Here is a 57,671-nt window from a genome sequence, read left to right on the forward strand (position 1 = left end):
AATGGAGGCGTATCTCGAATGGTATCCAAAATAGGAACCGCCGTATGCGGAACCGCACGTACGGTGGTGTGAGAGGTCGGAAAACGAAAGTAGGAAGAAAACTGCTTCGTTTTCCTCCTACTCGATTAATAGAAACGTTATTTCACCTCAATGTTCTTCATAACCTTTGCTTCCTTCTCGGGTGTTGTCTTAGGAATCACAATGGTAAGGATGCCGTCGGCAACGCTTGCTGATATATTGTCGCGCTCCACCTCGTCGGGAAGAGTGTAGCTCTGCTCGTAGTTGCCATAGTAGAACTCATGGCGCAAGTAGCGTTCATGCCTCTCTTTGTTGCAACTACACTCCTTGTTTTCTTCCTTGTGTTCCATCTTGTTCTCGATAGCCATGTGAAGCAGACCCTCATTTGTGACGTTGATGCGCACCCATTCCTTCTTAAGTCCAGGCACAGCCACCTCCATTATATATTCATCACACGTCTCTTTCACATTGATGGCAGGAGCTGTAGTGCGTGTCTGCGGAACTTCCTCAGTGTTGAAGAAACTGTTGTCAAACCAATCGTTCAACCAATTTGAATAATTATTTCTGCGAACTAACAACATAATGAAATACCTCCATTTTTATTTTTCTCGTCCTCTCTTCGCCCTGAGGTTCCGTCGGGATTTCAGTTTTGTTAATAATCTTGTTCTTGCCGCTTGCCTCTATTGGTTTCGGCTTTCATTATGTCATTATTCAACTAATGTGCCAACCGCATTTAGACAATGTCAAGTTGACATTTTAACCAAATTTGTCAGATAAGTGTGTTAAATTGTCATGTTTAAAGATTGTATTTATTATTTAACACGGAAAATATTGGTATTGAGTGTAAAAATAATACCTTTGCACTCAAAATGATAAACAGAAGACACGTTCGCTTTGCATGGTTGCTGATATTGGTGTACTTGCCAATGTTGGTGATGGTAAGCTTCCACCATCATAATAATAAGGTGGAGGAATATGCTGTTGTGTCTTGTTGTCAGGATTGTCTGCATCATGTGCATCACAGCGGACATATTGCCTCAAGCCAGACTCTTACGCACGATTGTGTGCTCTGTCAGTTTCAGAGCACATCATATCTTGTGCCAGTAGTGGCTATGTTGGTAACTGTCGCTGTTGTGAAGAGGCTCACAGTTCTTGTGCATTGCCCAAAGGTAAGGCTGAGGAACGTGAGCGTAAGAAGCACGAGAGCACCGCCTTATTGTTGGTAAATACATATTAAATAGTGGTTGCGACGTTATTGTTGTAACCCTTGGATTATTTTCCAAAGAAACTCCAACAATAAGAATAAAATAAATGAAGACAATATATAAATCATTGTTACTGATGGGCGTATGCTCGTCGGCAACAGTCCCCTCTATGGCTATGACAGAAGAAGCTGATTCAACACATCATCAGCCATTGACAGAAACTAATGTAAAGCTAAATGAGGTTGTGGTAACCGGACTAACAGGGCAACAAAAGCTTGTAACATCGGCTTCGCCTATAAGTGTTGTGTCGCCAAAACAACTTGAATCCCAACCTTCCACAAATATCATTGATGCCATAAGCCGTCAACCGGGAGTGTCGCAGATAACCACTGGTAGCGGTATTTCCAAACCTGTAATACGAGGAATGGGCTATAATCGTGTGGTTGTAGTAAATGACGGTATTCGTCAAGAAGGTCAGCAATGGGGCGATGAGCATGGAGTAGAGATTGATGCGGCTTCTGTTCATTCGGTAGAGATACTCAAAGGTCCTGCAAGCTTGATGTATGGCTCTGATGCTTTGGCTGGTGTTATAGTGTTCAATAGTGCGCCGGTATTGCCGATGGGCGAGATGGGGGCCAATGTAATGAGTGGTTATCAGTCGAACAACGGACTCTTTGATTATTCGCTTAACTTTGCCGGCAATAAGCAAGGTTTTGTGTGGAATTCGCGATATAGTGGCAAGATGGCTCATGCTTATAAAAATAGGTATGACGGATATGTATATGGCTCAGCCTATCGCGAACAGTCGTTCACGCAGATGCTTGGATGGAATCATAATGGCGGGCACACTCATCTTACGCTCGATTATTATCATTTTACGCCAGGCATTGTTGAGGGCGAACGAGATGAGGAGACGGGCAATCTTGCAATGCCCGATGGTTTCAATCCCAAGAGTTACGGTCGTTCTCTGCCTTTTCAGCAAATCCACCACTACAAGGCTGTGCTCGACAATATGTGGTATGTAGGCGAGGGCAACATAAAATTGCTTGCTGCTTATCAACAAAACCGTAGACAGGAGTTTGAGGAGTCGCGAGACGAATGTGGTCTTGACCTTATGCTCCACACCGTAAACTACGACTTGCATTACACTTCGCCAATGCTTGGAGCATGGAAGATAGCCACTGGCATAAATGGTATGTGGCAAGAGTCGGTAAATAAAGGCTCCGAGTTTCTCATTCCGGATTATCGTCTGTTTGATTATGGCTTGTTTGCCACAGCAACTTGCTCTATTAATAAGATGAATCTTAGTGGCGGTGTGCGCTACGACCATCGTCATCTGCATGGCGATGCGCTTGTTGAAGACAATGATAACGACAATGCCGATAGGGTGGAGCGTTTCAAAAACTTTAGCCGAGGATTTGATGGGTTCTCTGGTAGTTTAGGAATGGCTTATGAGCTGTTGCCCAATCTTAATTTCAAGGCAAATGTGTCGTGCGGCTTCCGTGCGCCAAATATTAGTGAGTTGGCATCGAATGGCGAGCACGAGGGAACACAGCGTTATGAGATAGGCAATACAGCATTGAAGCCCGAACAGAGTTGTCAGCTTGATCTTGGATTCGACTATACTTCGCAAATTGTGTCTGCACAGCTGTCACTATTTGCCAATCGTATCAGCAACTATATCTTTAGTACCCGACTTGTCGACAGTAATGGTAATAATGTGATAACTGATGGCTCTGATACTTATAAGTTTACTTCGGGCGATGCTCGTCTTATGGGTGGCGAAGTGTATGTGGATGTTCATCCGTTAGAAAGATTACATATAGGCAATAGCTTCTCGTATGTCAATGCCGTGCAGCTTCATCAGCAAAGTGATGCCAAGTATCTGCCTTTTACTCCAGCACCTCGATGGCTTGGCGATGTGCGTTACGAGATAATGTGCGATGGCAGGACGTTTGACCATATGTATGTTAAGTTGGCTGTAGACTGTAATCTTCGTCAGAATCACTACTATGCAGCAGGTGGAACAGAGACGTCCACACCATCGTATACACTGCTAAACCTATATGCAGGAACAGATATAAAGAGCCATGGCAGACGCATAGCCTCTGTGTATGCATCATGCGAGAATATCACTAACCGTGCTTATCAGAATCATCTGAGTAGATTGAAGTATTTTGATGTAAACAAGGCGACTGGCAGAATGGGAGTGTTCAATATGGGGCGCAACTTTACGGTTAAAGTAGTTGTGCCTATTAGCTTGTAGTATTTTGCATCATAACCTTATTAAAATCTCCGACAAACTGTATACATAGTTTGTCGGGGATTTTTTATGAGCCGATGCTCATTATCGGCAAAGGCATATAAAACGGTCGAAGCAATTCTATATCGATGTGCTCGAATTAAGAATCGTTAGTGGGTATTATTGTAAGGAACACGCCTCGTGGAAGGCTGACTGTTGTTTTGTGTTCTTCAACGACCCCGACAGGTTGCCGATAGGACTGTATGAAAAATAAGAAGATATTATGAGATTGAACGGCTTACGCTCGGCCTAAATCTACAAAACAAATAATAACCATAAGAAACGTAATAAATAGATAAGATTTCATATTGTTCTGTTTTGCTTATTTTTATATTTAAAATGCCGTTTTTGTTGATAAATATGAATTAAAATGGAAAAAATATAAGAAAAATGTTTGCGGTATGTAAAAAAAGATGTTACTTTGCAAAATATATAATACTCTTTTTGAATAAAAACCAAATCGTAGAGTTGAAAACTGTTGATATTATACGATGTTTGATAAGAATTTGATGGCGGCATAATCTGCTACGTGTGGTGGAAAAAGTGCAAGTGTTGTCCGTTTCAGTGATATAATCAATAAAGCCAATAGAAGCATATTTTGCACAAATGTGAACTTTATTGGTAAAACTTAAACAAAACCATTATGAAGAAATTTTTATCTTTTATGTTTATGGTGATGTCTGTAACTGCCCTTTTCGCGCAGAATGTGATGAAACCTAACGAAGTTGTGTTTGGGCATCATGCTAAAAACGCAATGAAAGTGAAAAAAGTTGCCTCAGACGAATTTTTGACAACTGCACCTGAAGGTAAGTCGGACATCTATTATCGCACTGGACGCTCATTTTATGATAATAGTTATCAGACAATTCTTACACGCTCTGATGGTTCGGCTACATGTATAGTTTTTACTGACGACAATAAGGTTTACATTCAGAATCCAATTTCAAGATTCATAACCGATACATATATTGTAGGTGATGTGGCAGATAATATCATCACTATAAAGACTCCGCAGCTTCTTGGATTAGTGGACGATTATGGATACTACAAGAAATATTATGTACAAAGAATGGTCCTTAATGAAGCGGGAAACAATTATTGTGTAGATACATCTTGTAACGAAATAAAGTTGAAGGTGCAGGATGATGGTTCTATTAAGCAATTAGACGATAATGTGCTGCTCGGTTTGGTTGATGATAAGGGTGCTTGGGCATATTATGGCGATTATGAGATGCTTTTCTCGCCAGTGACTGATAAGAAGGTGGAGCTCCCACAGACTGCAGTTCCTGAGAAGTGGAAAATGTTGTGGAATGGCTATAATGATACTGATATCTATGTTGCTTTCGACAACAATGATGTTTATGTGAAAGGACTTAGTGTGGCTTTGCCTGAAAGTTATGTCAAGGGAAGCATCACAGACAATGGTACTGTTGTTTTTGAGAAAGGACAATATCTAGGTGCTGACACTCTTATTTCAGAATATCATCTGTATCTCGGAATGGGAAGTGTTGATACAGTATACAATGAAAAAACATATCAGGACGAGGAGGTTATTCACTTGATGAAGAGTCTGCCTTTCAGATATGATGCCGAAAAGAAGGTTATGTCGTCAGATTCACTGTTGCTTTTGATGGGAGGCAAGGAAGACCGTATTATCGCAGACCGTATTGATGCGCCTACTTTTAAATATCAGAAAGAATTGGTTGCTCCTTGCAAGCCTCTCGACCCTGTTTTCGTATACTACAAGCCATATAATCCTTCTGATGGCTATGGTATGTATCAGTTTGACATTCCACGTGAGGATGTTGAGGGTAATATTATACCTGCTGACTGCATGAAGTATAGCATCTATTTCGACGACGAGTTGTTTACCTTCATGAAGGATGAATATTTCTTTATTCCAGAAGAGATGACAGAGGTGCCTTTTACATATAAGGACGATTTTGATTTCTTCATTGACGGCATCACTCATACAGTATTCTTCTATTCACAGGGATTCTCAAAGATGGGTGCTCAGTCTATAATTACCATTAATGGTGAAAAGGCATATTCAAACATAGTATACAATACTGGCGACAGTACAACTGGTGTTGACAAGGTGGGTTCTGTAGCCACTGGTGTCAAGAGAGTGGAATTCTATGATTTGAATGGACATCGTTTGGCAAAACCAGTCAATGGAGTGATGCTTAAGAAGGTCATCTATGATAATGGTGATGTCAAAACCACTAAGATTGTGAAATAGCAAGTTGTCTGATTATGTAAAAAAAATACCTTATGAAGAAATCATTAGCATTGACGATATTATGCCTCGTTTTTGCTGTTCAGGCTAAGGCAGGCAATATATTGAATTTTAGTTACGGAAAGGACAACTCCGCATTGCAGTTTTGGGGAACGTCTAAGACGGAAACCTATGATGTGGCAATAAAGGTGGATGATGCTTATCTGGCAGGTAGAAACATTAGATCAGTGTCGGTTCCATTTAATGTGGCTAACGCTATGGATGTCAAGGTATGGTTGTCTACAGAGTTGAAGTTGAAAACCATTGAAAATGGAAAGAAGGTTAATGATGCGGACATCATGACTGTTGACGCAGTGATGGAGGATGGTAAGTTGACAGCTGTGTTGCCAGAGAAATATTCTCTTCCATCAAATGGCGTTTATGTGGGTTATTCGTTCACATTGGCTGACAATCAGAATGGGTCTGCACAACCGGTGAGTGTGTTTAATGAAACTAATTCAAACGGTTTGTATGTCCATACGTCAAGAAGCTACCGCTCTTGGATGTCGCTTTCTGAGTCATTGAATATGGTGTCGGCTATGACGGTTACGTTTGATGGTGATTTTGTTGATGATGCTGCCAGATTGCTTTTGCCAAAAGATTTCCATGCAGCATGGCATTCTGCGAAGACTCTTAATGCAACTCTTGTCAATAAAGGTAAGTCCGACATCAAATCAATCGACTATGTATATGAACTTAATGGTAAGACTTTCAACGGACATTATGAGTTGCCTGAACCTCTTCCGTCGAAGTTCAACAGTTCTGTTCCTGTCAGCTTGCCTGTCGGACCGTTTGATTTTACCGGTAAGTATGATATGAAGGTAATGGTGACAAAGGTGAATGACAAGGATAATGGCTCGTTGGTAGAAGGCTCAGTATCGGTAGGATTGTTTGAGTTCATACCCGTGCACCGTCCTGTTGTAGAGAACTATATGGCAGTTTGGGGTGGATATTGTCCGCGTGCTATAGCAGCTGTAGAGATTATGAAAGAGAAGCATCCTGATTTTGTATCATACTCTTATCATATACTTGATGGTATGCACATTATTGCAGAAGAGCAGTTGCCAAATCCTACATCCGAATTCTTGCCAACTACTTGGATCGAGCGTCGTTATATGACAGATGTTTATAGTGGTTCGAAAGGTGTGAAAACTGAGTTTGCCTTTGATAAAGATTGGGCATTGATGGTTGACAGTTTTGCTATGGCGGATGTTAAGGCCGAAGCCGTGCTTAAAGCTGGCTACGGTGATTGTGTGGATGCCAATGCCACGATTAAGTTTGTTGATGTTGACAAGTCAAAGACCTATAGGGTGGAATTCGTGCTTGTAGCCGACGGACTGAAAGGTAGCGGTGAGGATTGGGAACAGTTGAATTATTACTCGATGATGTACGATTATGAGTCTGCTCCAGGCATGGTAAAATATGTAGAGATGGATGAAAACATCAGGGACATGGTATACGACGACATCGCTATTGCCAATTCGAGTTACTCGCCTGTTTCTTCAGGTGCTGTTCTGACAATTCCAAATGATGCGGACAATTATATTGATTATAAGACATCGTTCAAATTTTATCTTGACGAGTGTTTCTGCACATACGGACCTAACAGTGGCAAACGACTGGCTCAAAATAACGACAAACTTAGCATAGTAGCTCTTCTTATTGAAAACGAAACAGGCAGGGTTGTCAACTCACATAAGGTAAAGGTTCAGACATCAACTACTGGAATCGCAGGTGTTGAAAACGATTCTAATATTGAGAAAACAGAATATTACAATTTGTCAGGAGTAAAAATAGACAAACTGTTAAAGGGTATTGTAATAAGGAAAAACGTGAAAAACGGAAATGTGGAAGTGAAAACAATTATGTTTCCGTAACGGGGTGAACTTTAAAAAACAGTGCTGGTCCTAATTAAAGGATCGGCACTGTTTGCATTTAATATCCTGGTTACTCTATTATCCAATCTTCTATATTCCCCTTCGTGCTGTCGAAGTTTATTCCAACCTTGGTAATAGGTTTGCCGCTTAATGCAAATCGCCGGTGATAATTCTTCAGGTTGATTTGTCGCATGGCAGCTTGCGCACTCTTGTTGAGTTTCAATTCCAAGAGATAGAGGTCGGTGTTGGTGAGCAGAACCATGTCTACTCTGCCCTTTGGAGTATGCACCTCTACGTCCACCACAAAGCCAGTGAGGAGAGTGAAGATGATATACAGCATCTGCTGGTAATGACCCTCATAGTTGGTCACATTGCAGTAGGGCAATGTTTCGAAGTAGTCTTGCAGGAGTTGCAAAGCACCGTCCATATCTCTACGTCTTATAAGCGAGGCCATTTTGGTTATGGTCACACCGCCTTGTTGAGCTTGTGTGCCGTTGACATAATTGGGCAATAGACTATTGAATAGTCCCACTCTAATTTCCTTGTTGGGAATGTCGAGAGTATAGAGTTGTGTGTCCTTGTCGTAGTCCTTGATAGTGACGTACCCACTCTGGTAGAGTAGGGGTGTGATGGAAGTCATCTTCTCTGTAGGTGCATCGAACGCAGAAGACAGAGCTTCAGTAGGAGCGATGGTTGCTGGCAGTACATCAAACCTATTCAGCATGTTGATGAGATAAGTGGGTGTGCCAGAGCTAAACCAATAGGCACCGAAATTTTTATCAGCAAAACAGTTGAGCAAACTGTATGGATTAAAGATGTCAGGAGAAACCTTGGAGAAATGGTAGCCATCGTAATATTCCTTGAGCTTGGCTACGGTTGCCTCTCTTGTTAAATCTTGTGTCTTAGCAAGCATATCTATGTCTTCAGACATTTGTGCGAGCATTTCATCCTCAGTTATGCCGCAGATGCCAGCATACTCTTCGTCCATGGATATGTTTTTGATGTTGTTCAACTCACTGAAAATGCTCACTTGCGAGAACTTGGTGATGCCCGTGAGAAACACAAAACGCAGTAGCGACTCACACTTCTTTAGAGGGCTATAGAAGTTGCGCATGATGTTGCGCAAAATATCTAATTGTTTGTCTTCGTGAGCGACATCAAGCATAGGAGCGTCATACTCATCAATGAGAACAACAATCTGTTTGCCTGTCTTTGCATAAATGGAATTGATAAGAGCGTTAAGTCTCACGTTCGGGTCAGACAAACCGCTGTTCACAATGCCGTATTTGTGCTCGTTCTCTTCAATGATAAAACAGAGATATCGCTCAAGTTGTTCTTTCTCCATGTGTTTGCCTCCGCTCATGTCGAAGTGCAGCACGGGATATTCCGTCCATTCTTTCTCAAGTTTTTCAATGGCAAGTCCCTTGAACAAATCCTTCTTTCCCTCGAAGTAGCTTTTTAGCGTAGTTACAAACAATGATTTGCCGAACCGTCTTGGACGGCTCAGAAAGCAATATACGCTGTCGCTATGTGTCATGCGATAGATGTATTCTGTCTTGTCGATATACAGTCGGTCTTCCTTGCGTATTCGCTCGAAAGTCTGTATGCCTAAAGGATATAGTTTTATTGCCATAATATTCCCTTTTTGTTTATTGCAAAGGTAAATAAAAAAAATGACAATATAAAAATCTGTAAGCATTCTCCCTAATTTTGTATAAATAATTTATTGAAAATCTATATCTTTGCATCGTAATAAAAACAGATAAATATATACACCGATGAAGCTATTGATAAAGAATATGGTTTGTCCACGCTGTATCTCGGCTGCCAAGGACATTCTTGTGTCCGAAGGTCTGACAGTGAAATCAATAAGTTTGGGTGAGGCAGAGATTGAAGAAGACCTTATTGACGAGCAACGTACTTCCCTTGCAGGCAAATTGCAAGGCATAGGCTTTGAGTTGCTTGACGACCCACGATCGCAGTTGGTGGAACAGATACGCATAGCCGTACAGCAATGGGTAAGAATGAATGAGGAGCGTCCTAAACTGTCCGATTATCTGTCGTGTCATCTCAACAAGGACTACAGCACATTAAGCAAACTTTTCTCTGAAGTGCGAGGCATCACCATCGAGCGGTTCGCTATTCTGCATCGAATAGAATATGCCAAGGAACTTCTGTGCTACAGTCAGCTCGCCACAAGCGAGATTGCCTATAGGCTTGGCTATAGTTCGCCGGCACACCTTTCCTCGCAGTTCAAGCAAGTGACGGGCATGACCCCAAAGGTATTTCGAGAACTTGAAAATCACGACAGAGTGTCCTTGGATGCATTGTAAAAAATAATAAGGTTTAAAGATTGTATATAATATTCAGTTTATGATAAAAACATTTTTTAGTTTATTGGGATTTGCATTTCTGACGCAGCAGATGTCTGCGCAGACAGATAGCATAGCCAGTACACACGAATTGAAGAATGTGACGGTGAAAGCCACTAATGGCATTAAGTCGAAATACAGAGTGGATAACGCCGACATAATAGGACAAGGACAACTGATACGTGCTGCTTGCTGCAACCTTGGAGAGTCGTTCACTACCAATCCTTCTGTTGACGTAAGCTATAGCGATGCTGCTACTGGAGCTAAGCAGATAAAACTGCTTGGACTTAGTGGCACTTATGTGCAGATGCTCACAGAGAATATTCCTAATCTGCGTGGAGCTTCCTTGCCTTATAGCTTAGGCTATGTGCCTGGTCCTTGGATGCAGTCGATACAGGTGAGCAAGGGTGCTTCGAGCGTTAAGAACGGATATGAGAGCACTACGGGTCAGATAAATATTGAGTTTCTCAAGCCACAAGGCACAGATGGCGTGCGTGCGAATGTTTATCAGGATAGCGAACTGAAGACAGAGGTAAACCTCGATGGAAGCATTCATCTCAACGACCGTCTTTCTACCGCAACTCTTCTTCACTTCGAGAACCGTCAGATGGATCATGATGGCAATGGCGACGGATTCATGGATATGCCAAAGTTGCGACAGTATAACTTAATGCATAGATGGGCGTATGTGTCGCCACGATGGATTAGTCAGTTGATGTTGCGTGGCTTGCACGACGAGCGTGAAGGCGGACAAAGCCGTAAGCATATGGCAGCCTCTTCGTCGGAACCTCTCTACTCAACATCGGTAAAGACCAACCGCTATGAGATGCAATGGAAAAACGGTTTTACCCTTAATGCCGACCACAATACGTCAATAGCCTTGATGCTGCATGGCTCATGGCATGATGCCGACAATATGTTTGGAAAGACACAATATGATGTCACTCAGAAGAATGGTTACGCCCAACTGATGTTTGAGACTGATATTACGGAGAAGCATAATATTAGTGTGGGAGCGTCGCTCAACCACGACTATTATGACGAACGCTTCAACCCATTAGGAACATTGCCTAAAGCAGAAAGCAAGGTGACAAAGGAAACCACTCCTGGCCTGTATGCCCAATATACATACAAGTTGGGCGAGACGCTTACTGTTATGCCAGGCGTGCGTTGGGATCATTCAAGTATTTACGGTAGTTTCTTCACTCCACGTCTGCACATCAAGTACTCTCCATCCAATATTGTTACGCTACGCACTTCGGTAGGCAAGGGCTACCGTTCGCCACATGCCTTGGCAGAGAACGTCACGCTATTGGCAAGTGGCAGAGAGATTATCATCGATTCCGACCTTAAGCAGGAGGAAGCTTGGAATATGGGAGCTTCTTTGGGCTTCAACATTCCTCTATTTGGCAAGAATCTTGAGCTGAATGCGGAGTATTACTACACCGACTTCAAGCATCAGATGATAATGAACTTCGATGGAGCTAAGGGCAATCATACACTCTCGTTTGAGAATCTCGACGGCAAGAGCTATAGCCACACATTCCAGGTGGATGCAACATACTCATTGTTTAATGGAATGTCTGCCACTGCAGCCTTCCGTCTTAACGATGTTAAATGTACCTATGATGGTGTGCTACGCCCGAAGCCTCTCACATCACGCTATAAAGGATTGCTCACTCTCTCGTATAAGACACCACTCGAGCTTTGGCAATTCGACGTAACTGGTCAGCTTAATGGTGGTGGCGAGCTTTACGACCAAAGTAGCTATCCAGCCTACTTACAGTTGCAGGCGCAAGTGACACGAGAGTTCCACAACTTCAGCCTATACTTAGGTGGCGAGAACCTTACCAACTATAAGATAGACAATCCTATTCTCCACTCCCATCATCCATGGAGTGCGGCATTTGATGCTACTCAGGTGTGGGGACCTGTCACAGGAGCAATGGCTTATGTAGGTATTAGATTTAAATTAGAGAAGTTATAATTTTGAGAAGTTAGAGAAGTTAAAGAAGTTATAGAATTTATAGCCATTACTCTTTTTTTGCTGAATATTCAGCTGTAAGGCATATGACTTTAAATTCTATAACTTCTGAACTTGCGAAAATTCAGTAACAAACATTATAAAACAAGGATTATTATGAAAAAGAATCTTTTAGTAGCATTTATGCTTGTAGTAGCTGGCAACACATTTGCCAAGACAGCAGCCGACACATTGGTAGTAACAACTCAGCCGCAGATGCACTGCCAGAACTGTGAGAAGAAAATCAAGAGCAACATTCGCTTCGTAAAGGGTACAAAGAAAATAGATACCTCTGTAGAAGACCAAAAGGTTACTATTGTCTACGACTGCAAGAAAGCCAAATACGACGACTATGTTGAGGCTTTCAAGAAAATTGGGTATGAGATAAAGAAAAAGTAAATATCCAGTTGAGAGTTGAGAATTGAGAGTTGAGAGTTTATTCAAGTTGAGAATTGAGAGTTGAAAGTTGAGAGTTATGATTACCATGCTAAACATTTAATGTTAAAGCATATCATAACTTTCAATTCTCAACTCTCAATTCTCAATTCTCAACTAATCAGAGTCTCTCGCAGAACTCTATCTTTTCCTTGTTAGGTCCCTCAATAGTGAAGAACTTTACACCATTCTCCCAAAATGGCAAACCATTTACTTGTGTGTCAAGCATTTTTAGTCCGGCACGCTGCACTACTTTAAAAAGCTCGTCGATATTCTTCACGTCGATGGCAATGTGGTCGATGGCTCCGTATGCCATAGCAGCCTGACGGTTCTGATAAGTCTCTATCACGAGATTGTGGAGTTGAAGAAATGCAACCTCCTCTGTGCCGTTGATGGAGCGCAAGGCTGTTGTAAAGCCGAGAGTGAGATAGAAGTTGATAGTTTCCTCAATATTGTTTGTGGGGATACCAATGTGCTGAACACCTGTTGTGAAATCTTTGATATTCATAATGTTTTATGGATTTTATATAGTTATTTTCAAAGTATGTTCTATAGGTTGACAATTTGTGCTCCTATTTGGAAGTAAGCCTTCTGCGACTGCGGGTTCCACAATCCCATGGCATGCACGGGCAGGGTGTAGGAGCCTATCTTCAGGTCGTGGCTCACTTTCAGTTGAGTATGCACGATGCCAGATGTGTTGCCGTAGAAGTTTTGTTTCTCGCCAGCCTTGTTCAAGGCAAAAGCTCCTCCCACTCCAGCATCAACTTGCCAACCATCTTTCTTGTATATAGGATATTCGGCATAAACGAAGGTGGTGTATTTCTGCTCTTTGTTGTCGGCCGAGCGGTCGCGTCCGAACATTATTGTCGACCAACTGAGCAGCAATGGAAACCGAGGCTGTTGGAAACGGTAATTCAGCGTGCAGTTGAGGAATCGTCCCGTCTCATGTGCCGAATAATTGAAATACTGCCTATTGTTATACGTTGCTCCTGGCGAGAAGTTGTAGGTGTCCATAGCCGAAAACTCCAGTCCGCCCGTACGCAGCGTGATGTAATGGTTGAACTCCTTATATGAGCCTTGAGTATTTGTGCCTCCCCACAGACCAATGGTCATGTGTCCATTGGCAAACGTATAGCCAAGGTCGGTAAGTATAAGGCAACCGTCAGCCACTTCCATGCCTCGCCACAGATGATTGTTCTGCAAGTCGGCAGTAAGGTGGATTTGTGCTGAAGCCGTCAGGCATATTGCCGAGGCAATGAGTGATGTGGTGATTCTTTTCATTTGCAAGGTTTAGGTTTTTATTATTAATTCTTTACGCTTGCAAATTTACGTCATCCCAAATAGGTGACAAACAAAAAAACGTCCTTGTTTCTTGGGAACGTTACCGCAATCGTTCCCAATTTGCGCAAACGTTCCCAATGATTTTTATATCAATCGACACAATCTTTCATATCAAATGATATAGGTGTAAATAATGATTTATCCGATATTTCAAGTTATGTATAAATATACTATGCTTGCTGTCAAATGTATCTATGCTTGCTGTCAAATGTATCTATGCTTGCTATCAAATGTATATTTGCTTGCTATCAAATGTGTATTTGCTTGCTGTCAAATACACAAATTGCTGTGTAGATGTAGCTGTAGTATCACTCAAAATATAGGATAAGCCCAAATCATTTTCTGATCTTGTGTCCAGCCAGTCCATAATAGAATATGAACAGGAAGCAAGGCACAGCGAGCCAATAGGCATTCTGTGCACCAAACGAGTCTTTAAGTGTGCCAAACAATGTCGGCACCACAGCTCCTCCGGCAATGGCCATAGTAAGCAAGGCGCTGCCTGATTTGGTAAAGCGTCCGAGGTCGGCCATTGCCAACGGCCACAGCGAGGGCCAAAGCAACGAGCATCCAAGAGCCATAAGGAAAATAGACCAAATAGATATCTGAGCAGGCAAGAGCACAATGAGTAGCGAACCTACTACACCTAACGAAGCACATATGCGCATGGCGCCATCCTGCGACAAGTATTTAGGAATAAGCACAATGCCGCAAATATATCCTACTACCATACCTATACTTGGTATCCATGCATAACGGTCGGGCGAGGGCAGACCTACTGCCGTGGCATAGTCAATGGCTGTACTTAGTGCAAGTGTCTCTACACCTACATAAACAAACAAGGCCAAAACACCAAGCAACAAATGTGGAAATTGCCATATAGATGTCTTGCTTGCCGCATAAGGACAATCATCGGCTGAGCTTTCGTCCTCACCAGTAGCTTTTACCTCAGGCAGCGGAGCAATAAGCGAAATGATGCTCAGCAATACAAACACACCTATAATAATATAGAATGGCAAGTAGAGATCGGCTATCTGCACATTGGTGCTGTCGGGAACTACGGCTGCAAAGAACAGCGGAGCTACAGGCCAGGCAAGCTTGTTGCAGATGCCCATCATACTAATGCGGCGTGCTGCGCTGTCGATAGGTCCAAGTATTGTAATGTATGGATTTACCGATGCCTGCAGATAGGCGTTGGCTGTACCGCTAACGAACGAAGCTACAAGAAATTGTACAAAACTCTCGTTCTTGGCCGACTGCAGGAACACTACAAAAGCCAAGGCAAAGATGACAAACGAAATGGCCATAGTACGCTTGTAGCCAATAGCTGCAATGGTGCGCGAGGCTGGATAGCCGAAGAGAATAAACGGAATGAATGTGGCTGCCAACAGCAGGTAGGCCACTCCCGAAGACAAATTAAGCGACTCTTTCAATACGGGTATAAGAAAAGAGTTGATGCCTAACGCAAAACCTAATGTAAAGAACATCAGACCTACAAACGCCAATGGTATGGCGAAGTTCTTGTTTGATTCTTGTGCCATAGATCTATTAAAATTAGTTGAATATCTGGTTCTAAAAATATGTTGCAAAGTTACACATTTTTTATTATAATGATTATGTAGTTTATAAATTGATTGTTTTTTATACTTTATGTCAAGCAAAAACCCGACAAGAGTGACGCATTTGTTCACTTCTTGTCGGGCTTATCGCTTTTTGCAACTACTTTTTTCTACTAATCAGCTATCCTGAAAACTAATCTACGCTTAGACCTATTAGCTATTATGTTTCCTGTCTTATTCCCAAGAGCGTGTGATTACTCTTTGTTGGCCTCAGGCTTCTTCTCAAGGTCAATAATAACCTTCATTGAAGTCTCGCGATGAGTGTCGATATACTTGTAGGCATCATCGTATTCCTCGAAGGCAAAGCGGTTGCTTACGAGAGGCTCAAGATTGACAATGCCACGCGATACATAGTCGATGGCTGTCTGATAGTCCTCGTGGCGATACATCATCGAGCCTATGAGTCGCAGCTCATGCTCGCCAAGATGGAACATGCTAAGAGCAGGATCCTTGGCAAAGACAGCCACAACAACGATGTCGCTACCTTTCTCGATGGTCTCCATAAGCGAGCGTATTGAAGACTCAACGCCAGCTACCTCGAAGCCTACCTGATAGCCTTCGTCGCCGAAAAGCTCTTTGGCAGCTTCCTTCAATGGTCGCTTTGTGATATTGAGTGTGTCGGCAATGCCACACTCGCGAGCTTTGGCAAGTCTAAGGTCGCTAACGTCTGTTATAAGTACTCGCTTTGCACCGCGAGCCTTGCAGAACTGAGCCACAAGATTGCCGATAGTTCCCGCTCCGCTTACCACAACGTTCTTGCCTTTCACGTCGGTGCGGTTGCTTGCATGTGCGCCTACTGCCGATGGTTCAATCATAGCTCCATAGTCGAGACTCATTCCTTCGGGCAATTTAACCACACGGTCGTCGTCGATAATGAAGTAGTCTTGAGCGCAACCGTCGGCCTGGAATGCCTGCACACGCAAATGCTCGCATACATTATATTGTCCACGCTTGCAAGGGTTGCATTCCCCGCAAACCAGTTGTGGGCGTGCTGTGATGTTATCGCCAGGCTTGCAAACAGTCACTTTGCTGCCGCATGCAACAACTACTGCTGAATATTCATGTCCCTGTACAACAGGATAGAATGTGGCAGGATGGAGTCCGTGGTAAGAGTGAATCTCGCTGCCGCAGATGCCGATGCGCTTGATGTTGACGAGTATCTGGTGTTCCTTAAGGTCTTCTGCCTTGGGTGCTGCCACTTCTTTGAACTCAATGTGCTTGGGTGCTACTAATATTGCTTGTCTCATAGTTGTAATGTTTTATGGATTCTTTATAATTCTTGTTTATTTAAGTTTCTCCTTTTTACCCTTTTACTTTTTTACTCTTTTACTATTTTACTTTTCTCAGTTCCTCTACAATCTTGTTGTACACATGGCGGTGGAGCTTGTAGAAGCACAGACATAAGGCTGTAACAACCCATAGCGCACCGGGGATGGTAGAGAATGTATGGCGCATGATTGCAATCACATCTGCATTCTGTTCAGCTCCTGCTACATATCCTGCAGAGTCAAGAGCCAAGGCAAACATTGCTGTGCCGAGAGCCATGCCCATTTTGTTGGCAAGTGATACGAAAGCATACTGGAAACCATCGTTGCGTATGCCCGTCTTCCATTCGCCATATTCCACACAATCGGGTATTACGGCATAGATGGCTGTGTTGAAACCCGAGAAGAAGAACCAGGCTATTGCCGAGCAAACGTAGAACTCAACAGGCGACGTGTTAGGACTGAAGAAATAGAGCATTGCCATGAATATTCCGCATAGTAGAGCGAAAACGGCTGCTGCATAACCCTTGTTGCCAGTCTTGCGGAATATCCACGGGAAACATGCGGCTCCTGCTATTGACGGCAATATAATAGCCATGGAATAGTAGCTGAACAGTGTTGCCGAACCTTCAACGTAGGTGAAGTAGTAGAGGATGTCGGCGTTGCGTCCGTAGAGGATGAATCCAAAGAGAAACTGTCCGAGGATGGCAAGCTGATAAGGGCGATTCTTAAGTACCGACTTAAGCTGTACCGAAAGAGGCAACTTCTGTCCCACGGGCACCTCAACCACCTCTTTTGTTTTGCTAAAACAGAACAGATGGCAGGCGGCGAATATTATACCATATATTATAGCTACTGCCAAATAGCCGAACTGTGCATTGCCCTTACCCAAGAATGTAACTAAAGGCACGGTTATGATATTCAGCACACCGATGGCAATCATTGCGCTCACCGAGCGGCTTGTATTGAGCTTAGCTCTCTCGTCAATGTCCTGTGTCATAGCTCCGCAGAGTGTGCCGTAAGGCAGGTTGACGCAAGTGTAGCCAAGCACCAAGATGCAGTAGGTAACAGCCATATACACAATCTTTGCAGTCTGGCTCCAGTCGGGATGTGCCCAGAATGTGAGCATAAGTATAATAGCTGTAATAGGAGCTCCGAACAGAAGCCAAGGACGGAAACGTCCCCAACGTGTGTGGGTCTTGTCGGTAAGGGTTCCGATGATAGGATCGTTCACGGCATCCCATATTCTCGATACGAGCATAAGTGTGGCTACTGCGCTCATTCCGATGCCAAACACGTCGGTGTAGAAAATCATAAGGAAGTTGCTTACGAACATCCAACTGAAGTTGCAGCCTACATCGCCCATTCCATAGGCAATCTTGCTGATGAATGGCACACGGCCATTGTTTGAGGTAGTATTCATATTCTTTTAGGCTTTTGTTATTTTCTGACGCAAAGTTAATGCTTTTACGCAAGAAAAAAAACACGAAAATATCAGACTTTTTGCGCAACCGTTCCCGCAACCGTTCCCGATTTGCGCAACCGTTCCCAAAAAGTCTATTTGTCTATATATATAAATAAGTATGTGTTCATATTTATCTTTATATATGAGCGGCAATCAGTAGGAGGGTATGGCATCCCTGCCATACCCACTCTGCCATGATTGTACAGCCAATTTAGTGGGTATGGCAAGGATGCCATACCCTCCTACTATATGTAAAGATTATTCTGAACTGTTACTTAAGGTGTCCTCTATAACTTAGTTTACACTTATCTTTCTTCTCGATACCAAAACTTTTTGCTAATTTTGCATTATCATTTCTGTAATAGCTAAAAACAACGATAATGTCGAAATATATCACCATAAATGATATAGCCAACGAACTCGGTATTTCCAAGTCAACAGTATCTCGTGCCCTTTCGGGCGACTCTTCGAATGTGAAGGCAGAAACTATGCAACTCATAATCGAGACAGCACACCGCATGGGATATCATCGCAATGAGATGGCTGTGAGCTTGCGCAAGCAAAGCTCACACAATATAGGCATCATAATTCCCGAGATAGTTACATCTTTTTATATGACCTTCATCAGCCACGTACAGGCTATATTGCGCAATCATGGCTACAACGTGCTTATAGCGTCATCTAACGAGAGCTATACTCAAGAACGTGATAATATAGATATGATGGAGCGTTGTATGGTAGACGGACTTCTTATCAGCGTATGCGACAAGAACCGCAATGCCGATATCTACCGACGTATTGTGTCACTTGGCATTCCTGTAGTGTTCTTCGACCGTACAGTTGAGAATGTTGAGGCCTCGCAAGTGAGGCTTGACGATTATATAATGTCATTCTTCATGGTTGAACAGCTCATCCGTAGTGGTTGCAAGCAAATAGTTCATATCCCAGGACCTTCGCGCATACGCAATGGTTACGAGCGTCTGCGTGGTTATCGCGATGCACTTGAGAAATTCCATATAGCCTATAATCCAGACCTTGTTTTAGATCCAGCGTTAAGTGCCGAAGAGGGTAGTAGTGTTATGGGCAATTTCCTTGACAAGAATATACCATTTGATGCGGTGTTCGGATTTACAGAGACAGCACTCATAGGTGCAAAGAGCGTAATTCAGAAAAGAGGTCTGCGTATACCTGATGATGTATGCGTTTGTTGTGTGTCGGGCACCACTCTTTGTACACTTGTTCATCCAACTATAACAGCTGTTGAACAACCAGTGGAGCAAATGGCTATAGAGGCTTGCCGACTGCTTATGCAGAATATGTCAGGCAGCGACAAGCCCGTAGAAGATGTTGTGTTGAGGGGCGAAATAGTAGAAAGGGAATCAACGATTAATCATTAACAGTTTGTCTTCTCCTTATTTATATCCATGTCGTGTTTTGATTTCGATTTCACTACAAGCCAAACACCCGAGAATATCAATGCTGCTGCTATAGCCTGAGTGCTTTTAAATACTGCAAGACCAACGGCTACGCTTACACTTACCGACACAATAGGTTGCACATAATTATATACACTTACCACCGTAGGGCGCAATATCTTTTGTCCCATCATCATGCATATGTAAGCCAAGTAGGTACCAAAGAATATCACGAAACCTGTCTCCCACCATGTGCTTATAGGTACTGTGGCAAAGTTGATGTCCATGATATGCCCAAATGTAAAAGGCCATATCAGCAGCGTAGCCCAAGTAAACATCCATTTGTTTACAGTAAAAAGCGAGTATTTCTGCACCAAAGGTTTGAAGAGCGCAAGATATAGAGCAAACGACAATTGTGCCGATACACATAGCAAGTCGCCCCAAATATTGCCCACCTTAGCATTGCCCGCCGTAGCACTTGTTGTTATTATTATTATAGCTCCCGTACATCCTATCAGTACGCCCGCCGCCTTCTTCCATGTAATGGGTTCTTTAAGTATTAGGAATGACAGTATCATAGCAAAGATAGGCATTGATGTAGTCATAATGCTTGAGTTACTTGGCGATGTAATGTTGAGGCCGATAGTGTAGCAACATTGGTTAAAGACAAGAGCAAACAGTCCTGCGCATCCTAACATCAGAATGTCTTTCACAGGCACATGTTCTTTCTTTGCAAACAATGATGTAAGCCAAAATAGAATAGCTCCGCCAAGAACACGGAAGCTCACAAGGTGAAACCCATCAATGCCATTTTGCATAGCATCCTTTCCAATAGGTGCCATAAGTCCCCAAAAGCTTCCTGCGCAAAGCATACACAGATGAGCGATAAGTGGTTGTTTCTTGTTATCCATAAAAGTATCTTTTTTGCATGTAAAGGTACTTCGAATTATCGTAACAGCCAAATATATTGGAGAAAAGAAAGGTGTAGTGCTTAATATAACGTGAGTTGCCAACGAGTGCACTTTGAAGAAGGATACTCAAGGCGATAGATCAGCCTTCTGATAATATCATTTGCATCAGTTCCTCATTGGCTCTGTTGTTTACCGATGCGTCCTTTACTTCAGAAAGATAGTCGAGCGTGGCAGAACATTCGCCTGTTATGTCCACACCAATTACTTTCTCGTGGGCATATATAATGCGCAGCACGGCTTGCATCTGCATGAGGCTCATGTCTCCATTGCTCCAATCTGTAATAGCATCCTGCTTTCTTAGCACGTCCTTGTCTATTGAGATGTAGACAGGTTCGTGTATCAGCTTGCCAGCCTTTGAAGGCCATGCTTGATGATGGTCTATTTCTGCTTGGCTGTAGAACATCACTTTATCCCTTAGATGAACGGGCACTTGGGATATCAATTCATCCGAAGCGCCTACGATGATGATATTCCTTACAAAAGGATTCTTCTCCAATACATCCGTCACCCATCCGCCACATGAGACGACACCCTCCCATTGCGGTTGCTGCATGTCAGGATGATGGTCGAACACTATCAGCGAGAAAGGCTCTTGCAGTCTGGAAACCCAATATTCTGTAAGATAATGATAGTCGCCCGAATCTATAAAATGAAGAGCTTTAGCTGGATATGGAGCAAGAATGCGATGCAGTTCTTTTCTTCCATCCTCGTCACAATAGCAGTCAACGCCACTAAGTCCACGACAGTCGATGTGGATAATCTTCTGGCTTGAGGCAAACGACTCGTAATCGTATACGCCAGAGAAATTGAGAAGTATAATAGGCAGTTGATTTTTCATAAACGAAAGAATATTTATAATGTCAGTTTGATGTAAGCCCGGTCGTCGAAGCTTACGTTTCCTTCAACCAGACCCTTGGTAGCAACAAATTCGCCTATGTTCTGTGGATCGTCAGCCAGATGTTTTGCCAAGGCTTCTTCGCTTTCTTTTAGTGTTGGTAGCAGAGTAGGGTAACCGTCAGATGCAAGCACAACGGAATGTGATGCCTTAACGATGCGAGTGCCAGGCATATATATAGGTGTTCCGTCAATTACGGCATACTGTCGGTTTTGTCCTTCGAGCATAGCCTTTATCAGTTGAGGCTCAATGGCGCGTCGGGCATCTTTAGGCGACATCCCGTTCTTTATCAAAGTGGCACGCTGCATGGCTATCTCTTGCTCGTAAGGCTTTGAGTTGTCGTAATACGTTCCGTCTATTATGGCTTGGCAGTCGCCCACCATCCACACTTCTTTTCTGCTTTTGCTATATATAATGGCAGAAGCCGTGAGGCGTTCCTCAGGATGCTCTGCCATACGCTCAGCGATGCTGCGCTTATTATATTCTTCAGCAATGCGAAGCGTTATGCCTCGGCAGAAGTCAGACATGGTATAGTCAGCCGGCATCTGCTTGATATACTCGCTTATGAGCAGCATGGCAAAACGTCCGTTCTTCATCGAAGAGTCAAGCCTTGTAGGTGTCTTGCTTGTGCTGCCATCTATAACAGCAGCAAAGTCATTAGTAGTGACAATACCGTCCTCGCAGTCGTCAGCTGCATGCTTACCGCAAATAAAATGTTCTGTTATGATCATATGCTCTTTCCTATCTGATGTGTTCCACGTAAGACAAGGAGCTTGTGGTTCTCACGCTTGCTCCATTCTGTCAAATCGTCAATTAAAAGTCTGTGTATCATAATAGTTATATCATTGATTATTGCTGCAAAGATAACGATATTTTCCTAATGCATGGGCAAAACTTAAGTAAAATTCCCATAAAGCATAGGCAAAAACAAGGTGAAACTTTCCTAAAGCATAGGCAAAAACAAGGTGGAATATCCCTAAAGTATAGGCAAAACCATATGAGATTTTAATGGAAAAGGTTAAGTATGATTATTTTGTTGTTGTAAAAAAATCTACCTATCTATCTTTTTTGTACTTTTGTATATGAAAAATAATGAGACAAATAAATACAAATATGTTTCACTTTCTAAAAAAGTATTCTCCGGATTATGCCCAAAACACTATTGAGGGATGGTCAATAATTTTGGTTGTTGCTGTTGGTTGCGAAGTGTCATCCTTAGCCAATAGTTGGTTGGGAATGTGTTGTATGTTCTTAATTGGAGCCTTATGTGCTCACATCATAGCTTGTATCATAAAATATTGTATTACCAATAAATGATTTAAAGGATTTATAACCGATTGAAGCTGGTGGACTCCCAATGTCTAACAGTTTCAATCGGTTTTATACTTACAAATTCTATTTTTCTCTTCCGGCAGAAACTTATACACCAGCACAACTTCAATATCTTTCTCCGGTTAGTTTCCTATCCCAACACCAAAGAAAAGCGCAGACCAAGAGCATCAGCAATGCGCAAGAAAGTAGAGAGTTGCATATCTGTCTGTCCCTTTTCTAGTGAAGATATATACTCGCGTTTCTTTCCGATCTTTTCAGCCAATGCTTTCTGTGTTACATTCTGGCGTTTACGTTCGTTTTTAAGGAGTTCGGCATAATACCAAGCTTTGGTTTTTGCCTCAAACTCTTTACGCTCGGGACTGTTTTCGTCACCGTATCTTTCCTGCAAATGGTCGTCAAAGGTTTTGAGACCGGCAAGTTTGTTTTTGTCAAGTTTCAACATATTCAATCCTCCAAATAGCGTTTAACTATGTTTTCGGCTTTTTTTATTTCAGCCTTATATTGTTTTGTATCTTTCTTCAAGAACGAGTTCAGTAAAAGTATATTTTTGCTTTGCATGAAATTGTCATGGTCAATTGCGAGCAGAATGGTTCTGTATTCGTTGGAACTGATGGAAATTCGGAGTTCATAGAAGTCCGTATTCTCTAAGCTCTTTACTATTTTTGAACTAACAACATATTGTGATTTTACTAAATGGAAAGTCTTAATCCGAGTCCATTAATTGTTTGCGCTTGCCACAGTAATATTTGGTTAATTCCTTTATCATAATTGCATTTTTCAATGCAATCCTTCAGAAATTGAGCATTCTCTATTTCATAAGAAAAAAGATTGTGGTGATCTCTTTTTCTCAATGAGATTATTTTATCTAAGAAATACTCTGATTTGCCATAATCTTTTAATATATAATTAGTAAAAGCAAAATACACATCACGTCCTGTTTTTAAGCCATAGTACGGATGCTTTTTCAATATTGCCAAAAAGTCTTCAAATGTATTCAGTTCGTTGAATACATCAAAATTATTTATTTTGTCTTGAAGATCTGGCATTCTGTCTATTTGCCAATAAGAACCTATTCTGTCCCCTAAGCTAAAGTTATAGGTACAAAATGGCACATAAAGACATTGAGCAAAATAGTTAACAAAGAACGAATTGGGATCAATCGAATTATCTAAATAAAATCCAACCAATACAATTGCTCCAGTCTTATGAGTCAATGTATAATATGCTAATCGTCCCTTTTTCTTGAATCTATCAGGGAAATTAAGCAATCTCATTATCTTATTTAATTCTGATGATTTCATATTATCAAAAGTTTTAAAATATAATTTTATCCAAGCATCTTCCATTTAGTTATATAAAGTTCTGATAGCCAACAATTGATGTAGATTGATATACAAATAACTGCAATCGCAAACATCCCAAAAACTATTTTGGACAACATACTATCTTTTTGGAATTTTTGTTCAATATTTTCGTATGCAGGAAAATAATAATGACATGTCAACCAGTATAAACCATTCCATATAATTATGCAAATTATTGTTGCAGTATTCACAGGAATATCAAGATCCATCCAGCATAGAAATAGCAATCTAATTATGTTAATTAGTGGAAGTGCTACTAAAAGCGATATAATTTCCGCTATGCTGATTATGGGATTCCATGAATGACTTACTTTAAAAATTCCTTCTATTATAACATAAAAAGCGTAATAAAGGGCATACAATCCTTTTTTACATATAGTATCATGCTCAACCATCCTTGCTTATCTTTTATATTTATTGTTTTTATTCTACTGATTTGCAATCTACAGAAAATGAATATTCGTTTCTATCAATTTGTCTGATAATCAATAATCATTACAGAAGAGAATAGTCCTCTTTTATAGTGTCCACAAATGATCACAGATTCTTTTTTGAGTTTCTCTTTAATTGAAATCTCATTTCTAACTGGCAACCAGATTGCTTGACCATCTATTTGAAAAAATATAGACGCTGGAGACTTATAACCTTCAGAAGCTACGTCTTCAACTTGTGACATAAAGTAATTTGCTTCTTCCTATTCTGTGTATATCACATTTAAGATAAAAAACGATGCAAGAGAAACACAAAATGTCCACCATCCTATAGCATAGGAATTAATTTTGCTTTTAATGAGACATTTTATTCCTACTACGAAAACGACAATGAATAGGATTACGACTACAAAAGTAAAGTCCGAATAACAGATACCATTGTGTGCAGAAAAGAAATATCCTACCAAAAAAATGACACATGGAATCACGAAATTTTTGTAATAGGATTCGTCATTGTTTGTCTTGGCTGTTTCCCTTTTAGCCATATTCTTTCGTTTTCTTTTCATTTCTCCCAATTTTTAAGTATATTGCCATCAACGTCCCAACCAGAGAAGAACTTCTCGCAAATGATGTATGTCGAATCATTTGACATACGCACGAAATAGTGTTCTTGCGCATAACGTTTGACCTTAAAAAACGTGATTTTGTATAGTCCATGAAGAGGATGTGACGGCGCAATGATTCTTAGCGAATCTTTTGTAGGAAGTATATAAGTACCATCAGCATCTTCGATGGATTTTCGGTATAAAGAATCGCTCTTCGTCAGGGAATCTTGGTCGAGGTCTTCATCAAGCAATGTCTTTCCTCCCATATCGACTTTATCGGTTTCTATAAGAGGGAGAGATACGCTCATTTCATCACCAAAATTAAAATTGACACTGGCAAACCTATATTCCTTGCTTCGTTCCATATAGAAGCTATCTGGAACTATATTCAAAGGACCATCTAATCGGGCATCCATATAGACAGGATGAGTAGGACAAGACGATGATGTCAACGATATTACAATTATCGTGAAAACGACAAATAAAGAATGTTTCATAAGCAAAACTAATTTATATCATTCGACCTTATCTTGCATTTATGCTGAATGAAAGAATAGACGGCTAATGACAAGCCGACAGTGAAGAGATTGAAGATTCCCAACAATATAAATTGAATAATCGCAAAGAAGCAAGCGATAGTTCCGTCAGTTATAGCCCAAATAGAGAAGCCCATTAAGGGCAACATGGCAAGAGTATCCAACTCCCAATGCAATACCAATAGAGACATCTTGCTATTTGATTTAGCAAACTTCCAAGCAAGCAAAGCCGTAACAACATTCAACAAGCAAATACAAACGCAAGTAGTCTCGATAATATCGTAGTAAACTCTCCCATAAAAAGATATGAATGTAACTACGTAAGAAACAAACGTACTTACGGCTACGGATAGCAAATATTTCTTTGTATCTTTATCTCTTAGTTTCATATTACGTTCATTATATTTTACTCTGTATTGTACACGCACACTTACCGTGTCCACCGCCTCTTGGGAATGGACGCATGAGGCAAATAAACAAAATGCCAATAAACTGAAGAGTATTTTCATAAGCAACAATTCTTTTTATTTACTTCAACTCAAAGGTTGCCATGAAAGGCACCTTCTCACCATCTATGCTATCCTCATAAAAAAAGCGGTAAACGCCTGGTTTGTTGGGAAGAATATCGGGAAAAAGATGGGCAGTAATGGTGCCGCTTTGACCATCGTTTAAAACATGACCGATGGCCGTGAACGAGCAATCGGTGGGCACAACAAACCAATTGCCATCCGCTCCTTGGGCTGTGATGCTATAGGCATCGCCATACACAAATTCCTCGCCACTATGGTTGGTAATCGTGAATCTGATTTCCGTGGTGCCCAATGGATAGGAAGGCTTCTCCGCCTTGAGGGAGATGCCTTGGTAGGTGCTCACGCCTTCCCTGTTGTCGATGATAGGGTCCAACTTGCCCTCAAACCTGATGGCGGGCGAGTTGTAAATCTGCCTACGAAACTCCAGCTGCTTCTCCTTCGTGTTCCAACGGAGCGCAACATCAATGGAGTTGGATCCCATTCCAAATCCAACAACATTTCGCAAGGCCGGGGTCTTGTCTTCCGACAGGAACTTCCGCTCAAGTATCCGCATAATGGCGTTCAGTTCCCTATGCGAATATTTACGCGCCGAAGCCTTGCGATAGGTTCTCTTCTTGCTCTTGACAACTCTCTTTTTGCTAATGGCAACCCTCTTTTTGCCAACAGTTGCCACTTTCTTTTGCTGAATGGCCATTGATGGGTTGCAAGCAGCACAAGTGGTTTGCATTGAAAGGAACATTGTCAATCCTAATATTATTGCATTGAGGAGTTTTGGCTTCAGTCTCATAGTTATCAGCAATTAATAATTTAACATGTAGAGAGATATGAACTCTTATAGTATATTTCTTTTCAAGGATGAAAACATTTGCAAGACAGTAATTGTATCCATTTTTCAGAAATAAACGAGAGCATCTCCTCAATAGAGGTAATGATCTGGCAATGGTTCAAACTTCTGCAATATACACATGTTTACTTGCCAAACAACTCTTTCGGTTGCTAAAATACAAAAATAAAATAAGACCATGCAATTTTTAAGCAAAAAAAATAATTGTCATAAGGAAAAATCACTTTGCCTTATGACAATTATACACAGTTAGAATACTTAAAACAGATATTCTATTTCAACAGACTATCAAAAGTCCTTATTAACGAAATAGGATCTTTATAAAATTCTTTCGTATCTAAATTAGACACAGTTTCTTTCATCACAGGATATGGCTTAAATACAATTTTAAGCAACATTTTCGCACCAATACTACTTCCCATACAATAACCCTTTGCCACATCTTCATTCTTTACCTTAAAATAGAAAACATAGTTTGTGCCTTCCAAATGTAATGTTTTGGTATTTGTTATTGTTGAGATATAGTGTATATAGGCAGACACATTTTCCCCTTCATACACAGGTTTGAGGAATATCGGAGTTTTGTATGGTTTTGGATTTTTGTTCCAAACGCTTGGCAATGATTTTTGCGCCATAAGCGGAACGAACTTTATCCACTTTTTAGATTTTGAATCGTAGTACTTAATGCTCTTTATCTCTGTAGATTTGTATTCTTTCTTTTCTTTAGAGTTGGAATCTTTAGTAACAACGACATCACCATCATCAAGCATAAATAAAGTTTTTGTGACTCCCTTAACCACATTTCCGTTGTTTAAGGTAATTTCAACATTGTCCTGTGCTTGTACCATTACACACAACAAGAGGGCAAGAAACATAAAAAATAGTCTTTTCATACTCATGTTATTTTACGGTTTGACTTAATATCACAAAAATACTATTTTTTTTCTTTGCTATCCAGAAAAACACATTTTTTAACTTATTTATCCGTGCAAATAGTAATATTTAACGCTTGAAACGAAAAATGGTTTATGGAAACTGTTATCTGTTATTTGTTATCTGTACAGCAAAAAAAATCGTTTTTGGAAACTGTCAACTGTAACGCTTGGGGATGATGTTATTGACCTGTCATGTGACATTTTACTCTTGTATAGACTACACCATTTATCCAAGTCTTCAAAAGAGACATTTGAGATAGTGTTACTTATAAGAAGTTTTTTAACTCGTAGAGAACAAACAGTTGCCCCGGAATCTTTCAAATAAAATAGCTCCTCACCGTTCTCCAATGATTATGATCCGCATAAATCTTTGCATTTCTCCCAATGTGCATCGAATTCCTCTTTGCTAACCAACATATTGGTTTCTATCGAATACAAGTCATATTGCAGGATAATGGACATCGGAGGATTGTGTTTGATGAAATCTTCTGGAAAGCAACCATCTATTTCGACATTAGCTACGCAATAGTTGCCATCCGCAGAAATTGTAATAGCCCTTGATACTCTCACGCAATCAAACTCGCCATAGCAAACCGTGTCGAACACCTTTATCTTGAAATAGAACTTGTATATCAATATTCTGTTGTTGCATGGAAGTTGTTTTCTCAGACGGATGCACAAATGAGCTAAGGACAACAAAAAACTTTTCTTGGCATCCTTTGGAGACATTATCAGCGTGAAGTACTTGCCAAGCTGACCTACGGAATGCACTTCAACTTCTGTTTCTGGGGCTTCCTTGGAGACAAGTATCTTGACTTCATTCACCGCCTTGCTCCAAATCTCGACGTAATCAGGAAAAATAAGGTAATAGTAGCTGCTGAAAAAGAACTCCTTCGTCTCAGGCTTGTACTGTATGAAGAAGTTGGCAGAATCAAAAGATTCGGTAAACTTTTCTTCGGGCATGATGTAAGAATCATCGGGCGACTTCTCACAAACCGTACTAAGCATCTTGACTCGCCTCTTGAACCATATTTTGTATCTTTTGGCAAAGAGAACAAAAGCAATCGAGACAACAGCCAAAACGACAAGCACGACCACACCGAAAATATCCGAGCAGATATGAGTGATGACACCTATGCCATATATGATGACAATGCACCATAAAACGACCATTCCAAGTTTAGACATTATTTTTTCTATCATAAAGCTATTCGTTTTTGTGGTTTTTTGAATCCACGATTTTCTGTTATCTAAGATACAGGCAGTGCCCTTTTCTGTAGTCTTCGGGAGATAATCTTTTTTTATTTTCAAATGCCATTTTATAGTCTTCCACATGCCATTCCCAGGCTTCTTGCATTACATAGTCCTTGTCATATAATATCCAAATTAACCTGTCCCATTCGTAGTTCGAGGCTTTGGGAACCATCGTTACTTTACTTCCCTTTTTACCGCTTGGACGATTGGCTTTTACTTGATACCTTATATTTCTATAAACGAAATCCGTCCCTTTGGCAACAGCAGTTTTATCTCTCATGTAATCAGAGTATTCTTTCTCTGACATACCAACCAACATTGCTGCATCATATTCAGAAATTGAACTCGTAATAGACGGAGCTATACCAAAACTTGCTTGCCATTGCAAAGCAACATCTACAAGTATATCTCTTAGCTTTACTTTTTTATCCATAGTAGTATTAATTTTAGCCTATGAATTTGCAATCCACAGAAAGTGAATATTAGAACGTGGTGTTGTTGAATCCTAACTGTAAACTGTCTCTTTTATTTATGACCGTATCGTATTTTTTACCTTGATAAATAATGTCTGCCGATGGGTGATGTCTTGAGCCACTTCGCAAATCCAAATTTATTATCTCACAAGCGATATTGCTTTGTCTTGTAGAGATTTTAGTTTCTCTATCAGATACTATAAACATATATGCAGTAAAAAGTCCGACAGCTATGTTTATAAATATAACTCGCTCTAAATTGGGCTTTGATTGAAAATCAAGAAGTTGGGCGTTTGCCTATATTATATAGGTAACAATATGGAAACGAGCGGACTTCTGCTCGTTTCTGTATTTTGCAATATGCAAAGAACGCCTCAATTCGGGGACAAAGATACGACAATTTTCTAAATATCCCATAACTAGCAAAGAGAAATTTACGGAATTTAGAACTTTTTGAGTTAAATCTGATGCTTACCAACAATATGTATCCAAAAACAAACAGCAGTATTCGGATATAGCTTATCCGAATACCTGCTGCCATAACGTTTTGTTGCTGACGATGATTCTGACATCGGCTTTCATGTACTTTTGCAACACAGGGGACTTTTGTCCCTGTGTACTCACTGTGGCTATAGCCATAAAATAGTTACCATCTTCCCTATGTATGAGCCTGGCTTTATGGCTTGTGATGTCGCAGTTATAAGATGCATTATCGTTGCCCTCGAAAGATACATGAGCCGTCCTTGGCTCATCGAAAAGATACAAATACTTGTATGGCACAAACACTTGCACTGTTCTTTGATTGATGACCTCACCATTAGCCTCTATGGATATAGGATAAGGTATCTTGTAGAAAGCAACTGCGAGGGCGAGGACTATTTGCACTCGTCCTCTAATCCACAAAGCTCTATTTTCTCTGAGAGCTTCAATAAAGTGTTTGTTTCCATAATGTATAAAATTACGAAATATTCCTACTCTTTTTAAGATTTTCGGATACCTCTTTTTATTTTTAGAAGCGATTCAACTCCTCTTTACCAGCACCTTGTCCCTTGTATCTGCTTCTTGATGTATTGAAGTTATACTGCAATGTCAAGAGCAAGGAACGGCTGTCGTTTGTGATGCTTTGCCAAAGCGTAACATCCTTGTTGTAGAATTGTACGTCACGATTGCTCTTGTTGAAGATGTCGTTACCTTCGAGCGTAACCGAGAAACGATTTCTGCAAAAAGCCTTGTAAAGTTTGGCATTGAGGTATGAGGAAGAACTGAGTTTCATATTTTCCTTGTTACCACGGCTGTTCCATTCTATGTCTATGTTCATCCAGATGTCGCCTGGTAAATGGATGGCATTCTGAAACTGTACTACAGCTAATGGATTATAGAAGGACTTGCGTTCACCCAGATATTCCCCAGAGAACCACTGTTTGATGATGCCGGCATTTACCTTTGGTTGCCAAAATCCGATTTGGAATTGTGCGCCAAGGAAAGCCTGCAACTCTTGTATCTTTGGCGTATTCTCCATCGTGAGCAACTTCATTTCTCCATCCTCGCCGTATGGTTTCGATTCGTTGATGATGGCATTCTTCTTGTACTCGTATGATATCTTTGCAAAGAATTGCTTCCAAGCACCCATCAACTCCACGGAATGAATCTTGACAGGAGAAAGATAAGGATTACCACTTTGCAAGGTCAAGCGATTGACATAGTTGAGTGTTCCATCAAGGTCATCGTATGATGGACGCTGCATCTTGCTGTTGTAGCTCAATGCCCATTGTGTCTTACCTATCTCTGTAGAAATGGCGAGTGAAGGGAACACGTTGTTGTAAGTCTTGCTCTTATCTTCCTTGAGTTGTCCATCCTCTGTATATTTAAAACGAACATGCTCATAGCGAAGACCTGCCTCTACTGCGATTTTCCCAAACTGTTGACCGATGGAGAAGAAACCAGCCATGTTCTTCTCGTCACTCTTGGTATTGCTGTTGCCAATGGTTGCCATATTGATATTGAAATCATTCAGCACCTGAGAGGCTGTATATTCATTTCCCACTTCGATTTGTCCTTTCCACAAAGGATAGCTCAACACCAACTTTTCCGCAAACATCCGTGAGTGTCCAATGCTTGTGGATGCCACCAAATTCTTCTGCTGATTCATATTCGTCTCAGACTGATCGGAATTTTCATGCTTCTTTCTCCACATATAATCCATGTTGAAGTCAATGCCCAGTTTGCCTACATCACCATTATAATAGATATTGGCATGGTGCTTCGGCACAGCATGAATTCTCCCCTCTTTCACAGCTGAAACCTCATCGTCCAATTTACCATTGGCATACGATATAGAGCTATAATCTGAATGAGGCTTTTGTAAACCCACTCCATTCATATAGTAAGCACCGATGGAATGACGTTCACTGATCATCCATGACAAGCCAAACTTGCCAAAGAACTCATTATTTCTCATGCGGTTGATGCTCTCTATGTTCTGAAGCCAAGTAGTAGAACCTTGCGTTTCCATGTTCGTATTCTCATGACTATAGAATTTGCCGCCATAGTAATTGAGATTGGTGAACAACTCCAGTCCACCCGTACGGTATTTCAAGTTAGCTTGCTCCATGCTCGAAAAATAGTGGCGGAAGCCATTTTGCGCACGAAGTGTTCCACTAAAGCCGTCACCTTGTGGCAACTTGGTGCGAATGCGGATGACAGACTTGACGGAGGCATCATACTTGGAACCAGGATTTGTAATGACTTCAACATTCTTGATGTCCTGTGAATTGAGCTGTGCAAGTTCATTTTTGTCTTGGACAAGACGACCATTGATATAGATGAGCGGCGTACCCTTACCAAACACCTCGAAGTTTCCATCCCTGCCAGTAACCATCGGCACTTGGCGCAACACATCGTTCGCCGTGCCTGCATGAGACAGTTGAGAATTAACTACAGTAGTAACCAAGGCATTGCCCTTGATGGCAATAACAGGGCGTGATGATTTCACCACAACTTCACCGAGCATCTTGCTGTCCTCTTCCATCTTGATGACACCCACATTTTCACCCTCGCAATCCTTGCAGATGGTTTTGTAGCCCACGGATGTTACCTTGATGATTCCGCCATTGCAGATGGAGTCTATAGAGAAGCTACCATCCTCTCCACTCACCGCTCCCTTGACGAACGCGGAGTCTTGCCGATTTAGGAGCACCACATTGGCGAAAGCCAAAGGCTCACCCTTGGTGTCCACTACTTTTCCCGTGATACTCTGTGCCATCGTCGAGGTCATTACAGATAGGCACAAGGCCGTTGTTAAAATCCCCTTATTATTCATTGTATAATTATTTTTTATTGCTTAATCTATTATATTCTTATCAATCCTCAGTATATAAGGAATCATGACGTTGCAAAGGTACTATATGAAAATTACAACGTATTTGCGGAAATATTAAATTTGTGTTACATAAAGAAAAAGTCCTTTATTTGGCTTTTCAAGGCATATTCTTACCTTCAATTTCAAGTAATTTGCAATTGGTAAGACTATCCTTGTATGTTGCCATTTCTATCATTTTATAATGGTGGCGAACAGAATCCTCGTAAGCAGCAACACGATTCCTCACATTATTTATAACATTTTCGTCTCGACATATAGAGAAGTACTTTTCAATGTAGTGAATGTTTGGGTCATCAGTAGAAAGCACCATCTTCAATGCCCTATATTTCAAGTCTGCCTCCTCCCAATCTTGGTAATCTCGCCATTGGGTGAGATTGCCCCAAATGGAAATGACAAGGGATAGAGCCAAGCCACCAATGAAAAGAAGAACATTCTTTGAGGTTGGCTCGAAGTGATGGGTTACAACCTTCTTTTGAGGTGATTTGTTCATCAATTCAAGTTTATCTTGCAATGCCTTTGAGGTGACAGTATGCTCTTGTTTCATCTGCTTGACAGCATCAACCAAGAACTTGCTTCGCTGCTCATTTTTGCCAAGTTCAACCTTAATAAGGTCAGCAAAAACGATAATGGCATCTCTTAATTTGGATATTTTATCTCTGACTTCCTCTTCTTTGATAAACATCGCATTGATTGACTTATCCAACTTGGTTATGTCATTACTTGCAGGAACGGTTTCCGCTCCTGCGTTCTTTGTGGAGACAGAAAGTTCATCGACTTTCTGCTCCAATCTCTCAACTGTGCCGTAGATGGCTTCCAATAGTTCTTCTTTCATGTTCGATTCTAATTTTAAGTTTGTAACTTGCATCAAAGGCTGAAGCCTTTTCTGCGTTTTCTCTTTTTCTTCTTGGCGGATTCATCCTCTGGGAATGGCTCATAAGTTTGGGCATTAGACGGAGCAAACAAGCCGATGGAAGAAATATTACTCCAAGGGTCTTGGGTATGTTCTGTCGTTGGTTGAGTCTGTTCTACTTGGTGACAACTTAGTTGTCCTCCCTGCATAGATTCGGCTCTTGGCGATACACGATTATACTCTGTGCCAAGTCTTGCATCCAACCTGACAAAGCTGTATTCTCGGCTAATCTGCGTACCTTTGAAGCTATATCCATCCTTGCAGAAACGGATACCTTGTACCTTGGTTCGTTCCTTGTCCTTATAGACAAGCTCCAAGTGAACACCTTGCTTTGCAAGTTCATTCTTGAACTTTTGCCAACTATCTGCGACTTTCAAGGCATCTTTAACGGCATTGTGAATCTCGTATTTTGCACGCTCCGCATTGCGCAATTTGCGAGTGTTAGTCTTGCTCTTGTCAGTTCCATAAGTCAATCCATACCTGGATTTTAGAGCTTTGGTCACTTGCTCATTACGCCTGTAATCATTCCTGTCTGATATGAGCTTGCCATCGTTATTGATGCGGTTGTACACGATATGGCAATGAGGATTGTCCGTGTTGTGATGCCTTACAATGATGAATTGGGTATCGGTAATGCCCATCATCCGCATGTATTCAAGGGCTATCTTTGCCATGAACTCATCCGTCAAACGTGGCTTGTCCTCTGGTTTGAAGCTCAATGCAATGTGTCCTACAGGCTTCTTAATCCTTGGATTTAGTTGCCTTTGTAGCTCGAAACTTTGCGTCATCTCGGCATTCGTACCGAGCAACACGCCATCCGAGACGATGATTTTCGCCTCGTCCTTGCCTGTAACATAGCGGATGCAACCAGCAAATGAGCTGCCCTTCTTTAGCTTGCCTATCATGTGGCATCCTCCTTTCTGCCCATACTGCTTGGCTTCGGTTTATAACTTGCTTGGCGATACTCGCCAAGGATGGCTTTCAATCTTCTCAACAAGTCCACCACATACACATGGGTTTCGTGGAAACCTCTCTGATGCGACAGTTTGGTAAGTTGGTTGAGGTTGTTCGCCATGCCTATGAGATTCTTAGCGATGGCTATCGTCTCAGCGTTGTGTCCGCTGACCACCTCACCGTTCAAGGCGGACTCACGGATGTACTCCGCCAACTTGCGGTTGGCTTTTCTCGCCCTCAGCCTCAGTGCCTCGTAGCTTGGCTTCGAGAACTTCACCGTGACAGACTTCGACAGCTTGCGAACCCTGCCTGTGGGCGGTCTTCCGCCCTTTTTCTTGTCCTGTTCATGTATGCTTGTCATTCTATACACTGTTTACAGTTGGTACACTCACTTTCTGCGACCGTCGGGAGCAAAAAATCTCCGCCCTCATGGTGGAGCGAGGCGTTTTGGGGTTCCCAAAACATAACCTCGCTCCCTCTCAGAACACGGTAGTTGGAACTACAGCCTTTCAGCTATCCACGTCCAAGGTCGCAGACCTTAATTCTCACAATTTGCGCCAAGCCTCGAAGTCCTCTTCATAAAGGCTTAGGTGGTGGCGCACGATGTTCTCGATGATGCCCGATACGNTAGTTGGAACTACAGCCTTTCAGCTATCCACGTCCAAGGTCGCAGACCTTAATTCTCACAATTTGCGCCAAGCCTCGAAGTCCTCTTCATAAAGGCTTAGGTGGTGGCGCACGATGTTCTCGATGATGCCCGATACGCTCATGCGTCTCCCTCCGAGGATGCGGACGACACGATCAAGACGGTCTCGTACATCGGAACTGACGAAGACTGGCTTGCGGTCGTCAATCCTTGGAACTTGGAGGAAGGTCTGCTGATACTCCTCCAATGTCGCCTTGCGCTGCTTGCCACTGATGCGCTTCTGCGGATTCGGTGGCGATTGAGCCTCGTTCGTTGATGTTTCCTCTCTATAGGGAGTTGTTGCAGCAACTTTCTCTACAATTGCTCTCAACTCTGGGTTCTCTACATCATCATAGAGAGAATTACAACTACTTGGATTGGCTTTGTTGCCATACGTAGATGGTTTAACAAAATCCAAATACTCTTTTTCCATCAGCTCCTTTTGCTCAGGAGCCAAGACTACATCTTTTGTTCTTGCCATAGCTTATGCTGTTTTATTTGTTAGTATAGTGGTCACGGTTTGCACCATTGACCGATTGTCGGGTGCAAAGTAAGTGTACTGAGTGCAGCCATGCAACTGATTGGGTGTAACGTGGCAATTTAGTTGTGGCTTGCTTATTTGCATACCGAGATAGTTGTGAGAACTTCAACGTATTTCTCAACTCATCATTGTTCATGCATTCGTTGCAGTCGTGCAAGTTTTTCTTGTTGTTTTTGGCGTTGAAGTCGGCAAACCCCGGCAACATACTGCCACAGAAATTGAAAACGCTTGTTTTTAGATTGCCGTGCCTTATCTTTGCACTCACAAACGTGGAGCACAGCATATGCGTGGAGCTTTGCGACATATAACATAGTATTAACTTAGAAAAAAGAAAAGTATGGGATTCATCGTATTCGAGGAAGAGGCATTCAACTATCTTGATGCCCAGTTGGAGAACTTCGTGAAGCGCATGGACAGAATCCGTGAGCGCAGTGAGGACAAGACCATGAACAAGTGGCTCGACACGCAGGACGTGTGTCAGACGCTCAACATCTGCCCACGGACAGTGCAGACGCTTCGGGACAACGGAACTTTGGCTTATACGCAAATCAGCCACAAGACCTACTACAAGCCGGAGGACGTGATGGCTATCGTAGCAGTAGTGGAGGACAAGAAAAAGGACATGCGCTTTCGCAAGCGCACAGGTTAGGCTGTCAATATACAACAGCCACTTAATCCAAAGCAGCAAGTAAACCGAGTAACGTAAGTATCAACAATAAAACGAGACAACTATGAGCAATGAAGTAATGACAAGAAACAGCGAGTGGATGAACCACATCGTGAACCACCTCAACCGAATGGTTGACAATTTTGAACGTGCCGTGATGAACTACCGCCCCATGCTTGGCGGTGAGCGCTTCATGACGGACAAGGAGCTTTGCGCCAGGCTGCAACTGAGCCGAAGAACCCTGCAGGACTACCGAAACAACGGTGTCATCCCGTATATCCAGCTTGGCGGAAAGATACTCTACCGCGAGTCCGACATTCAGAAGATTCTGATGGCTAACTATCGTGAAGCGTACAGAATGAAAGGTGTGTAGGAGAATGTCCTTGATGAGTGTGTGAAATGAACAAGGCGACAACGTATAACTTGCCGAGTGTGGCTGTTATAGGTTGTCGCCTCGTTTTATTGGCTATACCGAGTTGGTCGTGTTTGCCGAGTGTTCTCCGTATGGTCTGTATAAAATCTAATACCATGCTAAAACACACTGCGGAGGTTCGCCCAAGTGGCTGGAGGCGCAAAGCCTCCAAGGAACGTTGCTTTATGGCAGGTCTATGCCATTGGATTTTTGTTCCTTTCTCGCTTGGCAATAAGCTTATCCATGTCATTTGAAATCTTCTGCTCCGTCACCTGCGCATAGACCTGTGTGCTTGTAATGTCTGCGTGTCCCATCATCTTGGCTATGCTGCCGATGGGAATGTCCTCGTTGAGCATCAAGACTCCGAATGTATGGCGGCTGGCGTGGAATCCCAACTTATTACTTATGCCAAGCACCATTCCAAGGGTATGCACATCTAGATAGATATCTTTCTTCTCACCCAGTGGAAAAACAGGCTTGCTGTCGTCCGTGGTATTGTAGAGCGAAAGAATCTTCTCGACTATCGGATGGAGTGGCACGAAGAACTCCACGCCTGTCTTCTCTCTTTCCTTGCGGATGAACTTCCTACCCTCGGAGTTCTCACTGATATGGTGAGGATACAGTTTCTTTACATCTATATAGGATAAGGAGGTGAGCGAGGCAAAAATGAAACATCTGCGTGCAAGCTCCGTTCGCTCGTCAGCCATCAGGGTAGAGAGCATCTTGATGAAGTCTGCCTTGCTGATATGGGTCATCTTCGGGGCTGCCTTCTTCTCATACCCTATCTTGGCTATGGGATTGAAGCGGATAATGCTCCTGTCCACTGCCTTGTACATCAACATGTTCAGCCAGAGAAGGCAATGGTTCACGTAGCTGTCGATACGTCCCTGGTCTCGTTTCAGGAATAGCTTGTATTCCTCCCCGAAATTCTCGTCTATGTCCTCAAAGGCGATGTCGTCCTTATCCAACGAATGGACAAAGGCTCTCAGGTTCTTCTGCCATGTCCGCTTGTGCAGAAAGGTTTGTCTGGCTTTTGAGGTTCGATACCATTCCACGATGGTATCACCAAAGCTCAGCAAGAACCTTCCTGTCGTGTCCTTGTCCTTCAACACTGCCTTCAGCATTTCCACGGTGATGATGCCGTTGGTGGAAAGAAGTGAGTTGTATTTATCCTTGACCTCAGCAAGGAAACTTGCCAATCGTCCGTTGTCCCTTGCGTTCCGTACCTCTCCCTTCTTGGCGTTCCACTCCTGTGGGGTACAGGATATGCCTGTGGAAATGGCTGCACTTTTGCCGTCAACGGTGATGCGGCAAAGTATGTTGGCTGTTCCGTCTGCCTTCACCTTCTGTCTGTTGATGTAAGGCAAAATTGAAAATGTACTTCTGCTCATAGTTGTTGTCCTTATAATATAATAATGTGGTTGAAACTGTAAAAAGAAAAGTTGAAAGCCCTGTTCATAATGCGAGAATAAAGTCCTTCCCGGTTGCAGCGATGAACTTGTCCATGTCCTCAAACAGCTTCTTTTGGGTTACTCTCGCATACCGCTGCGTCATCTTCACATCCTTGTGACCGAGCATCTTGCAGATGGTCTCCATCGGCACACCAGCCTCCAGCGTAATGAGGCTGGCGAACGAGTGTCGTCCCGTATGGTAGGAATAGGTCTTGCTCGTTTCCGCCAGCTTGCAGATGGTGATGAGATCGATACGAACACGATTCGTGCTCAGCAATGGGAAAAGGGTATCTCTTGCCCAGTCCTCGTATTTCGCCATCAGCTCCAACGCCTCGGGCAGGAGTTTCACCCTGGCAAGTGTTCCGGTCTTCTTGCGGTTATAGATGAGCCATTTGTCACCATCCTCCAACACCTTGACATTGGCTTTCGTGATGGAAACGGTGTCTATGAAGGCTGTTCCTGCATAGCAGGCGAAAAGAAACAGGTCACGGCTAACGGATAGTCTCGGCTTGTCTTCGGGCAGTTCCACATCACGGATTTTTATGAAATCAGACATGCTGAGAGCCTTGGGTGTCGTAACCCTTGGAGTGCCAACCCGATAATGGGCGAACAGCAGGTTCTTGCACAAGCCTCGCTCAAAGGCGATGCGGCACATCTTCTTGAAGAGCGACACATAGATGGTGATGGTTCCTGATGAAAAGCCTTTCTCGTCAAGCAAGTAATGGTGAAAGTCACTGATGAAAGGCTCGGTCAGCTGTCCGAAAGCCAAATCAGTCAACCTATACTTCTCCCCGATGAACTCAGCGAGATTCTTGCGAATCTTTCTGTAAGTCCAGACACTGCTCTTCGACATATCGATGCCCTCATGGGTGCTGAGTTCACTGATATGCTCGTCCACGAAGGAGAGAAGGGTGTTCTGTGTCTTGACGCTGCCCTGCAAAGCCTCCTTGACATCCTTAGCCTCGAAGTCCGTTCTCTTTTCCACAAGCACATCGAAAGCCTTTTGGATGGAAAGCAACAACTGCTCGATGTCCTTGTTGGTCTCCACGGCTTCCTTGCTCTTGCCCTCCAATCGGCTGGCACGAGGATTCCAAAGCGATGGAGTGCAAGACAACTTGCAGGAGAACTGCGCCATAGTCCTGTTCACCGTGATGCGTCCCATAATGGGAGCTTTTCCATTTTTGTCCATTCCGCTCTTTTTTAGGTAGAGCAACACCTTGAATTTTTCGATTTTCATAACGCTTACATTTTGAGTGTGCAAATATAATCATTTTGTAAGCGTTCCTTGATACGCAAAACATTGAGAATCAGCGCAATAAAATCCGTTGATGCACAAAGTTGCCTTTCCGCATTGTTACCTGCTTTGCATAGGTAACTGTGGCTCACGATTTAGTAACTGAACTACTTCAATATTCCTCACTCGCTTGCTTTATGTCGATTTGGCAACTTTGTGCAAATCTACTCATTCCCAACTGTTTACGTTCCAACCTCTCTTATTCTCCTTTGGCTGCTTTAGAGCTTTATGTTAATCATAGCCACAACTATTTTTCTTCCCATAACCATTCTTTTTGTCTTAATCATCCCAATAATATATAGGTCTATTGAACCACGGAAGCCAATCCAAGTATAATATTTGGATTTTTGTTCCAATTTTACTTGAATCTCGCTCATCCACAAGGGAATTTCCCTCGTAAGTCTTATCGCCAACATAAAACTCATATATGTAATTAGGCGTTGTATAGCGGGGTCCCCCTATAGTAGTGGATGTTATGACAGCTTCAGTTTTAGTGCCATGTTTCTTCAGTACGCTCAATAGTATAGGAGTGGCAATGAAGCAATAAGCCAAAAGCCCCACACAGATAAGAAAGTAAATTATTCCGATTATATCCTTTATATTTATAGAGACTTTTTTCTTTGTCCACCTTTTCTTCTTATTCTTTTTCATCGTTATCTTTATTTATATGTATTAGCGATGCCAATAATAACTATCAATATTCGAAGCAAAACCATCACTCTTTTTTCTAAACTCACTTCTTTTCATAAATATCTTTCTTGTAAGGGTTCAAACGATTTCATATTACAGTCTTTCCATTACTTCAAAAAGCCTTTGACCAAACCATAAAGTATTGAGCCTAAGCCAGCAACGTATCCGTTAAGATAATTGATATAGTTAATGGTAAAACTTGGAGGAAACTTGTCTTTGTCCTTATAAGTAAAGACTGTGAATGCTATGCCGAAAATGATGGCGCACAACTCGTCGTATTGGTTACGGATAATGCAGTAAATTCCTAAGCAGACACAAGTAATGGCAAAAATCAAATAAGTAACATACAAAATGAGACCTATTGATTTTCGCTTTCTTATTGTGTGGAACAATAAGGCTATACCTGTTATAAAAGAAAGGATTCCCCAAAGACGTAAATATTCCATTATTTGATTCTTCTTAGTTAGACGTTATTATCATGCTAAATATAAATATAGGCCAGACGAGGAGCAAACATACGCAAGTTATGCAATACCATACTCGTCTGATTAAAAGAGTTTGCGTTTTCTTATCGCAGTTAAAAATGCAATAATATAGCCTATTCCAAAACAATTCTATATACTTCATATAGGCCTCTCTTTCTTTGAATTGGTTCTTTTGGAAATAAAAGAATAAATGGCATAGTGAATACAAATGGGCAGGAGATTGAATATCCCCAACCATACAAACATCAAGAGACTCAAAGATAAGGCAGCCCCATTGGTTACAACTAAGGAAATAATGCCTATCAAAAGTAACGTCACAAGACTATTCAATATTATTTGTCTTTTCTAAAAAAATTACGCTAAAATCAGCCGAATAGCTAAAAATGAACTATTTATGAGTTTTTCACCTCAACAGAGGTAATGATTTAGCAACAGTTCTAAATTCTGCAATCTGCATACGTTTGCTGCCTAACAACTCTTTTCGGCTGCAAAAATACAAAAAAAATAATGAATCTAAGAATTTTATTAAACAAAAAATATCAAACAGAGTAATATGTTGCAAAAAGCACGGTCTTACTAGTAGTCTGTAAAGTCTAAAAGTTGAGTAAAACGTCGTTCGTCACATACTGATGATTGATGAAATATCACACGTGCCTTACTAAACTTTTAGACTTTACAATCTACTAGTTGTTTATTTTGCGAAATACGTATTTACAACATTTGTTGTTGTATTTTGCAATTTTAGCAACTTGTCGGTAAATTCTAAAACTTTAAACTTAACAGGGAAAGTTTTTGTACCCTTTCCTTCTGATGGAAAAATAACATAAAATGTTTCTACGTTTTCCTGCTGTATTAAGTATGGCTTCTCTATAGTATGAGTCTGTCCATTAAAGGAGAAACTAGTTGTGTATGTCGTATCTTTGAATATAAGATTCGAAGTATAAGACTTTCCTTTTGGCAATTGCAACTCCCATTTTTTACCTTTTAAGCTGTCGATTTTAAATGATTGTGCATGAACTAATTGCCCATTTAGGAACAATAGAGAAATAAAAAAATATTTAAAAATTAACTTCATATTTATTTAATTACTTTATACCTGTTAATACTATATTATAATCTAAAAAAATTCCTTTCTAACAGATTTTGCCCAAAGCCAAGCAAGCAAAGCCATACTCAAGTTAAACAAGGAAATACAAATCGTAAGCATAATGCCCATAAAATGTCCCAAGTACAAGACTACTGCAGGAATAATATAGGCAACAAATGTGGCCACAAATACTGTGAGCAAATATTTCTTTGTATCTTTATCTCTTAGTTTCATATTACTTTCTTTATATCTTACTTTGGATAGCACATTATAATGAAATGTTATTTTAAACTCATTTTATGCTACAAAAATAACATTTTGTAGTGATAATCGGTTATAATCCCTTGAAAATCTACGATATTCTATCGTAATTTAGATAAAATAGAAATATAATCTGTAAAAATGGAACAAAACAATTGATTTTCCAACAAGCCTTTCTCTTTGTCATCCCATTCGTTGTGCTGATAATAAAGAACTATAGAAGGAAGAGAAAAGGTTCATCCGGAATATGTGGTGATGAACCTAAGGTATTGTAGGAGGTACGGTATCCGAAGAGGGCACTTTTTTCAGTGTCCTCTTTTATTGCACCTGTACTTATTATCTGTGTTCTACCAGCAAAAACTTATACACCGGCACAACCTCAATATCCATTCCCAGTTCGACTGAGGGAATGGTTTCTTCCTGGTCGTATGTGATAACCATGCATTTCTTTGCATTAAGGAACTTTCCTACTTTTTGTAGTGCAGAGATTTCTCTATTTCGTGTTGCATCCTCTGTCATACGATAAGACACCTGGACAAGCAATCCGTCTTTAGGCACACAGAAGTCTACCTCTATGTTTTTGTTGTAATAATACAAGTCGTCGCCATACTTCTTGTAAAGTTGTATAGCCACAAGATTCTCCAACAACTTAGTCTCTGGCTGGAAGAGAAACAGGTTCAGAATACCGTTGTCGTAGAAATAATGCTTTTTTATAGTCTCACGTTCGGTGATGGAGTCGGTGAAGCAACTGATGCTGAATGTTAGGAACGACTCGTGCAGATAGTCAAGATATGAAGCTATGGTTTCTCTTGCTATTTTTGTTCCGTCTCCTTGCAGAATGTTTTGTAGGCGTTTAATTGCAGTAGGTTGCATTACGCTGTCTGCTAATTTCCTTATAAGCAAGCGAAGACTACGCTCATTCCTAACACCTTTTCTTATTACGATGTCAGAGTACAAAATCTTTTGGTATAGCGACTGAAGCCACGACTTCTTGTCTTGCATGTTGAAAACCTCCGACAGTCCGCCATAGTAGAAATAATCGGAAAACAGTCTTAATACATCATTCTTTATAGGCGACAGTTCCCAGAATTTCGTAAGATGCACATGTCGGTATTCCAGATATTCCTCGAAAGAGAAGGGATGTATCTCCTTTGTCAGATATCTTCCCCCCAATGTAGAGCTTATCTCGCGACTAAGCATGTGGGCATTGCTTCCGGTGATGTATACACGATACTTCTCGTCTGCTAATCGGCGGGCAAAGTGCTCCCAACCTTCGACGTTCTGTATTTCATCGAGGAAGATGATAGGTTGATGACTGAACATTTCACGGTAAGCCTCAAGTATAAGGTGCAACTCTTCCTTGCGGATGTCGATGATACGTTCGTCCTCAAAATTGATAAACAAGATTTCTTCCAATGAATGTCCTTGCGCTACAAGGTCGTGTATCTTTTGATAAAGCATGTACGACTTGCCTGCACGACGAATGCCTATTAACACATAGTTTGCATTTTCCTCCAAACTTATGTTGCGTCCTTGTAGTTTCACTTTGCCCACAAATTCTTGCTGCCAAAGTATAATTTGCTTTATAACATTCTTGTCCATAATCTTTGCATTTAAACTATTCTATATGCAAAGATAGCATAAATAAATGATATAAACAGCATCTTTTAAATAAACATGCAGTCTATACACTACATATTTTTACTAAAACATGCAGTCTATACACTGCATAATTCCATTGAAAGATGCAGTGTATAGACTTCATCCTTTGCTATGCTGCTTGTTTCTTCAGTCTATGCTGCACCCAAATGAAGGCTGGAATTAGGAAGACATCTGCCATACACCAGGCTACTGGGTCGCCTAAGCAGACACCGGTCCAAGTTAGTGCGGGGACGAGCCATAGGCTAACACCACATCGGGCAATCATTTCCATGACACCGCTAAGCATTGAAAGGTTGCTGAAACCGAGTCCTTGTATTGAGTAACGCAGTATGGTTAGCAATCCGAGAGCAGGGTAGAAGTAGTTGGCAATACGCATGAACTGTGCGGCACGGCTTACTACCTCAGCCTCACCACTGTCTACAAATAGGCTCATCATCCAATCGGCAAAGGGATAAATCACGATGAAGGTGAAGACGAAGTAGACCAGCATCAGGCAGATAGCATCCTTCACTCCTCTGGTGATACGTTCCATTTTGCGAGCGCCAAGGTTCTGTCCGCAATAGGTAGCCATAGCCACTCCGATATTCTCGAATACACAAGTGAAGAGATATTTAATTCGCATTGAGGCAGTAAAGGCAGCCACGCAAGTAGTGCCGAGGGCGTTGTTGGCACTCTGAAGCATAATGATGCCAATGCCGGTAATGGAGAATTGCAGACCCATTGGTACACCATTATTTAGCAAAATACTTGTTCGCTTGTTGTCAAACTGTCGTTCTTCGCCATGAGGAATGAGCAGCTGCATATGCTTGCGTATGTACCATATACATAATGCTACCGAAAGAGCTTGCGACAACCATGTAGCGATACCTGCTCCAGCTACTCCCATACGACATCCGAGTATAAGCACAACGTCGAACAGAATGTTTACAATGGCAGATGTTATGAGAAAATAGAATGGCTGACGCGAATTGCCGAGAGCACGTATCTGACCAGAGAAGAGATTGAAGCCAAATGTAAGCGGTATGGCGGCAAACTGCAACATAAGAAATATGTAGGCATCGTGGAATATGTCGGTAGGAGTATTGACCAATTGCAGGATTCTATTGCAGAACATAAGCGATAGAAGTGTTACAACTGTTGCAATGACAGCTGATATTCTTACGGCATTAGCTACATAAATGCGCATCTTATGATAGTCCTTTGCTCCAAACGATTGTGCCACAGGAATAGCAAATCCAGCACAAGCTCCATTGCAGAAACCCATGACAAGAAACATTATGGATGATGATGCGCCTACTGCAGCCAATGCTTCTACACCAATCCATCTGCCTACTATGGCTGCATCGATTACAAGGTACATCTGTTGTAGGATGTAGCCCAAAATCAAGGGAAGGGCAAACTTGGTTATCTGTCGTAATGGCGAACCTACAGTCATATCGCCTACCGAACTGGTCTTTGCCTTGGCATAAGACTCATTTGAATTCTGATTTTGTCTTTCCATGTCTTAGTTATCCTTATCCTTAAAAATTGCTTAAATCTTCTGATAAGCCAAGCGCTCAAAGTCGGTATCCAGGTCGATTATGTGCACAATGCCGCAATAGTGGAATCCGTATTTCTTTATCAGATGCTGCATAATGCTATTGTTTCTATGTGTGTCGATGCGCAGGTTGTTGGCGTGTTTGTTGCAATAATCCATTATGGCAGCAAATTTATCTTTTCGAGTGATTTGTTGATATTTTGCCGAATCGCCAACCCACGCCAAGCATCAAGTGTTTAGGTGTATGGAAGTTGTTGAGCGAGTATCCGATGTGCAGCAGACTGCGTTGTGTTATGTTTATCTTCAATGCCAGAACCTCGTACATACCTCCAAACTCGCCCTCGGTATTAAGAAAATTCTTGCCGATACCAAAGTTTATTGCAAAGTAGGGCATAGTAAATTCGGCACGTGCCGACATACCAAGTGTCATCTGTTTGGCTGTTGACGGGCGTCGGTATTGGTCGTTGTATTTAGGGTCTATATAGTCAACGTCGTAGTATAGGTTGGCTGTGCGGTCGTATGTACCGTCAAGCGATGCTCCGAGCTTAAGCCAATGGTTAAGTCGGTACATAGGATTGAAGTTGAAGCCAACAACAGCAGTCTTTCCTTCAAGCAAAAAAGGATAGCCGTCCTCGTATCCGCCACGTTGACGCCAAGCACCATACATAATAAGGTCGTAGGTAATGTTGTGGCTTACGGGCGAAACTGTTTGGTGGCGATATAGCAGATGGTCGCTCTTACGACCTATATAATAAGCAGCTCCAATGTTTACAAAGGCGGTGTTGAGTCCAAGGTTTGGATATTGCGTATTGCCGTTGGAATAATGGGCTGCTCCAATTCCGATGTTAAGGTCTACATGTCTTGACAGAATCCAACGCAGATAAAAATCGAGACCAATGTATGCCGTTACCTTCGAACCTATTACCTTGTTGTCTGGGTTAGACTCCTCGTTGTATGGATGCCAACCAAAGGCAAGTCCAAGGTTCCATTCATAGTTGAGTGATAGATGGTTAGACAAACTTGCTATGCGTGCTCCTTGTAGCAGAAACACACTAAGTGGATTGCCCAACTGATGATTGAAGTCGTTGTAGCCAATGCCAATACCTTGATATGCATCACGGAATGTTTGTGCTTCCCTGCTCTGTTCGGGAGCCGAGAAAGCATACTTCAACCTTAATCCCATGTTATGGTTCATTGTGCGCACTTCTGGATTGCTTCCTCTTAGAAACTCATTGGTATGCAGAATAAGTCCCGGCATGGCGTCTATAGCAATCTGATGTATATAATGGCTGGTTGTAGTAGAGTCGGCTACCTCTGTTTGTTCAGGTGCCTGTTCTGTTGCTTTAACTGGCAATGCAATGCAAGCGATAGCCAGAAGTATATATATATAATAAGGTGTATTTCTCATATCTTTGTTTGTTGATGCAAAAGTAACAATAAAATAGAAGACAGGGCATTTTTTTTTGTAATTTTGTATCTGCTTAATTATACATCAATAAAAATAGGTAAAGACAACTTAAAAATATATCACAACAGTTTAAATAATTAGTGAAAATGAATATATCAACTCTCTCGTTCATTCATATCGACGACATACGCCTGCACGCCCGTCATGGTGTATTGCCACAGGAGCAAGCTACAGGCAACGATTATACTATCAACATACGCATAGGCTACGACATAAGCCGTGCTATGCAGACCGATGATGTAACAGATACGCTCAACTATGCCGAGGTGTTTAATGTTATAAAACAGGAAATGGCGATGCCATCAAAACTAATAGAGCATGTATGTGGACGCATAGCCAACAGACTGATGGAGCAGTATGCCGATATTATGTCAATAGAGCTTCGCATAACAAAATTAAATCCTCCTATGGGAGCCGACTGTCGTGGAGCTGGTGTCGAAATACACGTGACACGCGAAAAAACTAAATGAATGTTTGCAGTTTTATCAATTAATTAGCTAACTTTGCACGCAAACATAAACGTAGCACATCCAATCAATGTTAAAGAAAGTACTGCTCGCAATTCTTCTCATCATATCCTTTGCATCTGTAGTAGCGGCTGCAAACAGGAAGTTTACTCTATGTATTGACGCCGGACATGGCGGAAAGGATACCGGAGCTCCTGGCAGCATATCGGTAGAGAAGAACATAAACCTCAATGTGGCGTTGGCTTTTGGCCGTTACGTTGAGCGCAACTGTCCTGACGTAAGTGTGGTATATACTCGTCGTACCGACGTGTTTGTGCCATTATACGAACGTGCCGAGATTGCCAATCGGCGTAAGGCCGACCTCTTTATATCTGTTCATACCAATGCATTGAAGGGCAACCATTCTATGCGTGGTTTTGAAACTTACACTCTTGGCGACGGTACATCGCATGCCAAAGAGACTAATCTTGAGGTGGCAAAACGTGAGAACTCGGTAATTCTGCTTGAGAAAGATTATCAGCAACACTATGTTGGCTTCGATCCCAACTCGCCAGAAAGCAACATCATGTTCGAGTTTATACAAGACAAGAACCTGACACGCAGCATAGAGTTTGCCAAGATGATACAGACACACGTATGTCGTGCTGCCAACCGTCCAAATAAGGGTGTGCACCAGCAAAATCTTGCCGTATTGCGACTTACATCTATGCCTGCCTGTCTTATTGAGCTTGGATATATTTCTACCCCTGCCGAGGAGCGCATGCTCAACAATAAAGACCAGGTGGACAATATAGTCAGAGGTCTGTACAACGCCTTTGTGCAATATAAGAATAAGTATGATACGGGCATGACTGTGCCTTACAAACCAATATCCGACCCCGTGCCTGAGCGTAAAGCCGACGATAATGCCGACAAAAAAGACGATAAAGACAACAGTATAGCTGATGAGGCTCGTCAAGAAACACGTGGCATGGACGCTGACAACCAAGAACAGAATGTTGTAAATACCAACGACAACAAGGAAAACTCTCGTCAGCAAAGGTCGCGCAACAATCAAAAGCAGGAACAGTCAAAGAGTCAACCTGTCGTTAAGCCTTTGCAGAACAAGCCACAACAACCTAAGGCTGTTATGGGCAAGCCAGATAATACACGTCCTGTATTTAAGGTGCAGATACTTGTATCGCGACATCGATTGAAGTCAGGCGACCATAACTTTAAGGGACTTGAAGGTTGCGACAGTTACGAGGAAGCAGGAATGGTGAAGTATACCTACGGAGCATCCAACAACTACAACGAGATATATCGCTTGCGCAAGGAAATACTCGACAAGTTCCCTGGAGCATTCATCATAGCCTTCAAAAATGGAGAGAAGATGGATGTAAACCAAGGCATACGCGAATTTAAACAAAACAGAAACAAATAAAACACACATATAGATATGAAAGCGTTTACAAAGGAAGTGAAAATTGCACTCGTCGCAATCGTCGGTGTAATTATATTGTTTTTTGGCATGAACTTTCTGAAGGGTATCAACATCTTCTCGTCTACCAACGACTACTTCATCGAGTTTAAGGACATAAGTGGATTGTCGTCGTCGAGTCCTATATATGCCGATGGCTATCAGGTAGGTACCGTTAAGGATGTTATATACGACTATTCGGGAGAGAAGCCGGCACGTGTTGTTGTGGCTCTCGACAAGGAGATGCGCATACCTGCAGGCTCGTCTGCCGAGATTGTCAGCGATATGATGGGCAATGTTAAGGTAAACCTTCTTCTTGCCAATAATCCTCGCGAGCGTGTTATGCCTGGTGGAACTATCGTAGGCGAAGTAAATGGTGGCGCTTTAGGCAAGGCTGCGGCTATGGTTCCTGCTATAGAGAAACTACTTCCTAAGCTCGACAGCATACTTACAAGTGTAAACACCTTGCTTGCCGACCCAGCCTTGGCACATTCATTGCACAATGTAGAGACCATAACTGATAATCTGACAACATCGTCTGCCGAGCTTAACACTCTGATGAAGCATCTCAACCGCAACGTGCCTTCAATGATGGCCAAGGCCAATGGAGTGCTCGATAATACCAATAAGCTTACAGGCAATCTTGCAGCTCTCGACATTGAGTCGACCAAGCAGCAGGTAGACCAGACTATAGCCAGTGTTCAGCAGCTTACAAACAAGCTCAACAGCAAGGACAATACACTTGGTTTGCTTATGAACGATGCGTCGCTCTATAACAATCTGAATACAACAATGCGTAGCGCCGACACCTTGCTTGTAAACCTCAGAGAACATCCTAAACGCTATGTACACTTCTCTATCTTTGGAAAGAAAGATAAATAGTTTATATTAGAATTAGTATAAATAACGATATTGCATTGTTTCACGGCTTCAGCAATGTGCTGAGGCCGTTTTTCCTGTCTAACCACCTGTATATGCTATCTAACAGGTAACAAATTAAGTGAATATCGCCCTCACTTTGCCCAATACTTTTAACAGTCTTGTTTTTCAGTAGTTTACACATGACAGAGGGTGCATGTGTTTCACGAAATCATAAAAAAAGCTAACTATCGGGAAATAAGCCTGTTACATATCAATTACAAGAAAGTTAGAATTTAAACGATTTGCTCACCTCAAAAATAATTACTAATTTTGCAGTCGGATTTCATCAATTAATAGTTAGAAGTAAAAAAAATAGTTAATACACCAATAGCCAATGAATTTAAGTCCTGATAAGCTTTGGGACAAATGTCTTGCGCTCATACGCGAGAACATATCCGAGCAACAATACAACGCATGGTTCAAAAGAACCGTTTTCGAATCCTACAACGAGGAGTCGAAGACGGTATTGCTACGCGTACCGAGCCCTTTCGTGTACGAGTATCTTGAGGAGAACTATGTAGACTTGTTGCGTAAGGTGCTTACACGTACCTTTGGCATGGGTGTTAACCTGTCTTATCGCATCGTAACAGATAGCGAGAACAAGAAGACACAGGTGGTGGAAGGTGATGAGCCTACTGATGAGGCATTGCGTCCGCAGCAGCGCGAGCATGCTAATGAGTCGCCTTCTTTGCTTGATAGTGCTCCACAGCAGAACATCGATCCACAGCTTAATCCGAATCTCACCTTTAAGAATTATATAGAGGGCAACTCAAACAAGCTGCCAAGAGCCATAGGCAAGACTATAGCCGAGCATCCGCAGAACATGCAGTTCAACCCGTTCTTTGTGTTTGGACCGTCGGGATGTGGAAAGACTCACCTTATCAACGCTATTGGTGTTGAGGCCAAGCGCCTATACCCAGAGAAGCGAGTGCTATATATCAGCGCACGTCTGTTTGAGGTGCAGTACACCAATGCCGTGTTGCGCAACACCATCAACGACTTCATCAATTTCTACCAGACTATTGATGTGCTCATCGTTGACGATATACAGGAGTGGGAAGACAAGAAGGGTACACAGAACACCTTCTTCCACATCTTCAACCATCTCTTCCGCAACGGCAAGCGTATTATTCTTGCGAGCGACCGCCCGCCGGTAGAACTTAAGGGTATGAACGAACGTCTTATCACACGTTTCTCTTGCGGCCTTATAGCCGAACTTGAGAAGCCTAACGTGCAGTTGTGTGTAGACATTCTTGAGAGCAAGATTAAGCACGACGGACTTAGTATTCCTGAGGATGTGATACAGTTTGTTGCATCTACAGCCAATGGTTCGGTGCGCGACCTTCAGGGTGTTGTCAATTCGCTTATGGCATATAGTGTGGTTTACAACTGCAATATAGACATGCAATTGGTGCAGCGTGTAATAAAGCGTACGGTAAAGGTAGACGAGAGTCCGCTTACTGTAGACGAGATTATCGAGAGTGTTTGCCAGCACTACAATGTTACACCCGCCAATATCAATAGCCGTAGCCGCAAGAAGGACTTTGTTATGGCACGTCAGGTGTCAATCTATTTGGCACAGAAGTATACCAAGATGCCGGCAAGCCGCATTGGTCGACTTGTTGGCGGACGCGATCATTCTACCGTGATATATAGTTGCAATCAGGTAGAGCAGCGTATGAAGATAGATCAGAAGTTCTCAAGCGAAATAACAAGTATAGAGAATTCGTTTCGCTCTAGAGCATAAATAATAAAGAACCCAAGGCACATCGCCTTGGGTTTTATTGTTTAATATATATACTTAGCCATTTAATATATATTACTTTGCCAAGTATATTGTATTACTTTGCCAAGTATATTGTATTACTTTGCCAAGTATATTGTATTACTTTGACTTTTAATATATATTACTTTGCCATTTAGTATATACTACTTTGTGATTTAGTATATACTATTTGGCAAAGTTGTATATACGTTACTTGCAGTTAGGGCACCAAGGCTTGAGTTGCTGGAAGAAATCGTTGCCCTTGTCATCAACGAGGATGAATGCAGGGAAGTCTTCAACTGTGATCTTCCAGATAGCCTCCATACCCAGTTCAGGATATTCTACACACTCGATACTCTTGATAGAGCTCTTCGACAGAACGGCAGCCACACCACCGATAGTGCCGAGATAGAAGCCGCCATGCTTCTTGCAAGCGTCTGTTACCACCTGCGAACGGTTGCCCTTGGCAATCATCACAAGCGAAGCACCATGATCCTGGAACTCGTCTACGTACGGGTCCATACGGTTGGCAGTTGTCGGGCCCATTGATCCGCAAGGATAACCCTCTGGAGTCTTGGCAGGTCCAGCATAGAGTATAGGATGATTCTTGAAGTAGGCAGGCATTTCCTCGCCAGCGTCAAGACGAGCCTTAAGCTTGGCGTGAGCAATATCGCGAGCCACGATGATGGTACCCTTGAGGTTTACGCGTGTGCTTACAGGATACTTAGACAGCTCTGCACGTACAGCGTCGATGCCCTTGTCGAGGTCAATCTCGATGCCCTTTGTGCCCTCGCCTGGACGACGAAGCTCCTCAGGAATAAGTTCAGAAGGATTAGAGTCCATCTTCTCCAAGAAGATACCGTCCTTAGTAATCTTAGCCTTGATATTGCGGTCGGCCGAGCAGCTAACACCCATACCTATTGGGCAGCTTGCTCCGTGGCGTGGCAAGCGTATTACGCGGATGTCGTGAGCAAGATACTTGCCGCCAAACTGTGCTCCCAAGCCAATCTTATGAGCCTCCTTAAGCAACTTCTCCTCGAGATCGATGTCGCGGAAAGCACGTCCAGTCTCATCGCCAGTAGTAGGCAGAGCGTCGTAATACTTGATAGAAGCGATTTTAACGGTCAAGAGGTTCTTCTCGGCCGAAGTACCGCCGATAACGAAAGCGATGTGGTAAGGAGGACAAGCTGCTGTACCGAGGCTCTTCATCTTTTCAACGAGGAATGGCAACAGAGTGCCCTCGTTCTGGATAGTAGCCTTGGTCATTGGGTAGAAGTATGTCTTGTTGGCCGAGCCACCACCCTTGGCAACCATTACAAAGCGATATTCGTCGCCCTCGACAGCCTCAATGTCAATCTGTGCAGGTAGGTTGCAGCGTGTGTTAACCTCGTCGTACATGTTGAGAGGAGCGTTCTGCGAGTAGCGCAGATTGTCTTCGGTGAATGTGTTGTATACGCCACGCGACAAAGCCTCCTCGTCCTCGAAGTCGGTCCATACGCGCTGTCCCTTCTCGCCATGTATAATAGCTGTACCAGTGTCCTGGCAGAAAGGAAGGATACCCTTGCATGCAGTCTCGGCGTTGCGAAGGAACTGCAATGCCACATACTTGTCGTTCTCTGAAGCCTCAGGGTCAGAGAGGATTTTAGCCACCTGAAGGTTGTGTTCACGACGGAGCATAAACTCAACGTCATGGAAAGCTTGCTGTGCAAGTAATGTAAGAGCTTCCTTAGAAACCTTAAGGATAGTCTTGCCTTCAAACTCACCGGTGCTTACGCCTTCTTTGCTAAGCAGACGATACTCAGTAGTGTCCTTGCCCAACTGGAACATAGGAGCATACTTGAAATCTGGTGTAGATGCCATAATGTTATTTGGTTTAGAAATGATTGATAATTCTGTGCCACAAAGTTACTAAACATTGAAGACAATGCAAAATAATTGTTGACTTTATTATTGTTGAATAAAGATTTTGTTTTTAAGTGATAATCTGCCATCTTATCTGTCTTGGTGGCGTAATACGTTGATAATAAGTGTTTAATATGACTGTCAGATTGCTGGCAAAAGGTGCCATCTCAGCTGTCCCTTCTCGCCCCTAATATTGTATATAGGCTGACATATTGCCCTTTATTGAAAGCAATGTGTCAGCCTATAATACTGCTGATACTCAATGAGTTATACTGCGTTTGTCTTTAAAATGGCAGATTGTCACTTAAAAACAAAATGTTGTAGGAGATATAGGATTATTAAAACTGCATCATTGCAGCAGGTGTAATATTAAGTGCTCGACATAGAAGACGGGCAATTTTGAGTGTTGGTTCTGCTCGTCCACTAATGTAGTCGTTAATACGTGAAGGACTTATACCTATTTCTGTTGCTAATTGTTTTTGCGACATCTTCTTTTCTTCAAGCGAATCTTCAATTAGTTCTGCTACTGAAGGTTTGCCGATAGGGTAGTATTTCTTTTCGTATTCTTCAACTATGTCTGACATTAAAGTTAGTTCAATAGCATATTTGTCGTTGGTAGGAGTTTCGTCAGTAACCAACGGCAGGAGTTCTTCTATTCGGTTTAGTGCGAACTCGTATTGTTCTTTTGTTATATTATCCATACTCTATTGTTTTATATATTTGAACAGTCAATCTTGTCGTATTCTTTATGAGTGCCAACAAAGCGAATAAATATACGGTTAATTGTAAATTTGATGACGACTATTAGTCGGTAGTTATTGCCTTTGATGTTGAATACATAGTGTTGGTTGCCAACATAATCAGCATTAGGAAAATCTACCCTTATGTCTGAAAAGTTTTTCCATTCGGCTTCCTCTGCTATTTGATACCATCTTTCTAAAGCTATTTTGGAGTCTTCTCTCCCTTTTGACTCATAGATGTCTCGGAGTTTTCGGTGAGATATAATTCGCATAGTATGTATGTTCTATGTTGCAAATATATAGTAAAAACTTGAATTGTACAAGTATTCCTTGTGAAAATATTGTATTTCAGTATTGTGTATAATAAAATCGTCCCCCTCACTCTACCTTATAAAGTGAAGGGGACGATGAAAGGCATAATTATTATATGCACTACTTGCTTGTTAGTATCCAAATATTTCGTCTGTAGATACACGTTTGATAGGTGCAATCTTTTCGAGCGACTTGATGTCGAGGTTCTTCTCGTCGCCAAGGATAAGGTAGCGCCAAGGCTTCTTTGCCATGTTGTCGTGCTCAAACTTAACTATATCCTCAAGTGTGAGCGAAGGCAGAGTTGCATATACCTTACGGCGAATATCATAGTCGATGCCACGCTGCTTGGCAGAGAGGTACGAGTAGATAATGCCTGTCTTGGTGATGCGCTGAGATGCTATGCGCTTCATAGTGGCTTGCTTGGCAAGCTCGAATGCGGCTGGTGTCTGCGGCAGAGTGTCAAGAATATTGTTGAACACGTGTATGCAGTCCATCATCTTGTCGTTCTGCGAGATGATATAAGTATATGCATAGTTTGAGTCATTCTTGCGTACTGGTGTAGAGAAGTCGGCATATGCGCTATAGGCTAAGCCGCGACTCTCGCGAAGCTCTTGGAATACCACACCATTCATACCGCCACCAAAGTACTCGTTGAATACCTGAACCTTAGCCTCATCCTCAGGATTCCACATCTGGTTCTCGTTGTGATACTGAATCATATATATGTTCTTGGCATCATACGGCGCAATCCATATCTCGTTCTTTGGCGTTTGTTCTTTGGTGTAAGGCTTGCCAGCAGGCACATCCTTAAGTTTCTTGGCAATGGCGTGGTTCTTGTCGATGGTTGCTATGAGCTGCTTCTCGGCAAGCGGACCATAATACAACACGCTATGCTTGTAGTTCTTAAGGTCGGCCACCATATCAATAAGCTTCTGTGGGTTTACAGATACAAGCTCGGCGCTGTCGGGCATGTTGCGCACAGGATTATAGGCTCCGTACTGGCCATATGCTTGCAGAGCACGGAAGTTAGACTTCTGGCTAAGCTTGTTGTCGCGGCGCGACTTAAGCTCCTGCTCAACATACTTCTTGAAGGCATCGTTGTCAACCTTGGCGTTGTTGATAACCTGCTCCATAAGTTTCATAGCCTCGGTCATGTTCTCGCCCAAGCCATTAAGGTTGATGCGCAAGGTGTTGGTGCCAACAAATATACCGTAGTTGCATGCCAAACCGTAGAAACGCTCCTGAACCTCCTGAGCCGAAAGCTTGTCGGTACCAAGATAGTCGAAGTAGTTCTTAGCAAACGGTAGCCACTTGTTCGACTCTTCGCCAAACTCGAAGTAGTAGTTAAGGTCGAACAGCTGGTTCTGCTTGTTCTGTATATAGTATACAGGCAGTCCGCGTTTGGTCTTAAGCTGGGCAAAATCATTGTTGAAGTCGAGGAAGCGGGGCTGTATAGGCTCCACTTTCGATTCCTTTACCTCCTTGACAAATGCGCTTTGCATATCGCGGTTGGTAGGAATAGCTGTAATGGCAGGCTTGTCAATCTTCTTCTGCGACGCATCCTCGCCCTGCTTCTTGTACACAATTGCGTATCCATCAGTAAAGTGACGACGTGCAAAATCAACAATCTGCTGCTTGGTAATACCGGCAAGACGGTCGTATTTCTGTACCTCCACCTGCCAGTCGCGTCCATTAATAAATGCGTTGACAAATGCATCGGCACGACTTTCATTATCATCAAGCGCGTGCAGATGGTCGAGCTTCATATTGTTGATGATAGCAGGCAGAAGCTTGTCGCTAAACTCACCATTCTTCAGCTTCTCTATCTCGGCAAGTATAAGGTTCTTTACATCGTCGAGCGACTGACCCTCATTAGGCATTCCAATGACAATAAACTGCGAGTAGTCGCGCATGTCGTAGTTGAATGCCTGCGCACCCTGACAACGCATAGGTTGGTTGATGTTGATATCGAACAAACCAGCCTTGCCGTTGCTTAGGATTTGAGATATAACAGAAAGTGTATCGTTCTGCAACTCAGCAGCACCACTCATCTTCCAAGCCATCATAATGTTCTCGGCTTCTTTGCCTATAACTGTTGCGCTTACAGGAGATGTAAGGTCCTTCTGAACTGGGAACTGTGGATAAACAACATTATCACTCTTCTTCCACGATCCAAAATAGCGGTCTATGGTGGCTATAACCTTATCGGGATCAAAATCACCAGCCATACATATAGCCACATTGTTGGGCACATAGTAGTGCTTAAAGTAGTTCTTGATGTTGGTGATAGAAGGGTTCTTAAGATGGTCCTGAGTACCGATAGTTGTCTGTGTGCCATACGGGTGAGTAGGGAAGAGCATCTTGCCAATTGCGGCAAACTCCTTGCGGGTGTCGTTAGTAAGCGAGATGTTGAATTCCTCGTACACAGCCTCGAGCTCGGTATGGAATCCACGTATAACCATATTCTGGAAGCGGTCGCCCTGAATGCGTGCCCAATTGTCAACCTCGTTCGAAGGAATGTTCTCAACATAACATGTAACGTCATTGCTGGTGTAGGCGTTGGTACCATTGGCTCCGATAGACGACATAAGCTTATCGTACTCGTTAGGAATAAAATAGCGTGCTGCTATCTGCGATACCGAGTCGATTTCGTGATATAGCTGTCGGCGTACGGCAGGGTCGGTTACTGTGCGGTAGTGCTCGTATCGGCGCTCGATGTCGTCCAGGTAAGGCTTCTCCTTATCATAGTCGGAAGTGCCGAAGGTATGAGTGCCCTTGAACATAAGATGCTCAAGATAGTGGGCAAGACCTGTTGTTTCGGCAGGGTCGTTGCGCGATCC

The 57,671-nt window shown here is 42.2% G+C and carries 52 protein-coding genes and 1 pseudogene (1 of these 53 running past the window's edge); 14 read left to right on the forward strand and 39 right to left on the reverse strand.

Features of this window, described 5'->3' with window-relative positions; all coding sequences use genetic code 11:
* Positions 1-137: 137 nt before the first annotated feature.
* Positions 138-563, reverse strand: coding sequence for an Hsp20/alpha crystallin family protein (locus tag C9991_RS12310; RefSeq protein ID WP_308240889.1), 426 nt, complete (start codon positions 561-563; stop codon positions 138-140).
* 324 nt (positions 564-887) lie between these two features.
* Here C9991_RS12310 and C9991_RS12315 point away from each other — a divergent pair, with 324 nt between their 5' ends.
* The 4 genes from C9991_RS12315 (at position 888) to C9991_RS12330 (ending at position 7,680) form a co-directional block, all read left to right on the forward strand.
* Positions 888-1,244, forward strand: coding sequence for a DUF2946 family protein (locus C9991_RS12315; RefSeq protein WP_106812843.1), 357 nt, complete (start codon positions 888-890; stop codon positions 1,242-1,244).
* Between the two features lie 85 nt (positions 1,245-1,329).
* Positions 1,330-3,489 carry a TonB-dependent receptor gene (locus tag C9991_RS12320; RefSeq protein WP_106812844.1) on the forward strand — a complete coding sequence of 720 codons (2,160 nt, stop codon included), beginning with the start codon at positions 1,330-1,332 and terminating at the stop codon, positions 3,487-3,489.
* Between the two features lie 679 nt (positions 3,490-4,168).
* Positions 4,169-5,767 (forward strand): hypothetical protein, encoded by a 1,599-nt coding sequence (locus tag C9991_RS12325; RefSeq protein ID WP_157949465.1) that lies wholly within the window; start codon positions 4,169-4,171, stop codon positions 5,765-5,767.
* A gap of 32 nt (positions 5,768-5,799) precedes the next feature.
* Positions 5,800-7,680 carry a hypothetical protein gene (locus C9991_RS12330; RefSeq protein WP_106812846.1) on the forward strand — a complete coding sequence of 627 codons (1,881 nt, stop codon included), beginning with the start codon at positions 5,800-5,802 and terminating at the stop codon, positions 7,678-7,680.
* Positions 7,681-7,750: 70 nt separating this feature from the next.
* On the opposite strand, the gene C9991_RS12335 is transcribed toward C9991_RS12330, so the two are convergent.
* Complete coding sequence (locus tag C9991_RS12335; RefSeq protein ID WP_106812847.1) at positions 7,751-9,313, reverse strand: ATP-binding protein; 1,563 nt, start codon at positions 9,311-9,313, stop codon at positions 7,751-7,753.
* Positions 9,314-9,458: 145 nt separating this feature from the next.
* Between C9991_RS12335 and C9991_RS12340 the strand changes: the two genes are divergently transcribed.
* The 3 genes from C9991_RS12340 (at position 9,459) to C9991_RS12350 (ending at position 12,474) form a co-directional block, all read left to right on the forward strand.
* Positions 9,459-10,013 (forward strand): helix-turn-helix domain-containing protein, encoded by a 555-nt coding sequence (locus tag C9991_RS12340; RefSeq protein WP_198643815.1) that lies wholly within the window; start codon positions 9,459-9,461, stop codon positions 10,011-10,013.
* Positions 10,014-10,053: 40 nt separating this feature from the next.
* Positions 10,054-12,039 (forward strand): TonB-dependent receptor plug domain-containing protein, encoded by a 1,986-nt coding sequence (locus C9991_RS12345; RefSeq protein WP_106812848.1) that lies wholly within the window; start codon positions 10,054-10,056, stop codon positions 12,037-12,039.
* Positions 12,040-12,192: 153 nt separating this feature from the next.
* Positions 12,193-12,474, forward strand: a complete 282-nt coding sequence (locus tag C9991_RS12350; RefSeq protein ID WP_106812849.1) for a heavy-metal-associated domain-containing protein — start codon at positions 12,193-12,195, stop codon at positions 12,472-12,474.
* A gap of 157 nt (positions 12,475-12,631) precedes the next feature.
* On the opposite strand, the gene C9991_RS12355 is transcribed toward C9991_RS12350, so the two are convergent.
* The 5 genes from C9991_RS12355 to C9991_RS12375 form a co-directional block, all read right to left on the reverse strand.
* The gene (locus tag C9991_RS12355; protein ID WP_106812850.1) at positions 12,632-13,018 is read right to left on the reverse strand and encodes a VOC family protein; all 387 of its coding nucleotides are present in this window, start codon (positions 13,016-13,018) and stop codon (positions 12,632-12,634) included.
* 41 nt (positions 13,019-13,059) lie between these two features.
* Positions 13,060-13,791, reverse strand: a complete 732-nt coding sequence (locus C9991_RS12360) for a hypothetical protein (RefSeq protein ID WP_106812851.1) — start codon at positions 13,789-13,791, stop codon at positions 13,060-13,062.
* A gap of 395 nt (positions 13,792-14,186) precedes the next feature.
* Positions 14,187-15,389, reverse strand: a complete 1,203-nt coding sequence (gluP, locus tag C9991_RS12365) for a glucose/galactose MFS transporter (protein ID WP_232823348.1) — start codon at positions 15,387-15,389, stop codon at positions 14,187-14,189.
* A gap of 272 nt (positions 15,390-15,661) precedes the next feature.
* Positions 15,662-16,714 carry a zinc-dependent alcohol dehydrogenase gene (locus C9991_RS12370; protein ID WP_106812852.1) on the reverse strand — a complete coding sequence of 351 codons (1,053 nt, stop codon included), beginning with the start codon at positions 16,712-16,714 and terminating at the stop codon, positions 15,662-15,664.
* Between the two features lie 82 nt (positions 16,715-16,796).
* Positions 16,797-18,155: an MFS transporter gene (locus tag C9991_RS12375; protein ID WP_106812853.1), complete on the reverse strand. Its 1,359-nt coding sequence runs from the start codon at positions 18,153-18,155 to the stop codon at positions 16,797-16,799.
* A gap of 422 nt (positions 18,156-18,577) precedes the next feature.
* On the opposite strand from C9991_RS12375, the gene C9991_RS12380 reads away from it, so the two are divergent.
* Positions 18,578-19,594, forward strand: coding sequence for a LacI family DNA-binding transcriptional regulator (locus tag C9991_RS12380; RefSeq protein WP_106812854.1), 1,017 nt, complete (start codon positions 18,578-18,580; stop codon positions 19,592-19,594).
* On the opposite strand, the gene C9991_RS12385 is transcribed toward C9991_RS12380, so the two are convergent.
* The 19 genes and pseudogenes from C9991_RS12385 to C9991_RS12490 form a co-directional block, all read right to left on the reverse strand.
* Positions 19,591-20,523 carry a DMT family transporter gene (locus tag C9991_RS12385; RefSeq protein ID WP_106812855.1) on the reverse strand — a complete coding sequence of 311 codons (933 nt, stop codon included), beginning with the start codon at positions 20,521-20,523 and terminating at the stop codon, positions 19,591-19,593. The two genes, C9991_RS12380 and C9991_RS12385, sit on opposite strands and share 4 nt — an antisense overlap.
* Positions 20,524-20,662: 139 nt before the next feature.
* Complete coding sequence (locus tag C9991_RS12390) at positions 20,663-21,421, reverse strand: arginase family protein (RefSeq protein ID WP_106812856.1); 759 nt, start codon at positions 21,419-21,421, stop codon at positions 20,663-20,665.
* Positions 21,422-21,435: 14 nt separating this feature from the next.
* The gene (locus tag C9991_RS12395; RefSeq protein WP_106812857.1) at positions 21,436-22,209 is read right to left on the reverse strand and encodes a hypothetical protein; all 774 of its coding nucleotides are present in this window, start codon (positions 22,207-22,209) and stop codon (positions 21,436-21,438) included.
* A gap of 731 nt (positions 22,210-22,940) precedes the next feature.
* Complete coding sequence (locus C9991_RS12400; protein ID WP_106812858.1) at positions 22,941-23,252, reverse strand: helix-turn-helix domain-containing protein; 312 nt, start codon at positions 23,250-23,252, stop codon at positions 22,941-22,943.
* 2 nt (positions 23,253-23,254) lie between these two features.
* Complete coding sequence (locus C9991_RS17300; RefSeq protein WP_368356640.1) at positions 23,255-23,518, reverse strand: type II toxin-antitoxin system RelE/ParE family toxin; 264 nt, start codon at positions 23,516-23,518, stop codon at positions 23,255-23,257.
* Entirely contained in the window at positions 23,500-24,111 is a 612-nt protein-coding gene (locus C9991_RS12410; protein WP_157949466.1) for a hypothetical protein, read from the reverse strand. The genes C9991_RS17300 and C9991_RS12410 overlap by 19 nt, the downstream gene beginning before the upstream one ends.
* A gap of 532 nt (positions 24,112-24,643) precedes the next feature.
* A complete protein-coding gene (locus C9991_RS12420) occupies positions 24,644-24,850 on the reverse strand; it encodes a hypothetical protein (RefSeq protein ID WP_106812862.1) in 207 nt (68 codons plus the stop codon).
* Between the two features lie 317 nt (positions 24,851-25,167).
* Positions 25,168-25,707 carry a hypothetical protein gene (locus tag C9991_RS12430; RefSeq protein WP_198643816.1) on the reverse strand — a complete coding sequence of 180 codons (540 nt, stop codon included), beginning with the start codon at positions 25,705-25,707 and terminating at the stop codon, positions 25,168-25,170.
* A gap of 567 nt (positions 25,708-26,274) precedes the next feature.
* Positions 26,275-27,063, reverse strand: a complete 789-nt coding sequence (locus C9991_RS12440) for an immunoglobulin-like domain-containing protein (protein WP_144007179.1) — start codon at positions 27,061-27,063, stop codon at positions 26,275-26,277.
* A gap of 329 nt (positions 27,064-27,392) precedes the next feature.
* The gene (locus tag C9991_RS12445; protein ID WP_134843831.1) at positions 27,393-28,013 is read right to left on the reverse strand and encodes a hypothetical protein; all 621 of its coding nucleotides are present in this window, start codon (positions 28,011-28,013) and stop codon (positions 27,393-27,395) included.
* Positions 28,014-28,406: 393 nt separating this feature from the next.
* Positions 28,407-29,258 carry a hypothetical protein gene (locus C9991_RS12450; protein WP_106812867.1) on the reverse strand — a complete coding sequence of 284 codons (852 nt, stop codon included), beginning with the start codon at positions 29,256-29,258 and terminating at the stop codon, positions 28,407-28,409.
* A 43-nt stretch (positions 29,259-29,301) separates the two neighbouring features.
* The gene (locus C9991_RS12455) at positions 29,302-29,742 is read right to left on the reverse strand and encodes a hypothetical protein (protein WP_106812868.1); all 441 of its coding nucleotides are present in this window, start codon (positions 29,740-29,742) and stop codon (positions 29,302-29,304) included.
* A 559-nt stretch (positions 29,743-30,301) separates the two neighbouring features.
* Entirely contained in the window at positions 30,302-30,667 is a 366-nt protein-coding gene (locus C9991_RS12460; RefSeq protein WP_232823349.1) for a hypothetical protein, read from the reverse strand.
* 124 nt (positions 30,668-30,791) lie between these two features.
* Positions 30,792-33,044 carry an outer membrane beta-barrel family protein gene (locus C9991_RS12465; RefSeq protein WP_198643817.1) on the reverse strand — a complete coding sequence of 751 codons (2,253 nt, stop codon included), beginning with the start codon at positions 33,042-33,044 and terminating at the stop codon, positions 30,792-30,794.
* 214 nt (positions 33,045-33,258) lie between these two features.
* Positions 33,259-33,993: a hypothetical protein gene (locus tag C9991_RS12470; protein ID WP_106813128.1), complete on the reverse strand. Its 735-nt coding sequence runs from the start codon at positions 33,991-33,993 to the stop codon at positions 33,259-33,261.
* 32 nt (positions 33,994-34,025) lie between these two features.
* Entirely contained in the window at positions 34,026-34,976 is a 951-nt protein-coding gene (locus tag C9991_RS12475; protein WP_106812870.1) for a relaxase/mobilization nuclease domain-containing protein, read from the reverse strand.
* A complete protein-coding gene (locus C9991_RS12480) occupies positions 34,973-35,386 on the reverse strand; it encodes a plasmid mobilization protein (protein ID WP_106812871.1) in 414 nt (137 codons plus the stop codon). The genes C9991_RS12475 and C9991_RS12480 overlap by 4 nt, the downstream gene beginning before the upstream one ends.
* A gap of 184 nt (positions 35,387-35,570) precedes the next feature.
* Positions 35,571-35,651 (reverse strand): annotated as a pseudogene (locus C9991_RS17305) (DUF3408 domain-containing protein); the annotation flags it as partial.
* Positions 35,652-35,708: 57 nt separating this feature from the next.
* Entirely contained in the window at positions 35,709-36,191 is a 483-nt protein-coding gene (locus C9991_RS12490; RefSeq protein ID WP_106811813.1) for a DUF3408 domain-containing protein, read from the reverse strand.
* Between the two features lie 397 nt (positions 36,192-36,588).
* Between C9991_RS12490 and C9991_RS12500 the strand changes: the two genes are divergently transcribed.
* Positions 36,589-36,900, forward strand: a complete 312-nt coding sequence (locus C9991_RS12500) for a helix-turn-helix domain-containing protein (RefSeq protein ID WP_008656559.1) — start codon at positions 36,589-36,591, stop codon at positions 36,898-36,900.
* Positions 36,901-36,982: 82 nt separating this feature from the next.
* Positions 36,983-37,291 (forward strand): helix-turn-helix domain-containing protein, encoded by a 309-nt coding sequence (locus tag C9991_RS12505; protein WP_008628594.1) that lies wholly within the window; start codon positions 36,983-36,985, stop codon positions 37,289-37,291.
* Between the two features lie 233 nt (positions 37,292-37,524).
* Here the strand turns inward: C9991_RS12505 and C9991_RS12510 are convergent, their stop codons facing one another.
* From C9991_RS12510 to C9991_RS12555, 9 genes are all read right to left on the reverse strand, one after another.
* On the reverse strand, positions 37,525-38,721 hold the full coding sequence (locus C9991_RS12510) for a site-specific integrase (RefSeq protein WP_106812872.1): 1,197 nt from the start codon (positions 38,719-38,721) through the stop codon (positions 37,525-37,527).
* A gap of 64 nt (positions 38,722-38,785) precedes the next feature.
* The gene (locus C9991_RS12515) at positions 38,786-40,018 is read right to left on the reverse strand and encodes a site-specific integrase (protein ID WP_106812873.1); all 1,233 of its coding nucleotides are present in this window, start codon (positions 40,016-40,018) and stop codon (positions 38,786-38,788) included.
* Between the two features lie 336 nt (positions 40,019-40,354).
* Positions 40,355-40,726 carry a hypothetical protein gene (locus C9991_RS12525; protein ID WP_106812874.1) on the reverse strand — a complete coding sequence of 124 codons (372 nt, stop codon included), beginning with the start codon at positions 40,724-40,726 and terminating at the stop codon, positions 40,355-40,357.
* A 1,215-nt stretch (positions 40,727-41,941) separates the two neighbouring features.
* Positions 41,942-42,325: a hypothetical protein gene (locus tag C9991_RS12535; protein WP_106812876.1), complete on the reverse strand. Its 384-nt coding sequence runs from the start codon at positions 42,323-42,325 to the stop codon at positions 41,942-41,944.
* 42 nt (positions 42,326-42,367) lie between these two features.
* Entirely contained in the window at positions 42,368-42,571 is a 204-nt protein-coding gene (locus tag C9991_RS12540) for a hypothetical protein (protein WP_106812877.1), read from the reverse strand.
* A 363-nt stretch (positions 42,572-42,934) separates the two neighbouring features.
* Complete coding sequence (locus C9991_RS12545) at positions 42,935-44,200, reverse strand: ATP-binding protein (RefSeq protein WP_106812878.1); 1,266 nt, start codon at positions 44,198-44,200, stop codon at positions 42,935-42,937.
* Positions 44,201-44,369: 169 nt separating this feature from the next.
* On the reverse strand, positions 44,370-45,695 hold the full coding sequence (locus C9991_RS12550) for an MATE family efflux transporter (protein WP_106813129.1): 1,326 nt from the start codon (positions 45,693-45,695) through the stop codon (positions 44,370-44,372).
* 96 nt (positions 45,696-45,791) lie between these two features.
* Complete coding sequence (locus C9991_RS16750; protein ID WP_157949468.1) at positions 45,792-45,956, reverse strand: hypothetical protein; 165 nt, start codon at positions 45,954-45,956, stop codon at positions 45,792-45,794.
* 13 nt (positions 45,957-45,969) lie between these two features.
* Positions 45,970-47,205 (reverse strand): acyloxyacyl hydrolase, encoded by a 1,236-nt coding sequence (locus C9991_RS12555; protein ID WP_106812879.1) that lies wholly within the window; start codon positions 47,203-47,205, stop codon positions 45,970-45,972.
* Between the two features lie 146 nt (positions 47,206-47,351).
* On the opposite strand from C9991_RS12555, the gene folB reads away from it, so the two are divergent.
* From folB to dnaA, 4 genes are all read left to right on the forward strand, one after another.
* A complete protein-coding gene (folB, locus tag C9991_RS12560; RefSeq protein ID WP_106812880.1) occupies positions 47,352-47,735 on the forward strand; it encodes a dihydroneopterin aldolase in 384 nt (127 codons plus the stop codon).
* Between the two features lie 67 nt (positions 47,736-47,802).
* Complete coding sequence (locus C9991_RS12565; protein ID WP_106812881.1) at positions 47,803-49,155, forward strand: N-acetylmuramoyl-L-alanine amidase family protein; 1,353 nt, start codon at positions 47,803-47,805, stop codon at positions 49,153-49,155.
* A gap of 15 nt (positions 49,156-49,170) precedes the next feature.
* Positions 49,171-50,073: an MlaD family protein gene (locus C9991_RS12570; RefSeq protein ID WP_106812882.1), complete on the forward strand. Its 903-nt coding sequence runs from the start codon at positions 49,171-49,173 to the stop codon at positions 50,071-50,073.
* Between the two features lie 373 nt (positions 50,074-50,446).
* On the forward strand, positions 50,447-51,859 hold the full coding sequence (gene dnaA, locus C9991_RS12575; RefSeq protein WP_106812883.1) for a chromosomal replication initiator protein DnaA: 1,413 nt from the start codon (positions 50,447-50,449) through the stop codon (positions 51,857-51,859).
* Between the two features lie 228 nt (positions 51,860-52,087).
* Here the strand turns inward: dnaA and C9991_RS12580 are convergent, their stop codons facing one another.
* The 4 genes from C9991_RS12580 to C9991_RS12595 form a co-directional block, all read right to left on the reverse strand.
* Complete coding sequence (locus C9991_RS12580) at positions 52,088-53,737, reverse strand: fumarate hydratase (protein ID WP_106812884.1); 1,650 nt, start codon at positions 53,735-53,737, stop codon at positions 52,088-52,090.
* Between the two features lie 380 nt (positions 53,738-54,117).
* The gene (locus tag C9991_RS12585) at positions 54,118-54,480 is read right to left on the reverse strand and encodes a helix-turn-helix domain-containing protein (RefSeq protein WP_106812885.1); all 363 of its coding nucleotides are present in this window, start codon (positions 54,478-54,480) and stop codon (positions 54,118-54,120) included.
* A gap of 11 nt (positions 54,481-54,491) precedes the next feature.
* Positions 54,492-54,791, reverse strand: a complete 300-nt coding sequence (locus C9991_RS12590; RefSeq protein ID WP_106812886.1) for a type II toxin-antitoxin system HigB family toxin — start codon at positions 54,789-54,791, stop codon at positions 54,492-54,494.
* A 171-nt stretch (positions 54,792-54,962) separates the two neighbouring features.
* On the reverse strand, positions 54,963-57,671 hold the 3' portion of the coding sequence (locus C9991_RS12595) for a M16 family metallopeptidase (RefSeq protein ID WP_106812887.1). The gene runs 195 nt beyond the window's last position; the window shows 2,709 of its 2,904 coding nt (coding positions 196-2,904); the start codon falls outside the window, past its right edge; its stop codon occupies positions 54,963-54,965.

The organism is Prevotella merdae (assembly GCF_900290275.1).
GTDB classification, from domain to species: domain Bacteria; phylum Bacteroidota; class Bacteroidia; order Bacteroidales; family Bacteroidaceae; genus Prevotella; species Prevotella merdae.

Coding starts and splice junctions, on each gene's coding strand:
- C9991_RS12315 (WP_106812843.1), top strand. CDS start 888: ATGATAAACAGAAGACACGTTCGCTTTGCATGGTTGCTGATATTGGTG.
- C9991_RS12320 (WP_106812844.1), top strand. CDS start 1,330: ATGAAGACAATATATAAATCATTGTTACTGATGGGCGTATGCTCGTCG.
- C9991_RS12325 (WP_157949465.1), top strand. CDS start 4,169: ATGAAGAAATTTTTATCTTTTATGTTTATGGTGATGTCTGTAACTGCC.
- C9991_RS12330 (WP_106812846.1), top strand. CDS start 5,800: ATGAAGAAATCATTAGCATTGACGATATTATGCCTCGTTTTTGCTGTT.
- C9991_RS12335 (WP_106812847.1), bottom strand. CDS start 9,313: ATGGCAATAAAACTATATCCTTTAGGCATACAGACTTTCGAGCGAATA.
- C9991_RS12340 (WP_198643815.1), top strand. CDS start 9,459: ATGAAGCTATTGATAAAGAATATGGTTTGTCCACGCTGTATCTCGGCT.
- C9991_RS12345 (WP_106812848.1), top strand. CDS start 10,054: ATGATAAAAACATTTTTTAGTTTATTGGGATTTGCATTTCTGACGCAG.
- C9991_RS12350 (WP_106812849.1), top strand. CDS start 12,193: ATGAAAAAGAATCTTTTAGTAGCATTTATGCTTGTAGTAGCTGGCAAC.
- C9991_RS12355 (WP_106812850.1), bottom strand. CDS start 13,018: ATGAATATCAAAGATTTCACAACAGGTGTTCAGCACATTGGTATCCCC.
- C9991_RS12360 (WP_106812851.1), bottom strand. CDS start 13,791: ATGAAAAGAATCACCACATCACTCATTGCCTCGGCAATATGCCTGACG.
- gluP (WP_232823348.1), bottom strand. CDS start 15,389: ATGGCACAAGAATCAAACAAGAACTTCGCCATACCATTGGCGTTTGTA.
- C9991_RS12370 (WP_106812852.1), bottom strand. CDS start 16,714: ATGAGACAAGCAATATTAGTAGCACCCAAGCACATTGAGTTCAAAGAA.
- C9991_RS12375 (WP_106812853.1), bottom strand. CDS start 18,155: ATGAATACTACCTCAAACAATGGCCGTGTGCCATTCATCAGCAAGATT.
- C9991_RS12380 (WP_106812854.1), top strand. CDS start 18,578: ATGTCGAAATATATCACCATAAATGATATAGCCAACGAACTCGGTATT.
- C9991_RS12385 (WP_106812855.1), bottom strand. CDS start 20,523: ATGGATAACAAGAAACAACCACTTATCGCTCATCTGTGTATGCTTTGC.
- C9991_RS12390 (WP_106812856.1), bottom strand. CDS start 21,421: ATGAAAAATCAACTGCCTATTATACTTCTCAATTTCTCTGGCGTATAC.
- C9991_RS12395 (WP_106812857.1), bottom strand. CDS start 22,209: ATGATCATAACAGAACATTTTATTTGCGGTAAGCATGCAGCTGACGAC.
- C9991_RS12400 (WP_106812858.1), bottom strand. CDS start 23,252: ATGTTGAAACTTGACAAAAACAAACTTGCCGGTCTCAAAACCTTTGAC.
- C9991_RS12410 (WP_157949466.1), bottom strand. CDS start 24,111: ATGAAATCATCAGAATTAAATAAGATAATGAGATTGCTTAATTTCCCT.
- C9991_RS12420 (WP_106812862.1), bottom strand. CDS start 24,850: ATGTCACAAGTTGAAGACGTAGCTTCTGAAGGTTATAAGTCTCCAGCG.
- C9991_RS12430 (WP_198643816.1), bottom strand. CDS start 25,707: ATGAAACATTCTTTATTTGTCGTTTTCACGATAATTGTAATATCGTTG.
- C9991_RS12440 (WP_144007179.1), bottom strand. CDS start 27,063: ATGAGACTGAAGCCAAAACTCCTCAATGCAATAATATTAGGATTGACA.
- C9991_RS12445 (WP_134843831.1), bottom strand. CDS start 28,013: ATGAAAAGACTATTTTTTATGTTTCTTGCCCTCTTGTTGTGTGTAATG.
- C9991_RS12450 (WP_106812867.1), bottom strand. CDS start 29,258: ATGATAGAAAAAATAATGTCTAAACTTGGAATGGTCGTTTTATGGTGC.
- C9991_RS12455 (WP_106812868.1), bottom strand. CDS start 29,742: ATGGATAAAAAAGTAAAGCTAAGAGATATACTTGTAGATGTTGCTTTG.
- C9991_RS12465 (WP_198643817.1), bottom strand. CDS start 33,044: ATGGCACAGAGTATCACGGGAAAAGTAGTGGACACCAAGGGTGAGCCT.
- C9991_RS12470 (WP_106813128.1), bottom strand. CDS start 33,993: ATGAAAGAAGAACTATTGGAAGCCATCTACGGCACAGTTGAGAGATTG.
- C9991_RS12475 (WP_106812870.1), bottom strand. CDS start 34,976: ATGATAGGCAAGCTAAAGAAGGGCAGCTCATTTGCTGGTTGCATCCGC.
- C9991_RS12480 (WP_106812871.1), bottom strand. CDS start 35,386: ATGACAAGCATACATGAACAGGACAAGAAAAAGGGCGGAAGACCGCCC.
- C9991_RS12490 (WP_106811813.1), bottom strand. CDS start 36,191: ATGGCAAGAACAAAAGATGTAGTCTTGGCTCCTGAGCAAAAGGAGCTG.
- C9991_RS12500 (WP_008656559.1), top strand. CDS start 36,589: ATGGGATTCATCGTATTCGAGGAAGAGGCATTCAACTATCTTGATGCC.
- C9991_RS12505 (WP_008628594.1), top strand. CDS start 36,983: ATGAGCAATGAAGTAATGACAAGAAACAGCGAGTGGATGAACCACATC.
- C9991_RS12510 (WP_106812872.1), bottom strand. CDS start 38,721: ATGAGCAGAAGTACATTTTCAATTTTGCCTTACATCAACAGACAGAAG.
- C9991_RS12515 (WP_106812873.1), bottom strand. CDS start 40,018: ATGAAAATCGAAAAATTCAAGGTGTTGCTCTACCTAAAAAAGAGCGGA.
- C9991_RS12525 (WP_106812874.1), bottom strand. CDS start 40,726: ATGAAAAAGAATAAGAAGAAAAGGTGGACAAAGAAAAAAGTCTCTATA.
- C9991_RS12535 (WP_106812876.1), bottom strand. CDS start 42,325: ATGAAGTTAATTTTTAAATATTTTTTTATTTCTCTATTGTTCCTAAAT.
- C9991_RS12540 (WP_106812877.1), bottom strand. CDS start 42,571: ATGAAACTAAGAGATAAAGATACAAAGAAATATTTGCTCACAGTATTT.
- C9991_RS12545 (WP_106812878.1), bottom strand. CDS start 44,200: ATGGACAAGAATGTTATAAAGCAAATTATACTTTGGCAGCAAGAATTT.
- C9991_RS12550 (WP_106813129.1), bottom strand. CDS start 45,695: ATGACTGTAGGTTCGCCATTACGACAGATAACCAAGTTTGCCCTTCCC.
- C9991_RS16750 (WP_157949468.1), bottom strand. CDS start 45,956: ATGGATTATTGCAACAAACACGCCAACAACCTGCGCATCGACACACAT.
- C9991_RS12555 (WP_106812879.1), bottom strand. CDS start 47,205: ATGAGAAATACACCTTATTATATATATATACTTCTGGCTATCGCTTGC.
- folB (WP_106812880.1), top strand. CDS start 47,352: ATGAATATATCAACTCTCTCGTTCATTCATATCGACGACATACGCCTG.
- C9991_RS12565 (WP_106812881.1), top strand. CDS start 47,803: ATGTTAAAGAAAGTACTGCTCGCAATTCTTCTCATCATATCCTTTGCA.
- C9991_RS12570 (WP_106812882.1), top strand. CDS start 49,171: ATGAAAGCGTTTACAAAGGAAGTGAAAATTGCACTCGTCGCAATCGTC.
- dnaA (WP_106812883.1), top strand. CDS start 50,447: ATGAATTTAAGTCCTGATAAGCTTTGGGACAAATGTCTTGCGCTCATA.
- C9991_RS12580 (WP_106812884.1), bottom strand. CDS start 53,737: ATGGCATCTACACCAGATTTCAAGTATGCTCCTATGTTCCAGTTGGGC.
- C9991_RS12585 (WP_106812885.1), bottom strand. CDS start 54,480: ATGGATAATATAACAAAAGAACAATACGAGTTCGCACTAAACCGAATA.
- C9991_RS12590 (WP_106812886.1), bottom strand. CDS start 54,791: ATGCGAATTATATCTCACCGAAAACTCCGAGACATCTATGAGTCAAAA.